Annotated in this window: 42 protein-coding genes (2 of these 42 cut by a window edge); 15 read left to right on the forward strand and 27 right to left on the reverse strand. The window is 46.4% G+C overall.

The features are described 5' to 3' along the window. A protein-coding gene (locus QUA43_RS06630) for a hypothetical protein (RefSeq protein ID WP_333372117.1) crosses the window boundary here: on the forward strand, window positions 1-312 show its 3' portion. The gene continues 105 nt to the left of window position 1, outside the view; only the last 312 of its 417 coding nucleotides appear in the window; the start codon falls outside the window, past its left edge; it ends in the stop codon at window positions 310-312. A gap of 197 nt (window positions 313-509) precedes the next feature. Further along, complete coding sequence (locus tag QUA43_RS06635) at window positions 510-1,625, forward strand: hypothetical protein (protein ID WP_333372119.1); 1,116 nt, start codon at window positions 510-512, stop codon at window positions 1,623-1,625. Window positions 1,626-2,010: 385 nt separating this feature from the next. On the opposite strand, the gene QUA43_RS30800 is transcribed toward QUA43_RS06635, so the two are convergent. The 4 genes from QUA43_RS30800 to QUA43_RS06650 form a co-directional block, all read right to left on the reverse strand. Continuing rightward, complete coding sequence (locus tag QUA43_RS30800; protein WP_445301949.1) at window positions 2,011-2,130, reverse strand: zinc-ribbon domain-containing protein; 120 nt, start codon at window positions 2,128-2,130, stop codon at window positions 2,011-2,013. A 12-nt stretch (window positions 2,131-2,142) separates the two neighbouring features. Continuing rightward, entirely contained in the window at window positions 2,143-3,537 is a 1,395-nt protein-coding gene (locus QUA43_RS06640; protein WP_333372121.1) for a serine/threonine-protein kinase, read from the reverse strand. A 195-nt stretch (window positions 3,538-3,732) separates the two neighbouring features. Continuing rightward, window positions 3,733-5,568, reverse strand: a complete 1,836-nt coding sequence (gene ilvB, locus QUA43_RS06645; protein ID WP_333372123.1) for a biosynthetic-type acetolactate synthase large subunit — start codon at window positions 5,566-5,568, stop codon at window positions 3,733-3,735. Window positions 5,569-6,151: 583 nt separating this feature from the next. Further along, the gene (locus QUA43_RS06650; protein WP_333372125.1) at window positions 6,152-7,441 is read right to left on the reverse strand and encodes an MFS transporter; all 1,290 of its coding nucleotides are present in this window, start codon (window positions 7,439-7,441) and stop codon (window positions 6,152-6,154) included. A gap of 351 nt (window positions 7,442-7,792) precedes the next feature. Here QUA43_RS06650 and QUA43_RS06655 point away from each other — a divergent pair, with 351 nt between their 5' ends. After that, window positions 7,793-8,131, forward strand: coding sequence for a P-II family nitrogen regulator (locus QUA43_RS06655; RefSeq protein WP_006633346.1), 339 nt, complete (start codon window positions 7,793-7,795; stop codon window positions 8,129-8,131). A gap of 109 nt (window positions 8,132-8,240) precedes the next feature. Here QUA43_RS06655 and rdgB read toward each other — a convergent pair whose 3' ends face one another. The 8 genes from rdgB to QUA43_RS06695 all read right to left on the reverse strand — a co-directional run bounded on the left by rdgB (window position 8,241) and on the right by QUA43_RS06695 (window position 16,413). Further along, window positions 8,241-8,831, reverse strand: coding sequence for an RdgB/HAM1 family non-canonical purine NTP pyrophosphatase (rdgB, locus tag QUA43_RS06660; RefSeq protein WP_333372127.1), 591 nt, complete (start codon window positions 8,829-8,831; stop codon window positions 8,241-8,243). A gap of 15 nt (window positions 8,832-8,846) precedes the next feature. Then, window positions 8,847-9,467, reverse strand: a complete 621-nt coding sequence (locus QUA43_RS06665) for a hypothetical protein (RefSeq protein ID WP_333372129.1) — start codon at window positions 9,465-9,467, stop codon at window positions 8,847-8,849. A gap of 256 nt (window positions 9,468-9,723) precedes the next feature. Continuing rightward, window positions 9,724-11,148, reverse strand: coding sequence for a phosphoglucomutase/phosphomannomutase family protein (locus QUA43_RS06670; protein WP_333372131.1), 1,425 nt, complete (start codon window positions 11,146-11,148; stop codon window positions 9,724-9,726). A 191-nt stretch (window positions 11,149-11,339) separates the two neighbouring features. Beyond that, window positions 11,340-12,074 (reverse strand): GTP cyclohydrolase I FolE, encoded by a 735-nt coding sequence (folE, locus tag QUA43_RS06675; protein ID WP_333372133.1) that lies wholly within the window; start codon window positions 12,072-12,074, stop codon window positions 11,340-11,342. 103 nt (window positions 12,075-12,177) lie between these two features. After that, entirely contained in the window at window positions 12,178-12,903 is a 726-nt protein-coding gene (locus QUA43_RS06680) for an SDR family oxidoreductase (RefSeq protein ID WP_333372135.1), read from the reverse strand. A gap of 241 nt (window positions 12,904-13,144) precedes the next feature. After that, on the reverse strand, window positions 13,145-14,125 hold the full coding sequence (accA, locus tag QUA43_RS06685; protein ID WP_333372137.1) for an acetyl-CoA carboxylase carboxyl transferase subunit alpha: 981 nt from the start codon (window positions 14,123-14,125) through the stop codon (window positions 13,145-13,147). 417 nt (window positions 14,126-14,542) lie between these two features. After that, window positions 14,543-15,568 carry a long-chain acyl-[acyl-carrier-protein] reductase gene (locus tag QUA43_RS06690; protein WP_333372265.1) on the reverse strand — a complete coding sequence of 342 codons (1,026 nt, stop codon included), beginning with the start codon at window positions 15,566-15,568 and terminating at the stop codon, window positions 14,543-14,545. 152 nt (window positions 15,569-15,720) lie between these two features. Next, window positions 15,721-16,413 carry an aldehyde oxygenase (deformylating) gene (locus QUA43_RS06695; RefSeq protein ID WP_333254180.1) on the reverse strand — a complete coding sequence of 231 codons (693 nt, stop codon included), beginning with the start codon at window positions 16,411-16,413 and terminating at the stop codon, window positions 15,721-15,723. A gap of 64 nt (window positions 16,414-16,477) precedes the next feature. On the opposite strand from QUA43_RS06695, the gene QUA43_RS06700 reads away from it, so the two are divergent. The 3 genes from QUA43_RS06700 (at window position 16,478) to QUA43_RS06710 (ending at window position 18,316) form a co-directional block, all read left to right on the forward strand. Continuing rightward, the gene (locus QUA43_RS06700) at window positions 16,478-16,675 is read left to right on the forward strand and encodes a hypothetical protein (protein WP_333067170.1); all 198 of its coding nucleotides are present in this window, start codon (window positions 16,478-16,480) and stop codon (window positions 16,673-16,675) included. A gap of 231 nt (window positions 16,676-16,906) precedes the next feature. Next, complete coding sequence (locus QUA43_RS06705; RefSeq protein ID WP_333372139.1) at window positions 16,907-17,725, forward strand: carbohydrate ABC transporter permease; 819 nt, start codon at window positions 16,907-16,909, stop codon at window positions 17,723-17,725. A gap of 342 nt (window positions 17,726-18,067) precedes the next feature. Further along, a complete protein-coding gene (locus QUA43_RS06710) occupies window positions 18,068-18,316 on the forward strand; it encodes a transporter suffix domain-containing protein (protein ID WP_333372141.1) in 249 nt (82 codons plus the stop codon). Window positions 18,317-18,376: 60 nt separating this feature from the next. Here QUA43_RS06710 and QUA43_RS06715 read toward each other — a convergent pair whose 3' ends face one another. After that, window positions 18,377-19,405 carry a hypothetical protein gene (locus tag QUA43_RS06715; protein WP_333372143.1) on the reverse strand — a complete coding sequence of 343 codons (1,029 nt, stop codon included), beginning with the start codon at window positions 19,403-19,405 and terminating at the stop codon, window positions 18,377-18,379. 116 nt (window positions 19,406-19,521) lie between these two features. Between QUA43_RS06715 and QUA43_RS06720 the strand changes: the two genes are divergently transcribed. Further along, on the forward strand, window positions 19,522-19,656 hold the full coding sequence (locus QUA43_RS06720; protein ID WP_333372145.1) for a hypothetical protein: 135 nt from the start codon (window positions 19,522-19,524) through the stop codon (window positions 19,654-19,656). Window positions 19,657-19,699: 43 nt separating this feature from the next. On the opposite strand, the gene QUA43_RS06725 is transcribed toward QUA43_RS06720, so the two are convergent. From QUA43_RS06725 to treZ, 7 genes are all read right to left on the reverse strand, one after another. Continuing rightward, window positions 19,700-22,903: an efflux RND transporter permease subunit gene (locus QUA43_RS06725; protein ID WP_333372147.1), complete on the reverse strand. Its 3,204-nt coding sequence runs from the start codon at window positions 22,901-22,903 to the stop codon at window positions 19,700-19,702. A gap of 409 nt (window positions 22,904-23,312) precedes the next feature. Further along, on the reverse strand, window positions 23,313-25,145 hold the full coding sequence (locus QUA43_RS06730) for an efflux RND transporter periplasmic adaptor subunit (RefSeq protein WP_333372149.1): 1,833 nt from the start codon (window positions 25,143-25,145) through the stop codon (window positions 23,313-23,315). 264 nt (window positions 25,146-25,409) lie between these two features. Further along, complete coding sequence (locus tag QUA43_RS06735) at window positions 25,410-26,018, reverse strand: PadR family transcriptional regulator (RefSeq protein WP_333372151.1); 609 nt, start codon at window positions 26,016-26,018, stop codon at window positions 25,410-25,412. Window positions 26,019-26,737: 719 nt separating this feature from the next. Then, window positions 26,738-27,250, reverse strand: coding sequence for a DUF4112 domain-containing protein (locus tag QUA43_RS06740; protein WP_333372153.1), 513 nt, complete (start codon window positions 27,248-27,250; stop codon window positions 26,738-26,740). 200 nt (window positions 27,251-27,450) lie between these two features. Beyond that, a complete protein-coding gene (dnaK, locus tag QUA43_RS06745; protein ID WP_333372154.1) occupies window positions 27,451-29,358 on the reverse strand; it encodes a molecular chaperone DnaK in 1,908 nt (635 codons plus the stop codon). A 664-nt stretch (window positions 29,359-30,022) separates the two neighbouring features. Continuing rightward, window positions 30,023-32,818 carry a malto-oligosyltrehalose synthase gene (gene treY, locus QUA43_RS06750; RefSeq protein ID WP_333372267.1) on the reverse strand — a complete coding sequence of 932 codons (2,796 nt, stop codon included), beginning with the start codon at window positions 32,816-32,818 and terminating at the stop codon, window positions 30,023-30,025. A gap of 174 nt (window positions 32,819-32,992) precedes the next feature. Next, the gene (gene treZ, locus QUA43_RS06755; protein ID WP_333372156.1) at window positions 32,993-34,816 is read right to left on the reverse strand and encodes a malto-oligosyltrehalose trehalohydrolase; all 1,824 of its coding nucleotides are present in this window, start codon (window positions 34,814-34,816) and stop codon (window positions 32,993-32,995) included. A 316-nt stretch (window positions 34,817-35,132) separates the two neighbouring features. On the opposite strand from treZ, the gene QUA43_RS06760 reads away from it, so the two are divergent. Together QUA43_RS06760 and QUA43_RS06765 are read left to right on the forward strand one after the other, a co-directional pair. Further along, window positions 35,133-37,193, forward strand: a complete 2,061-nt coding sequence (locus QUA43_RS06760) for an amylo-alpha-1,6-glucosidase (RefSeq protein WP_333372269.1) — start codon at window positions 35,133-35,135, stop codon at window positions 37,191-37,193. A 35-nt stretch (window positions 37,194-37,228) separates the two neighbouring features. Next, window positions 37,229-38,269, forward strand: coding sequence for a glucokinase (locus QUA43_RS06765; protein ID WP_333372158.1), 1,041 nt, complete (start codon window positions 37,229-37,231; stop codon window positions 38,267-38,269). Window positions 38,270-38,353: 84 nt separating this feature from the next. On the opposite strand, the gene QUA43_RS06770 is transcribed toward QUA43_RS06765, so the two are convergent. The 5 genes from QUA43_RS06770 to QUA43_RS06790 all read right to left on the reverse strand — a co-directional run bounded on the left by QUA43_RS06770 (window position 38,354) and on the right by QUA43_RS06790 (window position 45,301). After that, the gene (locus tag QUA43_RS06770) at window positions 38,354-38,803 is read right to left on the reverse strand and encodes an EVE domain-containing protein (protein ID WP_333372160.1); all 450 of its coding nucleotides are present in this window, start codon (window positions 38,801-38,803) and stop codon (window positions 38,354-38,356) included. After that, complete coding sequence (locus QUA43_RS06775; RefSeq protein WP_333372162.1) at window positions 38,800-41,160, reverse strand: FHA domain-containing protein; 2,361 nt, start codon at window positions 41,158-41,160, stop codon at window positions 38,800-38,802. Before QUA43_RS06775 ends, QUA43_RS06770 begins: the two co-directional genes overlap by 4 nt. Before the next feature lie 108 nt (window positions 41,161-41,268). Continuing rightward, a complete protein-coding gene (locus QUA43_RS06780; RefSeq protein WP_333372164.1) occupies window positions 41,269-43,128 on the reverse strand; it encodes an ABC-ATPase domain-containing protein in 1,860 nt (619 codons plus the stop codon). A gap of 201 nt (window positions 43,129-43,329) precedes the next feature. Next, on the reverse strand, window positions 43,330-44,367 hold the full coding sequence (locus tag QUA43_RS06785; RefSeq protein ID WP_333372166.1) for a M28 family peptidase: 1,038 nt from the start codon (window positions 44,365-44,367) through the stop codon (window positions 43,330-43,332). A gap of 355 nt (window positions 44,368-44,722) precedes the next feature. After that, window positions 44,723-45,301 carry a hypothetical protein gene (locus tag QUA43_RS06790; protein ID WP_333372168.1) on the reverse strand — a complete coding sequence of 193 codons (579 nt, stop codon included), beginning with the start codon at window positions 45,299-45,301 and terminating at the stop codon, window positions 44,723-44,725. 345 nt (window positions 45,302-45,646) lie between these two features. Here QUA43_RS06790 and QUA43_RS06795 point away from each other — a divergent pair, with 345 nt between their 5' ends. Both QUA43_RS06795 and glgP read left to right on the forward strand, forming a co-directional pair. Then, window positions 45,647-48,994: an EAL domain-containing protein gene (locus tag QUA43_RS06795; RefSeq protein WP_333372170.1), complete on the forward strand. Its 3,348-nt coding sequence runs from the start codon at window positions 45,647-45,649 to the stop codon at window positions 48,992-48,994. 388 nt (window positions 48,995-49,382) lie between these two features. Next, on the forward strand, window positions 49,383-51,941 hold the full coding sequence (gene glgP / locus QUA43_RS06800) for an alpha-glucan family phosphorylase (RefSeq protein WP_333372271.1): 2,559 nt from the start codon (window positions 49,383-49,385) through the stop codon (window positions 51,939-51,941). Window positions 51,942-52,673: 732 nt separating this feature from the next. Here the strand turns inward: glgP and mnmG are convergent. Next, entirely contained in the window at window positions 52,674-54,590 is a 1,917-nt protein-coding gene (gene mnmG / locus QUA43_RS06805) for a tRNA uridine-5-carboxymethylaminomethyl(34) synthesis enzyme MnmG (protein WP_333372172.1), read from the reverse strand. A 308-nt stretch (window positions 54,591-54,898) separates the two neighbouring features. On the opposite strand from mnmG, the gene QUA43_RS06810 reads away from it, so the two are divergent. After that, window positions 54,899-55,216, forward strand: a complete 318-nt coding sequence (locus QUA43_RS06810; RefSeq protein ID WP_333372174.1) for a hypothetical protein — start codon at window positions 54,899-54,901, stop codon at window positions 55,214-55,216. Continuing rightward, entirely contained in the window at window positions 55,209-55,628 is a 420-nt protein-coding gene (gene vapC, locus QUA43_RS06815) for a type II toxin-antitoxin system tRNA(fMet)-specific endonuclease VapC (protein WP_333372176.1), read from the forward strand. Before QUA43_RS06810 ends, vapC begins: the two co-directional genes overlap by 8 nt. A gap of 420 nt (window positions 55,629-56,048) precedes the next feature. Here vapC and QUA43_RS30805 read toward each other — a convergent pair whose 3' ends face one another. Beyond that, window positions 56,049-56,348, reverse strand: coding sequence for a type II toxin-antitoxin system RelE/ParE family toxin (locus tag QUA43_RS30805; RefSeq protein ID WP_445301953.1), 300 nt, complete (start codon window positions 56,346-56,348; stop codon window positions 56,049-56,051). A gap of 222 nt (window positions 56,349-56,570) precedes the next feature. Between QUA43_RS30805 and QUA43_RS06825 the strand changes: the two genes are divergently transcribed. Both QUA43_RS06825 and psbB read left to right on the forward strand, forming a co-directional pair. Further along, window positions 56,571-56,900 carry a hypothetical protein gene (locus QUA43_RS06825; protein WP_333037185.1) on the forward strand — a complete coding sequence of 110 codons (330 nt, stop codon included), beginning with the start codon at window positions 56,571-56,573 and terminating at the stop codon, window positions 56,898-56,900. Between the two features lie 198 nt (window positions 56,901-57,098). Further along, window positions 57,099-57,671, forward strand: the start of a protein-coding gene (gene psbB, locus QUA43_RS06830) for a photosystem II chlorophyll-binding protein CP47 (RefSeq protein WP_333372180.1). 957 nt of this gene lie beyond the right edge of the window; only the first 573 of its 1,530 coding nucleotides appear in the window; the start codon lies at window positions 57,099-57,101; its stop codon lies beyond the right edge, outside the window.

The following is a 57,671-nucleotide window of genomic DNA, read 5'->3' on the forward strand; positions in this document are numbered from 1 at the left end:
GCTGGCAAGTATACTCGCCTAGAGATCCGCTTTCGCAGTCAGTTTTGTTACATTGATGCCTATACAGAACCTGATTGCCCTCCAGATTTTCCATCCAAAGACTTTCCCGTATCTCGCGAGGAATATTTAGAACGAATGCGAAATAGCCCCATTCACCTGTGTCGGCTGCGCTACTTTGGCGATGCAGAATCTTGGAGTCTGGGGTTTTACACCTACAGCAATGAAAAATATGAGCTTTGTATGTTCAAGAATGGCAGTTTCTACGGTACTCCTGAACAAGCTTTTGCCATTTCTGCCATGTATTTGCAGTAACCCAAAATGACCAAGAATTTCTTGATGGTACCCGCCACGTGATTTATCCGTGGAATCAATCCAAAATCTAAAATCGAAAATCCTCAAGCCCACGAATTTATCCGTGGGGTCAATCCAAAATCTAAAATCTAAAATCTAAAATCGAATGACCCTCTCCGGTCTAAAAACTGTGAGTTTCCCACTTACCATATATTTTTATGAGCGAATATCAATACTACGAGTTTCAAACCATCGACAGACCCTTGACTAAAGCTGAACAAGAAGCAGTCAGCCTACTCTCTAGTCGCGTACAACTAAGTTCTACTAAAGCGATATTTACTTATAGCTATGGAGATTTTCGCGGCGACCCAAAAGACCTATTAATCCAATACTTCGATGCCATGTTTTACATGGCTAATTGGGGAACATTACAACTAATGTTTCGTTTTCCCAAAGGTCTGATTGATGTTGAACGGATGCAGAAATATTGCATTGAAGATCTGATTGCTGTTTCTGAAATTAATAATTTTGTCATTTTAGAAATTTCTAGGGAGGAAGAAGAAGGTTTTGGGTGGATAGAGGGAGAAGGAAATCTATCCTCTTTGATAGGTTTGCGGCAGGAAATTTTGCAGGGAGATTATCGTTTACTTTATCTGGCTTGGCTGAAAGCGATTAGCGCTCTTGATATTGATGAACTCAATGAAGAAGAGTTAGAGCCACCTGTTCCTCCTGGATTGGGTAAATTATCTTCATCGTTAGAGGCTTTTATAGATGCTTTTGAATTGGATGAGCATCTGCTAAAGGTGGCAACAACTGCGAGTGCGGCTAAACCTTCTATTTCAGAAAATAGCCTAAAAGCAGCTATCACAAAACTCGATCGTTCTGAAAGCGATACCTTTTTACTGCGGTTAGCCAAAGGAGAATCTAATCTGTCCTTTGAATTGGGTAAAAGATTATCACAAATGATGGAAGGTATGGAAGATGTCAGTATAGGAGAACGAACAATTAGACAGCTTTTAGAAAGCGCTGAACAGGAACAAAAAAAGAGCGATCGCAAAAAAGAACAGGCAACTGAAGCTTTACGAGTCAGAGAATTGGAAGCTTTGGCTCTGCGAGAAACGGCTGCTTGGGAAGATGTAGAGGCTCTTATTCAAAAAGGAACTTCTAAATCTTACGATGAAGTAGTGCCGTTACTTTTAAAACTCCGAGACTTAGCGGATTATCAAAACCAACAAGCTAATTTTTCAACACGGCTGAAACAACTGCATGAGCAATATAGTAGTCGCTCTGGATTAAAAAGACGTTTACTTGAGGCGAATTTACAATCGACTTGAAAGCGAAAGCTGATTCAATTGTATTGACAGTTTGCGGTCTAAGGATGTGCTCGCAGATTTATTCAGGTGACGATCGCACTCAACGACTACGATCGCCAACGTATTGAGTTTAGCGTGAAGCAACACTGCCAAAGACAAAATATTGGGCGTTGCTTAATCAGGGTATGAAAAAAATCAGTTAAAAATCCAGAAGCTTTGTGGATCGTAGTTTCTATGACTTGCATATTTAGCCTTTCATACCGTAAATGAGTAACGCCGAACAGCAGAGCCGGGTAAGGACATGGCATTGCCTTTCATCGCGTCAACTTAACCCAAAAAAACGCTTAACCCGAAAGCTTGGCAGGGGTTTAAACCCCTGCCAGATAAGGCATTGCCGTGTCTCTACTTAAACTTTTGTCCCGCACTCAGGACAAAAGTTATTCGTCGAAACATTCTTCGCGCCGCAACTCGGACAATAAACCAACTCCGCAGAGTGCAACTTGCTACGATCGGGCAAACCAACCAAGGGCTGAAATCGCTATAGATTACAGCTTACAGCTCTCGATGCGAGAGAAGAACCATAACGCCACTTGACACCCAAACCCCGGAACCCACCCCACCACCCACACAGTTGCCTAGGGAGGTGGCCCACAGGTGCTTGTTTATTATAGGTTAGGTCCTTTGTGTCCAACCAACGACCTCCTTTTCGCCAACCGACACGATCGCCTAGCTTCTTTTCAGTATCCCAATCAACTTTGCCGCCCACTTCCAACCAAATTTTTTTCTGGACGCTAAAACCAAAGCGACCCTGACTATATTTTACCCACAACTGGTCGATGGTGCGTAAATCATCGCAAGGAAAATTATCAATTGAGTCCGTATCAAAATAATCTTCCTTCTCCCGTCTCGCAGCTTTCAGCATTACCTTTATTGTTTCCTGATCCGCCTCTTTCCACTTTCCTGCTGCCAATAAATCCTGCAGACGAGTATACTCAATACCCCGCGCTGATTTAAGCGAGTCTGGTTGCGGAGGAGGTACTTGAGGTGATGGTTGAGGTGATTGAGAAGCAAGATCCTGCAACACTTCAGTAGCAGATTGATAACGTTTCTTAATAGCAGGTTGTATCATTTTATCTAAAATCTGACCCAGTTCCGAAGTGACAGATGTTTTTAAGTGTTCTCGCCACACCCACTCAAACTCGCTATCATCGAATAAATCAATCGGTTCAACCTCAGTTAACAGACACAGACAAGTGACACCCAGACTATAAATATCACTCGCATGAATAGCTTTGCCGTTGGCTTGTTCTGGTGCCGTATATCCAGCCGTCCCGATCCTCGTTCCCGTTACCGCTAGAGCCGTTTGTGTCGCATATTTCGCGGCTCCAAAGTCAACTAAAACCAGTTGCCCATCTTGCCGAAGAATAATATTTTCTGGCTTGATATCTCGGTGAATAACTTGGCGAGAGTGAATGAACTCGAATACTGGCAGTAAATTATTAAGCAAATTGCGAATCTGTGTTTCGCTAAAATATCCCTTAGATTCTAGTGCTTCGGCTAAATTTTCACCGTCGATGAATTCTTGGACTAAATACTGCCGTCCATCTTGACTAAAATATGCTAATAATTCGGGAATTTGAGAATGTTTACCCAACTGTTCTAGGCGTACTGCTTCAAGCTCAAATAACTCAGTAGCTTTCTGGATACTAGAAGTGCCTTGAAATTGGGGGTAAAATTGTTTAATAACGCAGGGAGGTTTTGAGGGTTTATACTCGTCAATAGCTAGAAACGTGCGCCCAAATCCCCCTTGTCCAATAATTTTTTGGGCTCCGTAGCGATCGCCCAATAGCAGTTTATTCCCACATTTTTGACAGAATTTTGTATAGCCAGACGGGTTTTGGAATAGGCAATCAGGGTTTAAACACTGGCTCATAAAATATGCTTAGAGATTACAGATTAAAGCTCTCGATGCGATGCCAGCGGACATGGTTTTAAATGTGAAACAACAAAGCCGGGTAAGGACATGGCATTGTCTTTCATCGTGTCAACTTAACCCAAAAAAACGCTTAACCCGAAAGCTTGGCAGGGGTTTAAACCCCTGCCAGATAAGGCATTGCCGTGTCTCTACTTAAACTTTTGTCCCGCACTCAGGACAAAAGTTATTCGTCGAAACATTCTTCGCGCCGCAACTCGGACAATAAACCAACTCCGCAGAGTGCAACTTGCTACGATCGGGCAAACCAACCATTTGAGCGTTGCTCTTACCTGGAACTACCATCGGATAGCAGTTTTCGTCCCTCGTCACCTTCACGTTCATCAGCACCGGGCCGTCGTGAGCGAGCATTTGACCGATCGCATCTTTGAGTTCTTCCGGCCCTGAAACCAGCATCCCTTTCACTCCGTAAGCTTCGGCCAGCATCACAAAATCCGGCATCCCTACAGTCATATTCGACGACGAATAACGCTCCCCGTAGAACGCCTGCTGCCACTGCCGCACCATTCCTTGCCAGCCGTTATTTACAATCACAATCTTGACATTGATGCCGTATTGTGATAATGTTCCCAACTCTTGAATATTCATTTGGATGCTAGCATCGCCAGCAATACAAATCACTTGCTCGTGCGGCAGAGCCATTTTCGCGCCCATCGCCGCCGGCAACCCAAAACCCATTGTTCCCAAACCAGCGCTCGAAATCCAGCGGCGCGGCCCGTTGTTCAAGAATTGAGCCGACCACATTTGATGTTGACCGACATCCGTTGTGTAGTAAGCATCCGGCGCTTGAGTAGCCAACTGAGAAATCACCTCTTGCGGAGACAAAATGTCTGGGTAATGAGGCACAACTAACGGATAATCCTGTTTCCACTGATCGATCCTGTGCAGCCATTCCGCAGTCTGTCCGGCCTTCCCCGAAACTCCAGTCTCCCGACAGCGGCGCAGCAAATCGAGCAAAACTTGGCGGACATCTCCGACAATCGGCACGTCAGGGCCGCGATTTTTGCCTACTTCCGCCGGGTCGATATCGATGTGAATCACCTTCGCGCGCGCGGCAAACTCGTCTAATTTGCCCGTCACGCGATCGTCGAACCGCGCCCCTACAGCAATCAGCAAATCGCACTCAGTAACGGCAAAATTAGCGTAAGCAGTGCCGTGCATCCCCAGCATTTTCACAGACAAAGGATGGTTTTCGTCAAAGGCACCTTTGCCCATCAGCGTTGTCGTGACCGGCAATTGGAAAAGTTCGGCCAGTTCCTTAACTTCCTCGTGGGCCGCCGCTGCGATCGCCCCGCCCCCCACATAAAGCAAAGGACGCTTCGCTTCCTTCAGCAAATGAATCGCTTGATTAATTTGCCGGGGATTTCCCTTCACCGTCGGCCGATAGCCCGGAATTCTCACTGCTCCGGGTTCCACGGGCAGATAGTCAAATTCTTCTAAACCCACATCCTTGGGTACGTCAACCAAAACAGGCCCCGGCCGCCCTGTACTCGCGATGTGGAAAGCTTCTGCCACAATTCGCGCCATATCTCTCGGGTCGCGCACTACATAGGAATGCTTGACAATTGGCAGGGTAATCCCGTAAATATCAGTTTCCTGAAACGCATCAGTGCCGATCGCCGGACGGGGAACCTGACCGGTAATAATTACCATCGGGATCGAATCCATGTGGGCCGTCGCAATCCCCGTTACCAAATTAGTTGCGCCGGGGCCCGAAGTAGCAAAACAAACCCCAACTTGTCCGGTAGCGCGGGCGTATCCGTCAGCCGCGTGAGCAGCACCTTGCTCGTGGCGCACCAAAATGTGTTTGATAGCGCCAGTTTCTTCTGCGCGGTAGAGTTCGTCGTAAAGCGGCAGAATTGCGCCGCCGGGATAACCAAAAATATGCTTGACGCCGTGGCGGATCAAGCTGTCAATCAGAGCAAATCCACCAGTTGCACGCCTGATGGTCACTTTAGTTTTTAGTTGCACAATTTCCTTCCTTAAACTAATTATGATTTTTAATGAAAGCTTTTATACTACTTTAATCTCAATTAATGAAACTCTGAAAATTTAAGTGGTGAGATTTTACAAAAAGTTTCGCGATCGCAGAGGGTTCGCCCGATCGAGACATTGTGGAACAGCAGAGGAAGAAAAGAAACAGAGGAAATCGCGGCTTCTATGCCGGTTTACCGCTATATGACGCTTGTATAGCATTCGCGATTCGGTATTCGACAAGAAAAACAATCGTTTCAGCAATTAAGAACGTCCTAATCATCAGGGCGGTTGCTATGTTATGGATCGATCGCGAAAAGAAAGCCCTCTTCCCTCTTACCATTGGTGTCAACAATCGCCTAAAACCCTTGATAAATCTTGTTGAGACGCGAGTCTCGATCCCCCTCCCATTCCCGTTAAGAAGGGAAACTAAAGAGAATGCTCCGGTTCCCTCCGACTCTCAGGGGCTCTGGACAATCATCGTCAAACAGTCGATCGGTACTACATTTCACCTTAAGTTGACACCAATCCCTTCTTCCTTCTTCCTTCTTCCTTCTTCCTTCTTCCTTCTTGCCAAAGTTTACAGAACATCCTGCAAGACTTTGCGAGTATGTTTCCAAGCTCCCATGCCCATCACCGAGACCAAAAAGCCCAAACTCAGCAACACGATCCGCAAGCCGAGGTCATCCGAGCCGACTGCTTTGCTGACAGCATCAGTCAGCGGGCCAGTAATCGCTAAAGGCAGGCTCAGAGCAATATTAATCGCATTGTTTTCCAATCCAAAGACTTTGCCCCGCATAGATTCTGGAGTTTTTTCTTGAATCAGAGCCTGCATCGGCCCGTTAATTAAGGAAGCACCAAAACCGAACAGAGCGCTCAATCCGAATCCCACCCATAACTGTCGAGTAAAGGCAAACATTGCTAATACAAAACCCATCATCAAGAAACCGATTAAAGGCAGAGGTTTGTGGTGCATTCGATGACCCCAGTGTCCCAAAAAGGCTGCGCCGAAGACCATTCCGACTCCTGCTGCAGCCAGCAAAAAGCCAAATTGAGTTTCTTTGAGACCTATTTTGCCTGAAAGCGCGATCGCCAGCACCTGAAGCGCCGCAAACACGGAATACAAAATTGTCAACTGCACCATCGCGTTGCTGACAAGATGATTGTGTTTCAAATAGCGCAAACCTTCTTTGAGATCTTGCCAAGGATGGACGTTTTTGCCACCGCTGCCGCCATGACTTTCTTTGATCCGCATGGTATAGATCAAACCTGCAGATATCAGGTACAACCCGCCCAGCAAAAACTCTTGAGAAGCTGCCCCGAAGCTGTGTTTTACCCAACTAAACAGCGGTTCGCCGATCGTCATCCCGACAATAATCCCGCCCATGGTGGACGAGGCGAACAGAGCATTTGCTGACATCAGTCCCTCTCGCCCCACGGCCAGGGGGATGGCGGCCGCTTCTGCGGGAGCAAAAAATTGCGTTACGGTAGAGACCAAAAACGTAATTGCCAGCAAAACCACAAAAGCTTTGGGCAAAAACGGCAAAGCTACAATCAACCCGGCTCGAATCACGTTGCAGGCAATCAGCATTTGCTTTTTGGAAAAGCGGTCTACCACGATACCGGCTGCGGAACCAAATACGATCGCCGGCACCGTGTAGGCGATCATCACCGCTGACAGCATAGAATTGTCCGCCGGATTCTGTCCAGGTGTGTAACCGCCGGTTTTCAGCAGAATAATCAGCAATACGTAAAAGATTTTATCCGCCACTTGGGCTAATAACTGGCCCGTCCACAAGGCGAGGAAGGGGCGATTTCTCAGTAGGGCATCAAGCCCGCTGCGGTCAGGGGGAGGGCTGGCTGGGTGCATAAGAATAGTTTAACTGACCGCTTCTGGCAATTATAGTTTTCAGCAATACGTACAAATCTCACATGACAAAGCGGAAACTCGGAAAACTCCTGTCTCCTGCATTCTTTTTCTGTTTTAGCAGATCGGCGGGGGAAGGCTGCTGCTGTCTTCTTAACTCTACCGCGATCGGCCGGAGCCGAGAACCCGCGCCCGGAAAATCCGAGAATGTTGTTAAAGGTTGGCCTGCATTTCATCGCGAGTACAAGATAGGGTAATATACTTGACAAAATACTTGCTGTTGGCAGTGATATTAAAAGATGTCACGCCGATTAAGTAATATAACGAAGGTACTAACTGTTAGGAGTGAAAAACTTGAAAAAGGTTGAAGCTATTATTCGCCCCTTTAAACTAGACGAAGTGAAAATCGCACTCGTCAATGCTGGTATTGTGGGGATGACTGTTTCTGAAGTTAGAGGTTTTGGCCGTCAGAAGGGCATGACAGAACGCTATCGCGGTTCTGAGTACACCGTTGAGTTCTTGCAAAAGCTCAAGGTCGAGATCGTTGTGGAAAACGATCAGGTTGACATGGTGGTTGATAAAATTATCGCGGCTTCCCGCACGGGCGAGATTGGCGACGGCAAGATTTTCATCTCTCCTGTAGAACAAATTATTCGGATTCGGACTGGAGAAAAGAACTTGGAGGCTATCTAAGATACTGGGGCATTGGGCATTGGGCATTGGGCATTGGGCATTGGGCATTGGGCATGGATAATTGGTACTAATCACCAATAACCAATAACTAATGACTAATGACTAATGACTAATGACTAATGACTAATGACCCCATTTGTGGTACTAGAGCGTGGAAGGCTCGGCCGCGGTGAGAGTGCGATCGCTTGATATCTGGTGTCATTTCTGCAAAAGTCTGTTGCTGTGCGGGTACGTAGAAAATGGGGTCATATCCGAAACCTCCCGTACCGCGAGGAGTGTGCAGGATTTCGCCTCGGCAAATTCCTTCTACTTGCAAGGCAATTGTACCGTCGGGACGGGCGATCGCGATCACGCCAACAAATTGTGCTTGTCGGTTCTGTTCGTTGCCTAATTCTTTGAGAAGTCGAGATATCCTGTCAGCATCGGTTTTCCCGTAGCGCCCCGAGTAAATCCCAGGTCTGCCGTCGAGTGCATCTACCATTAAACCAGAATCATCGGCGATCGACCATTTGCCCGTGGCTTTTGCGACTTCAGACGCCTTCAAGCAAGCATTAGCAATAAAAGTTTCGCCTGTTTCCTCGATTTCCAACTCTTCCGGTTTGAGTTCCAATTCCCATCCCAAATCCTGAAGATAAACTTGCATTTCCTTGAGTTTACCCGGATTGCCCGTAGCTACAACTAGCAATTTGCGATCGGTCATTATTTCTCTTAAAACTTACGGCTCCATATTAACAAAAGATTGGGGAAATGGTTGCAACAAAATTCCCAAAATCTTATCAACATCTTGAATATAGTATTCAATCGGATCGATATAAACAGTAGTTTCCTCCAAAATCAAGAATTTCCAGTTAGTACCCGTCGTCACCGCGCCGTAAATGCGATCGACCTCAGTGTCTTGGTTTTGATTGAAACATTGGGCCGCTACCATTGCGGCTACGCATTGACCCAAACCGCCAATGATATCTTCCTTTTTTGCCTCAAAAATTGTTATAACCGGAGCACTGATGAACAATTGTTCTGAAGATCCGCTAATAATATAATCGCAAAATCCTTGCAAACCTCTTTCTGGATCGACAGTAAAATCCTTACCGGAAAAAAGAGAAACTCGTTTGTTTAACAATCGCCGAACTTCTGCTAATATCGGGGCAATCAAAAATTCTGACCGAGCTTTTTGTGTGGAAATAAAAGTGGCTAGCGGTACATAATCAATCAGGATTGTTGTTAAAATTTCCGATGGTGAAACTGGTTTTGTCTCGGCAAATAAGTTGCGACTTTCATCTAAGGTTAATCCAAAATCTTTTTTGACTCTCGCAAGACTGAAATCGCTGTATGCCATTTGCTTTTATCCTAAAATTTATCTGATATAGCAATAGTATTTCATGGTGAGTAAGATTTTTTAACGAACCGCGAAGGCGCGAAGGACGCGAAGGAAGAGAAGAGAAGAGAAATAGTTCACAATTAATGGATAATTGCTAGAAAAATATTTTTTTAGGGTTTTTTAACCGCAGAGGACGCAGAGGACACGGAGAAAGAGAGATTTGATATCAAGTCATCCGCGTTTATCTGCGTTTATCTGCGGTTGAAAACTCCGATTAATTATGCGCCCAAGCTTTCGCCCAGTTTAAGTTTTGCATAACTTCTTTCAATGTCGCCGCTTCTGAATACAGCCGCAACACGGGTTCGGTTCCGCTAAATCTAATTAACAGCCAACTTCCGTCGGCTAAACGGAATTTATATCCGTCAACTTTGTTGCAATCTACAACTGCTTTGCCGGCGATTTCTGTTAAGGGTTGATTTTGCAGCAGCGACAGCAAACGCGACCTTTCTTCCATGTTTGCTAGGTGCAAGTCGATTCTGTCATAAGCTGAAGTAAAGCTTGTTTCTTGTTGCAGTCGGCTGTAAATTTCGCTTAAGTCTTCGCCGGATTTGACAACTGCTTCTAACAAGTACAGCGCTGACAGCAAAGCATCTCGTTCGGGAATGTGTGTACCGTAGCCAATTCCTCCCGATTCTTCGCCGCCGACTAAGACTTGGGTGGTTAACATTCGATCGGCTATATACTTGTAACCGATCGGCGTTTCAAATAAAGGCAAGTTGTACAGCTTGGCAATTTTGGGAATTATGTCTGAACCGCTGACTGTTTTGATGACTTCCCCGCTCAACCCGCGCCGTTTTGCTAAATGTTCGATTAATATGGGAACTAGGATTTGTGAACTGAGAAAGTTGCCGCTAGAGTCAACGGCTGCAATTCGATCGCTATCTCCGTCAAATACAAATCCGATCGACAAACCAGAACTTTTTCGCTGGTGAGTTCGCATCACGCGGAATAACTGCGACAGGTAGCGCGGCAAAGGTTCGGGTGCACCGCCTCCAAACAGCGGATCTCGATCGCTGTTGACTTCATGTACTGTTTCTTCTAAAATTTGAGCTAATCCTCCGGCGGCGGCACCGTGCATTACATCTACAAATACTGTAATTTTGCCGCTGGCGATCGCTTCTTTAATCGCCTCAATATCTACCATTTCCCGCAAGGTTTTGCAGTAAGCCGGCCAAGGATTGAAATTCTCCAATTTGCCGGGAGTTGCTGAAAGTGCGGCCGGATTTTCGAGTTTTTCTTCTATATGTTGAGTAACTTCGGGCGAAACTGAACCGCCAAATCCGCCCTTGACTTTTAACCCTAAATATGCACCGGGATTGTGGCTGGCTGTCAGGACGATCGCACCCAAAGCATTTAATTGTTTGGCAGCTAAACTGAAAGCTGGAGTGGGGGCGTAGGATTCGCTAAGTAGCACGTCAAATCCTGCGTTTTGGATGGCAATAGCCGCTGTTTTGGCAAATTCTTCAGCCAGAAATCGGCGGTCGTGACCGACAATTACGGTACCGCTGCTGCCATCGCTACCACCAGTTTGTGCGAGAACTTGTGCCGCTAGGGGAGCGACTAACGCTACGCGATCGAATGTAAAATCGTCAGCAATGATGCCGCGCCAGCCATCTGTACCGAATTTAATAGGATTCATTTAGTCACAAGTCATGAGTCACCCGTCTATTTTATGGGTTTATCAGTCGATCGTCATCTGATTTTAGATTTTTGATTTTAGATTGCGACTGCGGATGAATCTGGGGGCTAATGACCAAATTGCTCGATCGCTAGCCACCAGGAAAAAAGTGATGGGCTAATGACTAATGACTAATGACTAATGACTAATGACTAAAAGAATGCCGGTTGGTGGCGGATCAAATTCAGGAATTCTTCGCGAGTTTTCTGTTCCTCTTGGAACACGCCCAACATTGCACTCGTAACTGTCCAAGAACCGGGTTTTTGCACACCCCGCATCGTCATGCACATATGGCTGGCTTCCATTACTACAGCTACTCCCTGCGGTTCCAATATTGTCTCAACTGCTTCGGCAATTTGGCGCGTCAAACGTTCTTGCACCTGCAATCGGCGGCTGTACATCTCGGCAATTCGGGCTAATTTGCTCAGTCCCACTACTTTTTGGTTGGGAATGTAAGCGATGTGAACTCGGCCCATAAACGGCAGCATATGGTGTTCGCACATACTGAATACGCTGATGTCTCGCACCAGTACCATTTCGTTGTGACCTTCGTCAAAGATAGCGCCGTTAAGAAGTTCTTCGAGGGATTGACTGTAGCCGCTGGTGAGAAACCGCATTGCTTCTGCTACCCGCTTCGGGGTTTTGAGCAATCCTTCCCGTTCAGGATCTTCTCCTACTCCCAGCAGCATTGTCCGAACGGCGGCCATCATTTCTTCTTGGCCTACTTCTGAGGGTACGGGTATGTGGGATTCTTGACCGTGCGAGGAATTGCGATCGGGTCTAGTTGGGATGCGCGGGGTGTTGTTGTCTGCGGTTTCTGAAAGTTTCATGCTGTCAGTCGAGATTGAGTTCGATCCATTGGAACTGGTGTTTGATGAAATTGTCATAAGAAGTTGGTGTGAGGGTGAATCGATTTTGGATTGGGGGATATAGCTAGAGATTCAAAGATTGTTGAATTCGAGAAAAATCCAGCAGTCTAAAATCTCAAGTTCACAAAACTCCTGCGTTGGACATGAGGGTGATTTCTTCAATTACTGCACTTGCTGGCAACTGAACTGCGTGCAGAATTGATTGGGCGACGATTTCTGGGGTTAACATGGCGGTGCGATCGAAGTCGGCGTCCACGGTGTCTGTGTCCCACATGGGAGTATTGACAGAACCCGGACAGATTGCTGTTACGCGAATTCCGTGAGCCCGTTCTTCGGCGGCTAAGGTTTTAGATAATGCCATGAGACCGAATTTACTGACGCAGTAGGCTCCCCAGTTGGGGAAGGTTTGGCTGCCGGCGATCGAGGAAACGTTGATGATGATTCCCGATCCGCGATCGCGCATGGAGGGCAAAACTCCTAGAATGCACTGCCAAACGCTAGTCAGATTGAGGTCTAGAACGTTCTGCCAGTCGGCTAGGGACGTATCTGTCAAAGAGCCTGTGTAGCCCATACCAGCGCTGTTGACCAGGATATCTACGGCACCCAATTGAGCTGCGATCGCGCTGATGCTGCTTTGCACTTGCTCAATTTTTGCCAAGTCTAAGGGATAAGCTTCTGCTTTCACTCCGACTTCTCGGGCTGCTGCGGCAACGGCTTCTAAGTTTTCCGACTCTCGGCTAACTAAGGCCAGATTTATGCCTTCGGCGGCGAACGCTAGAGCCGTCGCTTTGCCAATACCGCTGCTGGCTCCGGTAATCAGAGCCTGCTTTGTTGTTGGATGGTTCATTCAGTGTCCTAATACTTTCGCTCGGCCACTCCCTACAGCGTTGCAGCCTTCTTCGGCAAATTAGACAACTGTCTGCTGCAGGTGATAACAGTTAATTATGAGATGAACATTAAGAACTGTTAAGCCGTGTCACCTGAGAAATTATAACACTGCTGACTGATTCGCAGAATAGTGAGCTGTGAGTTAGGAGTTTAAAGTAAGAGATTTTTAACTCATAACTCACAGCTCTGAATCGATCGGCTCAAGCAGAAATTTCAGTGAATACACCGATGTGGCGAAACTTTTGATACCGGAGCTCGCGTCGCTGCTGAGCCGTAAGCTGTGTGAGTTCTGCTAAGTTTTCCAACAAAGCTTGTTTGAGTATGGACGCAGCTTTGAGGGGATTTGAGTGAGCGCCGCCGATCGGCTCTGGTACTATTTGATCGAGAATGCCGAGGTTTTTCAAATCCCAGGAAGTGATTTTCAGGGCTTCTGCGGCCAAGTTAGCTTTGCCAGAGTCTTTCCAGAGAATGGCCGCACAAGCTTCGGGAGTGGCGACGGTGTAGACGGAATGTTCCAGCATCAACAGCCGCTCGCCGACACCGATACCCAAGGCGCCGCCGGAACCGCCTTCGCCGATGACGGTGCAAATAATGGGAACGTCGAGGCGAAACATTTCTCGGAGGTTACAGGCGATCGCCTCTCCCTGTCCGAGCTGTTCTGCTTCTAAGCCCGCCCAAGCCCCCGGAGTGTCGATAAAGGTGAAAATTGGCATTCCGAAGCGATCGGCGTGTTCCATCAACCGCAGGGCTTTGCGGTAGCCGCCGGGAGCAGCCATGCCGAAGTTGCGGGCGATATTGTCTTTAGTGTCGCGCCCTTTTTGATGGCCGATGATGACTGTGGGACGCCCGTCTATGCGGGCAATTCCGCCGACGAGGGCCGGGTCGTCTCCGCCGCGCCGATCGCCGTGAAGCTCGATCCACTCGTCGCTAATTGCCTGAATGTAATCGAGGGTGCTGGGGCGGCGCGGGTGACGGGCGAGTTGCAGCCGCTGCATGGGGGACAAGCTGCTGAAGATTTCTTGTCGCAGTTGGGCTGAGCGAGCTTCGAGTTTGCGAATTTCGTCGGTGACATCGACGCTGTTTTCTTCGGCGAGTTCGCGAATCTGGTGAATTCGGTTTTCGAGTTCGGCCAGGGGCTTTTCAAAATCTAAGAGTAAGGGTTTACGGTCTGGGTTTGGCACGCTGATAATTTATATAAGGTTTTGTCAGGTTTTGTCGATCGACTATTTCCAGATCCTACCCTGTCAGGGGATGCTGTTCGGCATTTAAAAGACGATAGTATGGTGCGTCAGTACAGAAGTGTTTCCCGCATAAGCGCGTAAGTGTTCACTCCTGACGCACCCTACAAGCCTCGTTAGTGGTTTAAATGCTCCACAGCTTATGCTGTAAAATAGGAGAAATTTGGAAGTTTTGAATTATAAATTATGCTTTGCTTCATACCGCGCTGGCAAACCAGGAGCTGGAGCTTCCTTTCAATTTTAAATATAATAGGTTAATCCGCATCCCTTCCGTCTGAATTCCCCCAACAGTCAACAGCCAACAGCCAACAGCCAACAATCAACTGTCAACTGTCAACTGTCAACTGTCAACTGTCAACATCAAACTGACATTAATAAAGGTCTGAAACCGTGCTTGACAGAAATATGACCGATTTGCTCCATCTTTTCCACAGTAATTTGATTCCGTCCCCAAGAGAAATTGGTATACATTTTTTCAAATTCCAGCAGCATTGATTCAGCAAAACAGGCAAACAACTGTCGGCCCGGCACATCCATATTGACAATCTTCATAATTTTCCACTCAATATCGAGGGAATGCTCCACAATGCCACCATTGAGTACGTAAATTTCTGGATGCTGAACCTGAGTTGCCAAATTTTTCGGATAGCCACCGTCAATCAATAAACAGGGTTGCTTCAATGTCTTAGGGTTAATTTCTACTCCCTTGGGCATACTGGCTACCCACACTACAATATCCGCTTGGGGGAGGGCTTCTTCCAAGTCCATAATTTTGCCTCGGCCCAATTCCGATTGCAAATCTTGCAATCGTTCTTTGTCGCGGGCAATGAGCAACAATTCTGCTACATTTGTTTTAACATTGAGCCAGCGACACACAGCACTGCCAATATCGCCAGTAGCACCACAAACGGCTACCGTGGCTTTTGAAAGTTCAATCCCCAATTTAGGGGCTGCTTCTTCTACTTGGCGGCAGAGGATGTAAGCCGTGTGAGTGTTACCAGTGGTGAAGCGTTCAAACTCCAACTTGAGATTGCGAATTTGCTTAATTTGCTGCAAGTTGAAAGTCTCAAAAATGATCGAAGAAAAGCCGCCTAAAGCAGTGATGTTAATCCCGTTTTTTTGAGCGTGTGCCATCGCATTAAGGATTTTGCGAGTGGCTGCTTTAATCCGGCGAGTGGCTAGCATTTCTGGCAGAAAACAGGACTCGACATAGCGACCTTCTATTTTTTGTCCAGTGATGCTTGTTACCGTGATCTGATCAACTATTTGGGGCGGTGCGCTGCACCAAAAATCGAGACCTTGATCGGCATATTCTGGATAGCCCAGCTCGTTAGCTACTGATTGGGCGTGTTCTAAGCTGGTTAAGTGACCGATTAGACCAAACATTAAGTTGTCAAATGAAGGAAGATTGAAGATTGAAGATGGGAAGATGGGAAGATGGGAAGATGGGAAGATTAAAAATGTATATTTTAAAATGAGGTATCCCATTTTTAATTTTTAATTTTTAATTTTTTTCCCATTCCTTATTTCCGAATTAACTAGGCTGCGAGGCCTTGTGCTGACATCCGCATGATGTCGCGGTTGTTAAAGCCTATGTTGCCTAGAGCTTCGCCGTAGGCAATCATAAAGTCTTCGATTAAAGCGTCTTTTTCCATTCCCAAAACGCGGGCATCGTCTGCAACAGCGTTTAGCAGTTTCCAGATGATGGGCAGGTTTTGGCGGTTGGCAGCTTCGAGTTCGGCTTTGGATTCCTCAAAGTGAGCTTGCAGCCAGACTTCCCCAAAGTTGAGGTGGCTGTATTCTTCTTTGACGACGCCTTCGGTGATTTTGCGAGCAAAGTCATCGGCGACGGGGATGTAGATGTTGTAAGCTGCGATCGCAAAACACTCGATAATTAGCGATTGAATCAACAAGCAAGTTACAATCTGACCTTGGGCCGCGGCCGTCTGGAAGTTTTTGTGCAATTCCGAAAAGAACTGCTTGGCAAATGCCATGTCCGGCGTGACTTTAAGATTCCGGCCACAAGCTTGGAAGCCCTTCATGTGGCGGTTCTCCATCTTGGACAAGCCAACTAACTCTGCTTTTTTGTCAGCTAACAGTTCAGCCAGTGTCAGGTAATTATCGTGAGCTTCTTGTTCGCCTTCAATCACAATGGCGTTGATGCGGCTGTAAGCATCTTTGTAAGTTTCGGTTTGAAAGTCAATTGTTGGGCTGGCCTCAAGCTGGGGCATAGATATGTAGTCTCCTTATATAAGCTTGCGGGATGTTTGGAAACCCCTTTAAAATGGGGGGTCAGTGACAGTACACTTTACCTATTTTGAACGCACCCCATCTAAATCACAGATTATAGCTGAGGATTCTTTCGACAAAGAACTTTTCTTTGACGTTCCGGGAAAAACTGGCGTCCTCAGCGTGTTTGCCGGACTTTTGCCGTCGAACACTCCAGAAAGACTATCGCTAGAATGCTATCTATTTACTAATTACTTGAATTAGTCGTTAGTCGATCTTTTGCCCGGAAATAGATGATAGAAATACGGTCTATGTCTCCACCTTTCAGGGTTTTATAGTACCAACTCTATCTATAACATTATATCCTAATCACAACTTCCTCCCTAGGTACTCCTTCTTTCCCTCTACGACTATTATGTTGTTGTATGGGAATCTGGGATGCGATCGGGTTGGAGAACCTCACAGGCTTATTATTTTAGGTTAATTCACAAATTTATGGGTAAATCCTTTGACAGGTCTCAAGCGCTGGAACTGCTGAGTTTTATTTTTTTGCTGGCGGGTGCTGGGCTGGTGCTGCTGCCACTGGCTGCTGTATTTTGGGTTTCATTATCACCATCTGGTGTCGGTGTCAAGGCCACAGACCTGACTTTTGCGAACTATCAGGAGGCTTGGCGACGGGGCAATTTTTTGTTGGCATTCTTTAATTCTACTCTAGTGGCGATCGCAGTGACCGGTTTTCAGGTTGTGACTTCTGCTTTGGCCGGTTATGCTTTGGCCAGGCTGAAGTTTCGGGGGCGACAGGCCCTAGTGTTGGGGGTTTTGGCAACGCTGGTAATTCCGTTTCAGCTTTTGGTGATTCCGATTTTCTTGGTTTTGAAGTGGGGCCATCTGCTGAATACTTACGGGGCGCTGATTTTGCCTACGGCGGCTAATGGTTTTGGGATTTTTCTGCTGCGCCAGTATTTTATGACTGTTCCGGTGGAGTTGGAGGAGGCGGCAATGCTGGATGGGGCTAACCGCTGGCAGGTTTTGTGGCAGGTGATGTTACCTTTGGCCCGCCCTGCTTTGGTGACGCTGTTTTTGTTTACGTTTATCGGGGAGTGGAACGATTTGTTTAAGCCGCTGGTGTTTACGACGCGGCCGGAGTTGCGGACTGTTCAGTTGGTTCTGGCTGAGTTTCAGGAACAGTTTACTAGCAGTTGGCAGTTGTTGATGGCGGCGGTGGTAATTGGAACGGTACCGGTGGTATTGCTGTTTTTGGCCGGTCAGCGGCAGTTTATTCGGGGAATTGCGGCGACGGGGATTAAGAATTGAGTTGAAGATGCTTAGCAATTAAGTTTGTAGTCATTTGTTGAACCATTCTCAAGAACAGGCAAGATGCCTGTTCCACCAATACTAAATGTTCTTGTGGAACAGGCATCTTGCCTGTTGCTGACATTGGTTAAAGATGTGAGTTTGTAGTCACTCGGCGATTGAAATCGCTACTATAGCAATCCTAAATCATGTGTGAATTTCATACTCCCTCCCCTTACCAAGGGGAGGGTTGGGGTGGGGTAAAACATTTACGACTCCTCCAAGGATTGCTATCTACAAACGAAGTCCACTTTCAGCGGACTAACAGATAAAGGTGATATCAAAGCTGTATTATGTGAATCTATGCAAAAACTAGGTTTATTTTTATTTGTCGTATCTTTTCTGCCCTGGCTGGCAATCTTGTTTGTTGTACCGTTCCTGCCACTGGACATTACCCAAAAAACTACTTTATCGGTCGTTCTGGCTGTTCTGGCCGAGGTTTGTTTTTGGATTAGCGTAGTGCTGTTGGGCAAAGAAGTCGTTACCAAATATCGGCGTTATTTGCATCCCCGCTATCTTTGGAAAAAAATCAGAAATTTTAACCGCAGATGAACAGGGTTCGACGCAGATAATGAGCCTGGATGTTGGCGTTTATCTGCGGTCAAGGTTGAGCTATTCGCTGAAAATTTGCAAGCGAATAGAGCGTTCTCCGTCTCCGAAATCCACTTCAATCTTTTCTCCCGAAAGACTGTCCAAGCATCCCAAAAGCAAGCGTAAATTGGGTGTGCTTGCTCCTGTATCTACGTACAATCTATCTGCCAAACTGCCTAAACGCTTCCAAATTGTGTAGAGTTTGACTACTGTTTGTTCTAGCTGTGCGGCTTGTTTTACAACGTCGGCGGTGGTTCCCAAACAGCCGACTCGCAAAGATTCTTCTAAGGCCATTTCCATGTCTAAGTGAGACTGATTTAGAGCTTGCACTTGGGCGGCGGCGTCGAGATATTTTGATAAGTTCTTGGCGTCGGATGTTAGCTGTTTGACAGTATCTACGTCGGGATTTTCGGCTACTTCTTTTTGAATTTCGCTTTGGTGAGATGGAGAGAGTTTCTCCATTTCTTTGACTAAAGGAGCGAGGTAGCGGGAAGGTAAAGAACCGCTAGATGCTTTTTCTTTGACTTCTTCAGGCAATAATTCTGAGTTCATTGCCATCCATTCGTCGGAGAGTTGTTTGACTTCGCGGCGGGTGATGCGATCGCCACTTGCTGCGGCATCTGTTACCATTTGCTGGACTTCGGGAGATGCTTTGGCTGTTTCTACAAAGGCTCTTTTGCTGAAGTTTCTAATGGAATTTGGGTCTAAATCTCCTTGCTGGATCAGAGTATCGGCACTATTAGCTAATTCTATCAAAGAATAGGCTTGACTTTTGCCAATTTCTCTTTCTTTGAGCCAGTTCAAAAACCCTGTGCCGCGCCCTTCGCCACCTTTTTTTTCTCTGTCTCGGACTGTTCGGAGAATGCGTCCCCGCCAAATGTCGGTTTGCAAGTCGAAGCGATCGCACACTTTCCAGGCATTGTCAACCTGATTTTCAAAATCAAAGTCTGGTAGTTGTTCGTCTTCGGGGTCTGGCAATTGGAAATTGATATCGGTAAAGCCGTTGAGGGCTTCTGCAAGTTCTGCGGGATTTAGGGGGACTTCAGCCATTAGGAAAAATTTGGGTAGTGCAACAGCCGGTTTAATTGGTAACTTGCACGGGTTGACAGTTGAGACGCTATATGTAGCGGTAAGGTAGGCAAAATTTACCTACTAATAGAGCTTTTGTGCAAGTCATATCATTATTGCACGATGGGGGGCGATCGGGCGATCGCTACCTGCACAAAAAATCTTCTCCGAGAGTGACCGCACAGCGTCGCAACAATCAAAAAGTCGGTGACACAGATAGTGGGGTATTTTGAAGCAAGAACCACTAACCGGATAGTTAAATGAACTAATTACCAACTAAAACGGCGATACTTTATCGCGTTCAACCTCATCGCTGGGAGTCGTTTTGCCGTTCAAAGTTATACCATCCTCGGGCAGATTTGCTACTCGATCGCGCTTCCGAAAGCGATCGCGAGCCGAGACAACCACCACATAAAGAACCGGCACCATAAACAAACTCAAGAAAGTAGAAACAACCATCCCCCCGGCGATCGCATTTCCTAGCGATCTACGACTTGCCGCCCCCGCACCTTCCGGGTTAATTAGAGGAGCAATCCCCAAAATAAATGATAAAGAAGTCATCAAAATCGGTCGCAAACGCTCTTGAGAAGCCTCAACTGCTGCCTTAGCAATTGAATATCCTCGCTCCCGCAACTGGTTAGCAAACTCCACGATTAAAATCGCGTTTTTACTAGCCAATCCAATCAACATCACCAAACCAATCTGGCAATAAACATCATTCGCCAAACCCCGCAACGACTGAGCTAAAAGAGCACCTAAAATCGCCAGAGGTACCGATAGCAAAATAATGAAAGGATCGACATAATTTTCGTACTGAGCCGCCAAAACCAAGAACACGAAAATCAGCCCCAAACCAAAAATAATTGGTGCTTGACCCCCAGACTCAATTTCTTCTAAAGAACTCCCCGACCATTCATACCCAAAACCCGATGGCAAAACTTCAGCCGACACCTTTTCCATCGATTTTATAGCCTGTCCAGAACTCGCTCCCGGAGCCGGAGAACCACTAATTTCAATTGACCTATATAAATTGTAGTGGTTAACAGTTTGCGCTCCCACCACGGGAGTTATCTTCACCAAATTGCTCAACGAAATCATTTCATTCTTTCCCGAGCGGACATACAATTTACTAATATCTTCAGGGTTATCACGAAACTGTTGATCCGCCTGAACATACACCCGATAATTGCGCTGCTGCAGATTAAAATCATTCACATACTGAGAACCCAGAGCCGTTTGTAACGTACTGAAAACATCATTGATCGGAATATCTAAAGCCTTAGCTCGATTGCGGTCAACTTCCACAATTAACTGAGGCGTATTCGCAGCAAACGTACTAAATACTGCCTGCAATCCGGGCGTCTGATTCGCCTGCTTTAAAATCCCGCCCATCGCCTGAACCAGAGAATCTAAACCGCTGTTACCTTTGCGGTCTTGCAATTGAAATTGGAAGCCTCCAAATTGACCTAAACCTTGAATTGCAGGCGGATTCACAGGGAAAATTCTAGCTTCGGGAATCGAGAAAAACTTACCCTGCAATTTACCAATAATCGCTTGTACGGTTTGATCTTCACCTTCCCTTTCTTTCCAGGGTTTGAGGGTAGTAAATATAATCCCCTGATTGGAACTATTACCACTAAAACCAAAGCCACCTACAGAAAAAGTCCCCACAACTTCAGGAACTTTGAGGATTTCTTTTTCAACTCCGTCCATCACCTGCTGGGTGTATTGCAGCGAAACGCCTTGAGGCCCTTGAATAATTGTCAGAAAATAGCCCTGGTCTTCCTCTGGGATAAATGCGGTGGGTACTGCTAAATAAAGCCAAGCTGTGAATCCCAGAGAAGCGATAAACAACAGGGTAACAACTGTTTTAAATCGTGTTAAGAATATTAAGGAATCTCTATATTTCTTTTGTATCCAATCAAGAAAAATATTAATCCGGTTAAACACCCAACCCAACGGGCCGCCAAACTTCTTACCTGGGCGCAGTAATATAGCGGCAAGTGAGGGAGTAAGAGTAACCGCCATAAAGGTAGAAATGAGCACTGAAAAAGCAATTGTCAGGGCAAATTGTTTATAGAGTGCTCCCGTTGTCCCTGGGAAAAATGCCACTGGTACGAACACGGCCATCAATACTAAGGAAGTGGCAATTACAGCACTAAAAAGTTCCCGCATTGACTCGGAAGCTGCTTGGCGGGCATTCATACCTTGGCGGACTAGACGGTCAATATTTTCGACTACGATGATAGCGTCATCAACCACTAAACCTGTTGCTAAGGTAAGACCAAATAGAGACAAACTGTTAATCGTAAATCCGAAAGCTTTGATAAAGGCAAATGTCCCAATCAAGGAAATGGGAATTGTGATGGTGGGAATAATCGTAGTGCGCCAATCTTGCAGGAAAACAAAAATAACTATCACCACTAGCAAGACTGCTTCAAACAGAGTTTTGACGACTTCTGCCATTGACTCTTGGACAAATTGAGTCGTATCTAGTGCTGTTCTATGTATCACCCCCGGAGGGAAGTTTTTAGCTAATTTTTCCATTTCTGCTTTGACTGCCTGGGCAACATTTAAAGCATTACTTCCGGGTAATTGGTAAATCCCTAAACCCACAGCGTCATTTCCTCGGAATCGGAGGAAAGAGTTATAATTTTCTGCTCCTAATTCGGCTCTGCCGACATCTTTTAACTTAACTAAAGTTCCATTTGTTTCGCTTTTAATAACAATTTCTTCAAATTCTGTGGGGCTTTTGAGACGACTTTCTGCACTCAAATCAATCTGATACATTTGCCCCTCTGGGGCGGGTTCTTGACCAATTCTTCCTACACCAACTTGCAAGTTTTGTTCATTAATTGCTCTTGTTACATCTTGCATTGTTAGATTACGAGCAGCTAATTTATTGGGATCGATCCACAGGCGCATAGCATAGCGTCTTTCCCCAAAAATTCGCACGTCGCCCACGCCTTTTACTCTTTTTAAAGTATCTGCTAAATAGAGATCGGCGTAGTTGCTTAAAAATATGGTATCGTATTCTTTATTTTCGGTAAATAATCCTATAGCCAGCAGCAGGCTGTTAGATTGTTTTGTAACTGTAACTCCTGTGCGTTGTACGGCATCTGGCAGTTGTGGTTGAGCGACTGCAACTCGATTTTGCACATCGACGGCGGCGATATCTTTGTCGCGGGAAGTATCAAAGGTGGCTGTAATGGTGCTAGTTCCACTGTTAGTGCTACTGGAAGTTAGATATTTCAGTCCTTCAATGCCGTTGATTTGCCTTTCTAGGATGTTTGTTACCGCATTTTCGACAACTTCAGCATTGGCACCGCTATAGTTGGCTGTGACGTTGATTTGGGTGGGGCTGATGTCGGGGAAGCGTTCTATCGGCAGCGTCGGAATGCTGATTGCGCCTACCAAGATAATAATTAAGGCGCAGACGCTAGCAAAGACTGGTCGTTTAATAAAGAAATCTGCAAACATTATTTGGGTAATGGGTAGTTGTTAGTTGTTAGTTGTTAGTTGTTAGTTGTTAGTTGTTAGTTGTTAGTTGTTAGTTGTTAGTTGTTAGTTGTTGTCGAACGATTAACAATTTTTGTAGGGGCGGGTTCGCCAAGATATATAATACAAGCGATTTATCCATAAAACCCGCCCCGGTTTTTAGCAAGATTCAAGCAATTTTTCACCTTGGCTTCGGGATTGCTTCGTACCCTCGCAACTGCGCTTAGCTTGGCTCGTAATGACATAAATAAACAACTAACAATTAACAACTATAGCTACCGCTTTCGATGGTTGGGGCAATTTTGAATCGATTCGTGGGGTGGGGGCGGGTTTTGAGATATCTGGGTTGGGTGTCTTATATCTAGGTGAACCCGCCCCTACAAAATCTTTTCTATCGTTCTCCTTCCTCTTGAGCCATAATGGGAGCGCCGTCGGTCAGGTTAAGGATGCCTGCGGTAACAATGTTTTCCCCTGCTTGCAAACCTTCGATAACTTGATAATTATTACCTTCAATGGTTCCCAATTTCACGGGCTTTTGCCGTGCTATTAAAGGTGGTGTGCCAGGTTTAGACTGTTCCGGCTTTTGAGCTGTGAAGACAAAAGTTTCTCCACCTAAGCGAGTGACTGCTGTGACTGGAACTAAAATTCCGGGGTTCTGTTTCCAGATAACTTTAGCTTTGACAAACTGGAGATTAAGTAGTTCGCCGGTGGGGTTGGGAAAGGTGGCTTTAGCTAAAATTGTTTGGGAATTGGCGCTGACGTTCGGGGAGATAAAACTGATTTGACCTTGGGCGATCGCCTTACCTTGAGCGTCGAGCATTTGTACTGGCAGCCCTAAGCGTAATTGAGGCTGCCGTTCCAAAGGAATTGATAACCGCAAGTCTAGCAATTGATTCTCTGTCAGGGTGGCAATGGCGTTGCCTTTTTGCAAGTAATCACCTACTTTCACTGGTATGTCGCCGATGACTCCTGCGAAGGGCGCGATGACCGCAGTTTCTTGTAGTTGTACTTCAAAGCCACGCACTTGAGCCACGGCCTCGGCAACTTGCGCTTCAGCTTGATCGAGCTGTTCTTGGCGAGTGCCGTTGGCTAACTCGGCTAATCTGCTCTTGGCTTGTGCAACTTCTGCTTCGGCTTTGGCTATTTCCTCTGGGCGCGAACCGTTTTGCAATTGCCGCAGAGCTTGCCGCTGCTGTTGCAAGGCTGCTGTCCGTCGCTCGATCTCGGCTTGTCTGTTCTTTTGTCGCTGCTCAAACCGCCTTTGAGCTTCTCTGAGGTTGGCTTTGGCGCTGCCTTCTTTTTGGGTGTATTGCTCAAGGGTGTTGGCGGATTCTGCACCTTCTTTTGCCAATGCCTGATATCTGGCAAGCTGCTGGCTGGCTAACTTTGCTTCGGCTGTGCTTGCTTCTATTTGCGCTCTGGCTTGGGCGATGTCTTCTAAGAGGCTACCGGTTTGGGCGTCCGCGAGGTCGGCTTCAGCTTGAGAAACGCGGGCTTGGGCTTGGCCAATTTCTTCTGGCCGAGAGCCCGATCGCAGTTGGGCGAGGTTGGCTTGGGCTTGGGCGACTTGGGCTTGAGCTTGGGCGATTTCTTCGGGCCTGGCTCCTGCTTGCAATTCGGCTAAGTGGGATTGAGCGCGGATCAGGTTGGCTTGGGATTGCCTCAAGTCAGCTTGGGCGCTGTCGCTTTTCATGCGGGCGATGGCTTGCCCTTTGTTTATGAAGTCCCCGGATTTGACAAAAATCTCCGTGACTAGCCCTTCTACTTCGGGTTTGATTTGTACCGAACGCTTGGCTTCTAAGCTGCTAACAAATTCGGAAGCATCTTCGACTGAGCTGGTTTTTACGGTGGCGAGCTTGACTGGTATGCCTTTGGGTTGGGCTGCTGCTGCCTGTTGCTGTGGGCGATTCTGACCCGATTGCCACGAGTACCAGCCGAAACCTGCTGCGCCTGTGGCGATCGCGATCGCGACAATTAGAGGCCAGCGCGATCGTGATTTAGCAATAGGTTCGGGGCGATCGACAACGGGGGTCAAATCCTGTGGTCGATCGCTGTCTGCATCGGTTGGGTGCTGTTCGGGTTTAGCAACCGGTTCGGGGCGATCGGCAACGGGGGTCAAATCCTGCGGTCGATCGCTGTGTGCATCTGTTGGGTGCAGTTCCGGTGTGGGAGATTTTTGCTTTTCAGCTTCAACGACGGATTCTGGGGATTTAGAATAACTCATTGGCAGCACCACTTAGATTTTTTTAACTTCTGACTGAGACTTGGGCGAAATCTTGGATTTTCCGGCGTTCCTCTCAAACATGGGGGAATAAGGACAAGGGATTTTAAAGATGATGGAATCGGGAAAGTCTCTTTTTAATGAGGTTGGGGTATGTGCAGGGCTTTAGTCCGATCGCAGTTAGCCCAGCCAGGGAGTGCTTCTTTTTAGGAAAGCTTCTTGTTATTTCTCAAAAGTTACGATGGCAGGGAAGATTGCACATCCTTCTTATGACTCACCTAAGTGGGTGAGTTGGAAGGATTTTCCCTTGGAGTCGGCGGATTCAGCGAAGGTTGGGGAGTCACGCACTCCGGCGATCGCGCTTTTTTCCTTGGCTAGTTGCTGAGTTAACCACTCTATCTCTGATGCCAGCACTGACTTGCAGCGATCGCGAGAGGCGAATTGATAGTCGTCGGTTAGTGGATATTCGCCCTTGAGGCTTTCGATGTAGTCTTGACGGGTGTAACAGGCTCGCAAGCGGTGTTCCAATAGCTTCAGCCGTTCTGCGGGTTCTAAGTCGCCAAAAAAGAAAAACTTGATTTGGAACCGGGAACCGCTGTTAACCCAGCTTTCTTGAGGGTGTTCGAGCATTTTTTGCCGCCAGAGTTCGCGCCCTTGGGTGGTAATTCCGTAGATTTTGCGCGGACAGCCCGCATCTCCGGCTTCTTCGGCAATTGTCGCAATCTGGCTTCGCTCTTCCAAGCGCTTCAGGAGTGGGTAAATCGCTCCATAGTTGACGCTGATGCAACTGCTCATAAACAGCTCCAGTTTTTGCTTTAGCCGATAGCCGTGCATGGGTTGCGACTGTAGCAGTCCAAGGGCTGATAATTCAAGCATTTATATCAATTTGATATTATAGTCTGGATTATATCACTATATCGGACTCAAGGGCGATCGGGTCAATAGCTAGTTTCCAAGAAAATCGAGAGTGATATACATATTTAATATTTTTTGTCAATACCCTTAAGATATATGATTTTAGGATCGAGAAAGGGCGATCGCTTTGTATTATAGAACACATTTCAGAGATCGGAAGAGTGTTAATTTAGCTCGATTTCGGTCAGAGAAACGGCAGCATCTCAGTTGTGTCAAAAGTGAGATGCCGCCTGGTCTTTGATGTCTCCGAAGTGCTTTAATAGACTCTGCTGAATAAGTCTGATTTCTGCCACCTATCTCTTCTTGGTAAGATGACCATAAATTTTATTGGTAGGGGTTGGTTGAATTTTTCAACCCTGACACACTTTAGTATTTATTGAAGATTGATTGCAGCCAATGTCTTTTTGTAGCTAATACTCCTATTATTTTTCTTAAGTATTGCTGCGAAAAAATGGTTGGGTTTGTTTCCAATTGCCCTGTTTGTAATCTACGGATATGTGAGATTTTCGCTCTTGGTTGAGGCATAAAAAAAAGCAACGCACCATACGGGTAGTTAAACCCAGATGTTTTTCCCTGCCCGCAATCATCCTCAAACATAAGTTTTAAGGAATACTTTCCCCGATTATATGCTATTAAGATGACACAAAGAGAGTGATTTATATTGCTCATCAAACCCAAGATTAACGCCCTGTAATCACTTGAAATAGCCATCCAAAAAGCATCACACTCAAGAAAATCACGCCTCCGACAATTAATATCAAACCCAACAGCAACGCCGCCACAAATAGCCAATCGGCTTTTTTGCCTTGTTCAGGGGAACCTAAATGAGTATCCAGCAATTCTATATTTTTGACATTAGCTTTCCAAGCAACATCCAACAAATCTCCGGCTACCGGTACAGTACCAGCCACTGTATCAAATACGATATTAGCTGCCATTTTTACTAAGGTCTCTTGAGGTACTCCCATTTGAGCGGATTTGAAGACAACATAGCCGGCAAAAATTGAACTGATTACATCGCCACCGCCCGGTATAAGTCCCAATATCGGATCGAGTCCGATGCGGTATTTTGTGCCGGGAATGGGAATTGCGTTGTCTAGTAAATGGCTGATTCGGCGGAGTCGGCGCAAGGATGCAACATGAGATGGGCTGGGAGTATTTGGGGAAGAATTTTGTATAGGAGAACGTGACATTTGATTGCTCTAGATTGCGATATTACTGCTAGTTTATGATATTTATTGAAGCATATTCTAGTTTGGTCTCTATGCCTCAAGCAAGATTTTTAGTAATTTTAGTCGATCGGCTTTGGTTTGTTTTTGAATGCACAGAAACCCGGTTTCTGTTCAAAACCGGGTTTCTTGCTTCTAGCTGGGGGCTTTTAGTTTAGCCTTTTTTATTTGTTGCCTTCAGTGAAGTCGGCGTCAATCACGTCGTCGCCGCCGCCAGTGGGGCCACCGTCTCCATAGCCACCGGGGCCACCAGGGCCGTCAGTTGGGCCGCCTGCTTGCTGGTACAGGTTGCTGCTGACAGCGTAGAATGCTTGCTGCAACTCTGTTGTTAGGGTTTTAATGCGATCGTCATCTTCACTCTCGATCGCGGATCGCAAGTCTTTAAGCAACCCTTCAATCTTAGTTTTGTCATCAGCGGGAACTTTATCGCCCAATTCTGCCAACTGCTTCTCGATTTGATAGGCTTGAGAATCAGCTTGGTTTTTGCGATCGATCCTTTCGCGACGCTCTTTGTCAGCAGAAGCATTGGATTCGGCTTCCTTCACCATGCGCTCGACTTCATTGCTGGGCAAAGTAGAAGCACCAGTAATGCTAATCGATTGCTCCTTGCCAGTACCTTTATCCTTAGCAGCTACATTCAAAATACCGTTAGCATCGATATCGAAAGTAACTTCAATTTGAGGTACGCCACGGGGGGCTGGAGGAACTCCATCTAAGCGGAAGGTTCCCAAATCCTTGTTATCATTCGCCATTTCCCGTTCGCCTTGCAAAACGTGAATTTCCACGTTTGTTTGGCCGTCTACAGCAGTCGAGAAAGTTTCCGACTTCTTGGTAGGAATAGTGGTGTTGCGGGGAATGATTTTGGTCATCACGCCACCCAAGGTTTCGACGCCGAGAGACAGCGGAGTAACGTCGAGCAACAGAATGTCTTTGACTTCGCCGGAAAGTACGCCGGCTTGAATTGCTGCACCGACTGCGACCACTTCGTCCGGGTTTACCGTTTGGTTGGGGTCTTTGCCAAGGAGTTTTTTGACCAGTTCTTGCACCGCAGGAATGCGCGTAGAACCACCAACTAAGACGACTTCATTAATTGCAGATTTGTCTAATTTGGCGTCGCGGATCGCATTTTCTACGGGGATGCGGGAGCGATCGATCAAATCTGAACAGAGTTCTTCAAACTTGCCCCGCGTCAAAGTCGTGTCCAAGTGTTTTGGCCCGTCTTGAGTCGCGGTAATAAACGGCAGGTTGATTTCTGCTTGGGTAACGCTCGAAAGCTCAATCTTGGCTTTTTCGGCTGCTTCCGTCAGGCGTTGCAATGCTTGTTTGTCTTTGCGGAGGTCAATTCCTTCGGCTTTTTGGAATTCGTTAGCGATGTAATCAACAATTTTTTTGTCGAAGTCGTCACCGCCGAGGTGAGTGTCTCCAGAAGTTGCTAGCACTTCAAATACGCCGTCGCCTACTTCGAGAATAGATACGTCGAAAGTACCGCCACCTAAGTCAAATACAAGGATGGTTTCGTTGCTCTTTTTATCTAACCCGTAAGCTAAAGCTGCTGCTGTAGGTTCGTTAATAATCCGCAGCACTTCTATACCGGCAATTTTTCCCGCGTCTTTAGTAGCTTGGCGCTGGGAGTCGTTAAAGTAAGCGGGAACAGTAATTACCGCTTGGGTAACAGTTTCGCCGAGGTATTTGCTGGCGTCTTCTACGAGTTTGCGGAGAACTTGTGCAGAAATTTCTTCGGGGGCAAATTGCTTGCCACGGGCGGGACAGTCTAGTTTGAGGCTGTTGCCGACTTTGAGAACTTTGTAGGAAACTTCAGTGGTTTCGTGGGTTACTTCATCAACCCGACGCCCGATAAACCGTTTTACTGAGTAAAAGGTGTTTTCGGCGTTCATCACGGCTTGACGCTTGGCGATTTGTCCGACAAGTTGATCGCCATTTTTAGCATATGCTACTACAGAAGGTGTGGTGCGACCCCCTTCGGCGTTGGCTATGACGGTGGGTTTGCCGCCTTCCATAACTGCGACGCAGGAGTTTGTCGTACCTAAGTCAATTCCAACTACTTTTCCCATAGGGGTGTTCCGGCTCCAATCTCTACAAAATTTTGGTTTTCTATCTGTGTGATAGTCTGGTTATTCAGGACTGCGATTTCACCTGTGGGGGGTGTACGGATAGTGAGTCCTGCTTTAATACAGTCTTAGATAGGTGCTTATCTCTATACTGCGGGTGGTTAGACCAGGCGATGAAGGCGTGTTTACCGAACCTTTTGGGGGACGGTTGCATTCATGAGGTTTGCACCGCTACAGTTGTTGACTGCTTTTCTTTACTCTTCCTAATGTACGGTGTGCGATTGATTCGGGTATTGTGGCAAACCGTATACGTTGTGTTGTGTTTGCCGTCTTTGTTGTATAAATTTTGTTTGGTTGGTAGGGGCGATCGGTTTTTTGGCTTCAAATCAGGTTTAATATCATTTCCGGTTACACTCATACATGATGTTGACGGTTGACGGTTGACGGTTGACGGTTGACAGTGAACAGTGAACAGCGAACTCGAATTTACTATTCCGATGCTAACTGATTTGATATAACATCAATTCTAAAAAGGGACAGGGCATTGCCCTGTCCCTACCCGTTTACTTCCAGGCTGTGCCTGGGAAAGAATATTTTATTGAGGGATATCCTCAAGTCCGCCTCCTGGGAATCTCGGAAAATTATTGAATTTTCCAGCTTTTTATTGCTATTTTTTACCGATCAGCAGAGCTGCCGGAAAGTAACTGAGAGCTTCACCAATTGCCAACGTACCGTTACTTTCTACCACCTGATTTGTAATTGCATCTTTCCAAACCGACGGCATTTGCTCGGACAATTTCAAATTAGTATCTTTCCAGACTTGTTTGCCGATCGGCATTTCTTCCGGTTTGACAATTCCCGTCAAAAACCGGGGAGCAATGACAATAACGGTAGTCTCTCCAAAGCTTCTGGCAAAGGCAACAACATTATCTTTAAAGGTGCCAACTGCTTCCAGGGGCAGATAATCGCCTGATTGAAAAACTTGCAAGTATTTTTTTCTCGCTTCTAACGCTCTTGCTGTCAAAAACAACTTAATTCTCGCGTCTTCCCGCGTCGCAATCAAATCTTCAACCATTTGCAAAATATCCGTCTGAGCTTGCTCTTTAATTTCCCGCAAAACCTCGATTCTGCGATCAAAATCAACGGGACGGCGGTTATCCGGATCGACGTGGCTTAAATCCCAGAATTCCGTCCCTTGATAAATGTCGGGAACGCCCGGAGCCGTGATTTTCAGCAGCGTTTGAGATAAAGAATTGAAAATTCCGTAATTAGCTACTTTTTTACAGAAAGGTGTAAATTTGTTGAGAAACTGATTTTGTTCCGAAGGTTCGAGAACGGTATCGACAAAGGTCATAAAACCAGCTTCGTAATCGTTATCCGGTCTCAGCCAAGCCGTATAAACTTTTGCTTCGCGGACAGCTTTAATCACATAATCTTTCAGGCGAGCGACATAATCAGTGTTTTCAATTCCCTCAAAGGGAAAACTGCCGAGCAGAGTTTGGTACAGGAAGTATTCGTCATTAGTATCTGGAACCATTCGATTCGCAAAGTTGACTTTCTTAGAAGAGTTTACCTCTCTCCAAGACCTGACTTGCTGTTCCCATTCATCGGGAATTTCTGACAAAACGTTTATTCTGGCTCGCACATCTTCGCCACGTTTGGTATCGTGGGTAGCTGTAGCATTCATTTTGTGTGGCCAAGCGACTTGCTGTTGTTTGTTGAACTCGTGAAAATCTCCCAGCGACACGCCGAACTGACTGGGATTTCCTCCCACTTCGTTGAGGGATAAAAGCCGATAGTAGACGTATAAAAGCGTGTCTTCAACGCCTTTTGCCATTAATGGGCCTGTCAACTGCTGGAGTTTCATGACAAAGTGCCGGCGCTGCTCTTTTTGTTCTGGTGTTAGAGTTTCTTCTTCTTCGAGCAACAGCACCGTTTCGATAAAATTAAGTTCCTTGAGGAGTCGCGGTACTTGTTCTTTGGCATGGGCGATCGCATATTTTACGTAAGTGCGATCGGACTCTCTCAAACCATCTTGATTGATGTAAGTTCGGTAGACTGGAAAAATCGTCAAAACAGCCGCCAATGCTTTTTCCAAACCGGGACGAGTAAAGTCATTTCCCTGTCTGGATTGACCCGATATATTCTTCAAAAGTTGAGCTAGATTGTCTACATCTCCCGCCAAGTTTTTCTCAACAATCAGCCCTTTTTTATCTAAAAACAACTGTTCGTAGGGAACGGTTAAGCGAGTAAATCTCTGATATATTTCGCTAAATTGCTGCTCGCGATCGCACCGACAAAAAACGCCGTTTACGTAATTCAAAAAGTCGTAGCCGCTAGTTCCCTCAATCGGCCAATATGACGGTAAGTCTTCTTCGTGTTCCAGAATTTTCTCAACAGTAATATAAGTATCTCCGACTTTCTCCCGGAGCCGTTTCAAATATTCTGTGGGGTCGTACAGTCCGTCGATGTGGTCGATTCTCAATCCGGTAAACTTTCCCTCATCAACCATGTCGAATATCAGAGCATGGTTTTTGTGAAAAACTTTAATCTCTTCAACTTTTACCGAAATAAGTTCGTTGACCGTAAAAAACCTTCTGTAGTTAATTTCTTCTGCCCCCACTTTCCAGAAAGCCAGACGGTAAAACTGCTCGGAAAGCAATTCGTCTAGCAAATTAAAGCTTTCGGCATTTCCCTTTTCTCCGTTAAAAACTTTGATATTTTCATCGATGAATTCCTGTACAAGGGGATTTTGATTGTAGAGTTCCCACAGCAGTCCTTTGACAAAAGCTATCTGATCGTATCGGGTTTTACCTTTAGTTTCTGAAGGTGTATTTTTAATCAAATAAAGAATTCCTAAAAACTTGATAAAATCTGGATGGCGTCTGCCTAATTCTCTGGCTAAATGCCCCAAATTCTGACTGATAAATTTAGCATAAGATTCAATTCTTACTGGCAATTGTAAGCTATAATAATTGATAGTCAGCCCAATTTCGCTGTATTTGAGTTGAATCTCGCCATTTTCCAGACACTCTCCATAAAAATTGCCCAGCAGTGGAGCCAGCACTCGACCCCTTAGATGTTCGTAAGCATGATTCCATTCAATATCGAAGTAATCGAAATAGTCGGAATCTGGCCCGTGTTCCAATACGTCTAACAGCAGCAAATTTTGAGTGTCGTAAGCCATGTGGTTGGGGACAATATCTTGCAGCCATCCCATGTTCCGTTTCTTGATTTCGTAGGTGAGGGATTCAAAATTTTCTGATGTTCCCAAATCGGGATTGAGCTGATTTGAGTCAACGACATCGTATCCGTGAGAGCTGCCTTTTCTGGCTTTAAATATGGGTGAAGCGTAAAGGTCGGTAATTCCTAAATCTTCTAGATAGCTAAGGATTTGTTTGGCGGCTTCAAAGTTAAAACCTCCATGAAATTGAATCCGATAAGTTGTTGTGGGAATTCTCATCATGTTAATTGTACTCCAGGTTTTTTAGGGTTTTCTCTTTTAATATATGAGGCAGAGCCTCCTGAACTGCATTCCCAGGCTATGCCTGGGAATGAGAGAGGCTCTGCCTCCCGTTTCTTGTTCCTAGGCTCTGCCTAGGAACGCCTGTATTTGAGGCTCTGCCTCGACTTTTAATTATTCTAATTCGTAGAGTGCGAAACTGTGCGGTTTAACGGTCAATTTTTGCTCTGAAGTTATCTTTTCAGGCAAGCTAGAACCTGAACCCATCCATTTTACATCAGCAGAATCTAAAATTTTGTGACCGTTGCCTTGGGGAAGTGTAGCCGTAAAAGCTACATCTTGCGTGTTGAAGTTTAGAATGCAGAATATCTGGCTGTCATCTGTCCAGCGACGTAGAAATAAGATTTTTTCCGCTTCAATGCTGGATACTTCTAGACTGTTTTTGTCGAGTTTTTTAAGGGCTGGTATTGTCCGCCGCAGTTGAATCAAATGTTGGTGCCATTCCCAAAGGATTTTGTGTTTGCCTTCGGTTTGTTTTTCCCAGTTTAACTTACACTTATCGAAAGTCTCAGGACTCTGGGGGTCGTGAAACTCGCCTCGGCCTTCAAAGATTTTAAATTCTTGTTGTTTGTCTTTGCGGATAGCTTCAATTAAGTTTTCGTCCGAGTGGGAAACGAAGTAAAAAAACGGTGTTTCTTCTCCGTATTCTTCTCCCATAAAAAAGAAGGGAATGTAGGGAGAAATTAAGACTGTGCCGGCTGCCAGTTTCAATCCTTCAAAATCAACTATTTTCGAGAGTCTGTCTCCCAAAATGCGGTTGCCGATTTGGTCGTGGGTTTGGGCAAACACCACAAATTTATGACCCGGTTCCTCCTTAACAGAATTGCCGTGTTTCCGCTTTCTGTGGGGGGCGTACTGGCCGGAGTAAACAAAGCTTTCTTTGAATGCTTTTTGTAAGTGTTCGCACTTGCCGAAATCTTGGTAGTATCGGTCGTTTTCTCCGGTGAGCAAGGCGTGCAGTGCGTGGTGAAAATCATCGCACCATTGGGCGTCTAATCCGAAGCCACCGAGTTCTTTAGAACGTATTGTGCGGACATCATTTAAGTCACTTTCGGCTATTAAGTAAAGTTGCCGTCCTAGTTCTTGGGAAATATCGGCTGTGGCATCGGATAGTTCTTGTAAAAAAGGTCTGGCACCTACTTCAAATATTGCTTGAATTGCATCTAATCTCAGGGCATCGATGTGATAGTCTCGAAACCAGTAGAGGGCGTTTTCAATAAAGTAGTTACGCACGCCGTCGCTGTAGGCATCGTCGAAGTTGAGGGGGTCTCCCCAAATTGAGCCGTATTTTGATGTAAAGTAGGGGCCGAAGTCCCTGAGATAATTTCCTTCGGGGCCGAGGTGGTTGTAAACTACATCGAGAATTACTGAAATGCCGTGTTCGTGGCAGGCGTTGACGAGTGTTTTGAAGCCTTCGGGGCCGCCGTAGGAGTTTTGAACAGCGTAGGGATATACGCCGTCATATCCCCAGTTTCGCTCGCCGGGGAATTGGGCTACTGGCATTATTTCGATGGCGTTGATTCCCAATTCTTTAAGTTGTTTGAGCTGGGGAATTATTGCTTCAAATGTTCCGGCTTGGGTGAATGTGCCGACGTGCAGTTCGTAAATAATCATTTCGGCTAGCGGCACGCCTTGCCAATTTGTGTCAGTCCAAGTAAAGATATTTTCATCTATTACTTGCGACGGAGCGTGTACGCCTTGGGGTTGATATTTTGAGGCTGGGTCTGGTCGGTCGGTTTTCCCTTCGATTTGGTAAGTGTAAAGGGTTCCTGGTTCGATGTCTGTAGCTGTGGTTTGCCAATAACCTTCGGCAGATTGTTGCAGGGGTATCAGGCGTTGTTTTGGGGAAACAATTTGGACTGCGATTTGTTTGAGGGTGGGCGCCCAAACGGTAAATTCACATTGGTTATTGCCGAGGTAATTTGCTCCTATCTTCACTTTGAGCTGTTCTCCTTATAAAATAGGTTTGTAGTTCGATCGCCCGACGCGCTATCAAATGCTTGCCCTTAACGTTCAGCGCCTGTTTAGACGGTAATATTACTTAATATAACAAACAACTAACTTTAGACAGAGGCATCAAAGGCTAAAATCGTGTAACGGGCAAAAGTAGCTGTTAGTTATGTCTAAATTAGAGCATGAATCGGCACGGGGGCGATCGCCAAATTAACGACCTGCAAGGGTTGATATTTCTAGTTGAGATCATGTCGAAAATCTACCTAAAGGTAGGTAAAAAATCAGTGCGAGTGTGGATTTTATGGTTATGGCTTTTGGACGGGAAATCTGCTGCAATCTCGACTCGGCGGAGTCTCGCGAGTGGCTGGTCACAAACGGGATCGGCGGTTACGCTAGCGGGACGATCGCAAATCTCCTCACCCGCCGCTATCACGGCTTGCTGGTAGCCGCCCTCAAACCCCCGCTGGGACGCACCTTGATGCTCGCCAAGCTGGACGAGACGGCTGTGTATCACGATCGCGCCTATCCGCTTTATACAAACCGCTGGGCCGACGCGACGATGGAACCCCACGGCTACAACTACATCGAAAGCTTTCACCTCGAAGGCACGACGCCTGTTTGGAGGTTTGCTCTCGCCGACGCTATCCTGGAAAAGCGGATTTGGATGCAGCAAGGTGCTAACACAACATATATTCAATACCGCTTGCACCGCGCCTCACAACCGATCGCCCTCGCTGTCAAAGCCCTGATCAACTATCGCGACTACCACCACACCACAAGCGCCGGCGACTGGCAGATGAGCCTACAAACCTTGGAACGCGGGGTTTGCGTGACGGCATTTCCCAAGTCTGCACCCCTGTACCTGCTGACGGATGCCGCACCAGAGGCACAATTTCGAGTCTCTGCGTCTTTATACAATTGGTACTACGGATTTGATTTGGCAGCCGAAAAGCGGCGCGGATTGGACTGCAGCGAGGATCACTTGCACGCGGCGACTTTTCACATGACGATCGCACCGGGAAGTTCTCTGACATTGATAGCCAGCACGGAGAAAAATACCGAACTCAACGGCGGTACAGCTTTAGAATGGCGTCGCACTTATGACCAACAACTGCTGCAAAACTGGTCAAAAGTTAGCGAATCTCCCGACTGGATCAATCAGTTAGTGCTCGCCGCCGACCAATTTATCGTCAGCCGCCCCCTACCGGAGGAAACCGAAGGCAAAACGATTATCGCCGGATATCCCTGGTTCAGCGACTGGGGCCGCGACACGACGATCGCCCTACCCGGCCTCACAATCTGTACCGGGCGATGGGAAATTGCGCGATCGATTTTGCGGACTTTTGCGCGGTATGTCGATCGGGGGATGCTGCCGAACCGCTTCCCGGATGCGGGCGGCGCACCGGAATACAACACCGCAGACGCCACTCTGTGGTACTTTGAGGCAATTCGCGCTTATATCGATGCCACCGGGGACGAGGAACTTTTGAGCGAACTCTGGCCTGCTTTATGTGAGATTGTTGATTGGCACATACAGGGAACTCGGTATAATATTCGCGTCGATCCCGATGACGGTTTAATCTACGCCGGCGAGAAGGGCATGCAACTGACTTGGATGGATGCGAAAATCGGGGATTGGGTGGTGACGCCTCGGATTGGTAAGCCGATCGAACTCAGCGCGCTTTGGTACAATGCTATACAAGCTATGGCAAGTTTTGCTCGAAAATTGGGCAAGCCTCACAATGAATACCAGCAATTGGGCGATCGAACAGCCGCCGGATTCCCTCGCTTCTGGAACGCCTCAACCGGTTACTGTTACGACGTTCTCGACGGCCCAGACGGACACGATGCCTCGCTGCGGCCCAACCAAATATTCACCGTATCCCTGCCCCTAGACTCGATTCCTCCTCACTCCGCCAACTCCTTGTCAGCGGGGATGCGCCAGGAAACCCGCTATACACCGTTACTGACGCCCATCCAGCAGCGTGGCGTGGTGGACGCCTGCGCTCAACAGTTGCTCACTTCTGTCGGCCTCCGCAGCCTCTCGCCGCAGCACCCGCAGTATCGCGGCGCATACGGAGGCGACCAATTGCAGCGCGACAGCGCCTACCACCAGGGAACAGTTTGGGGCTGGCTGATTGGCCCGTTTGTCTTGGCGCACTTACACGTATACAAAGACCCAGCACAAGCGATGGAATTCCTCGAACCGATGGCACATCATATAACAGCCGATGGAGTTGGCAGTCTGGGCGAAATTTTTGAGGGTGACGCCCCCCACTCGCCGCGAGGCTGCACGGCTCAAGCTTGGACTGTGGCTGAGGTGCTGCGGGCTTGGTTGGCAATTAATACTGTGGGTGTTTAAATGGGGAATGTTATCTTTGGGTGAAAAAGAGATTTATGGCATTATTATTAGCGGGCGATATTGGCGGAACTAAGACTATTTTGCGATTGGTGGAAAGGACTGTTAACGGTGACATGAAAGCTCTTTACGAGTTCCGCTATCCCAGCGGAGAGTTTCCCGATTTAGTACCGATGGTGCAGCAGTTTTTGACGGAAGCTGCTATGAAATTGGATTTTGCGCCATTGCCTGAAAAAGCTTGTTTTGCGATCGCAGGCCCGGTGGTTAATAACACTGCAAAACTGACTAATTTGCCTTGGATGCTGGATGCGAAGCGTCTGGAACAAGAATTAGGAATATCCCGCGTCAGTTTAATTAATGATTTTGTTGCGGTTGGCTACGGCGTGTGGGGTTTGGATGCTAAAGATTTGCACATTTTGCAAGTCGGAAAACCCCGCCAACACGATCCAATTGCTGTTATTGGTGCGGGTACTGGTTTGGGAAATTGTTTTGGAATTCCGGAGGCAAATGGCATCAGGGTATTTTCTTCGGAAGGGGGACACGGTGACTTTGCTCCTCGTTCGGAGTTGGAGTTTGAATTGCTGAAATATTTGTTAGCAAAACACGACATTCAAAGGATATCGATTGAGCGTGTGGTTTCGGGACAAGGGATTGTTTCAATTTACCAGTTTTTGCGGGACAGAAAGTTTGCTCCTGAATCGTCGGAGGTAGGGGAAGTTATCAAAAAATGGGAGTCAGAAATCGGTAAAACTGAAAAGACTGTCGATCCGGGGGCGACAATTGCACAGGCGGCCCTCAAAAAGTGCGATCGGCTTTCCGAACAAACAATGCAAATGTTTGTAGAAGCTTACGGTGCAGTGGCGGGAAATCTGGCTGTGACACTGTTACCTTACGGCGGTTTGTACGTAGCTGGCGGCATTGCTGCTAAGATTTTGCCGCTGATTGAAGAAGGGGGTTTTATGCGAGCTTTTACGCACAAAGGCCGGATGGATTCGCTGTTAGAAATGATGCCAGTTCGATTGGTTTTGAATCCCAATGTAGGGTTAATTGGTGCGGCTGTTTGTGCGGCCGGTCTTTAGTTAATAATTGTAGGGTGCGTCAGCTTTAAGCTTATAAATCTTTGAAAAAATAATGCTCTGCTGACGCACCCTACTTAGCTATAGTTATGTCATCTTCAAAATCTTCTCAGCAGCACCTTCAGACACCGGCATCACCGATAACCGATTGCCTTTCCTCACCAGCAAAATCTCATCAGCGCTAAACTTTTGTTTCAGTTCATCCAAAGATATTAACTTAGCAAATTCCTCAACAAACTCAACTCTCACAGTTTGCCAGCGAGGAGCATCAAACTGCGATTTAGCATCATAATATTCGCTATTCATATCGAACTGACTCGGATCAGCAATCCCTGTTTCCACGACGCGCACTAACCCGACAATACCGGGAAATTTAGTATTAGAATGGTAAAAAAATACTAAGTCTCCCCGACTCATTTTTCGCATAAAATTGCGTGCTTGATAATTGCGAACGCCATCCCAAATGGACGTGCGATCGCCCTTCAAGTCCGCAATACTGTAAACATCCGGTTCCGACTTCATCAGCCAATAATTCATAGAATATCTTTCCGCTTCTGCAACCACAGAGTCAACATCAAATAAACAAAAATATGCACGCATAAAATACCCCAGTTCAAACCCAAATTTTCCCATGTTGGATCGTAAACAGGAGTAGGCTCAAACGGCTGAGGAAGTATGCTGCCGTCCGGTAATCTAGTAGGTGCGGGGACCATCCCATTCACATTAACTAAAGAGCCGTAAGCACCCACAGACCAGCGGCTTAACATCAGCCAAGAAAACTTGCTCGCCGCGCCTTCCATCTTAAACAAAACTCCCGAAAAAATAATCTGAGGCAGCAATAATAGAGGCAAAGCGCTGTTAGCTTGAGAGCTATTTTTAACAATCGCAGAAACGACTAATCCGAGACTTATGCAGCTCATCAAAGTTAGGAATGTGGTAATACCTGCTCCCACAGGCCAGGAAATAAAACTCGGTTCGGGGGATTTAAACGCACTCAGAATAACTCCTACCATTAACAGCGTTTGCAATACTGCCAAACCGGAAAGTATAAAAAGTTTTGAACCTAAATAAGCAAACAATCCTAAGTTGACCAAACGTTCGCGCAAATAAATAGCTGATTCTTTAACAATTTCTTGCAGAGAAGTTGCCAGTCCTACCCAAATCGCCGCGCAGGTAAATACAAATAAAACTCGCAACGCCAAAGGTGCTAAAGTTGCCTCCGGCGCTCCAATTAACGGGTCTTTATCTCTGACGGCCAGCCGTAGCAAACTAATGCCTATCGGAGCCGTTAAAAGAGCTAAACTTAAGTTAACTAAGTCGCGGGAAACGAGTTGAAAATAGCGCTGGGCAAGCAAAACGAGTTGTTTTACAAAAGATTGAAATTTGGGTGCAGAAGGTGCTGAAGGCGTTTTTGCATTAGCGTTGCCTGTGCTGAAGTGGTTGACAATATAGCGCTGATAGTAGGGAGATTTATTAAACTTTTCTGCCCAGCTTTGAACGTTGGTTTCTCCTGTTTCTAATTCGTTGTAAATGTCTGCAAAATCACTTGTTTTGACATCGAAAAAATCGAGCGCTTCCGCAGGCGGGCCGAAGTAACAGAGGCGTCCGCCGCGACCCATAAAAACAATACGATCGCACATCGTGATATTTGCCGTCGCGTGAGTCACCAGAATCACCGTCCGGCCTTGGTTTGCCAACTTTCGCAGCAGTTGCATCATCTTCTTATCCAAACCCGGATCGAGTCCTGAAGTCGGTTCGTCTAAAAAGAAAAGTTTCGGGTCTGCTAACAGTTCAACTCCAATACTGACCCGCTTCCGCTGTCCGCCGCTAAGTTGTTTTACTAAAGCCTTGCGACGGTGAGTCATTTCAATATCTTCTAAAGTTCTGGCGACTACCTGATTGACATCTGTATCGGGAGGTAAGCGCAATTTAGCTGCATAACTCAAGACTTCTTCTACTGTCAAATCTGCGTGCACAATATCATCTTGAGGCACGTAACCGATTTGATTGCGGTAAATATTGAAGTTTTGGCGCAGGTTGTCGCCATTGAGAAACACAGCGCCGTTAGTAGTTTTTTCGATGCCTAAAAGCGTCCGCATTAAAGTAGATTTGCCAGCGCCGCTACCGCCGACTAAAGCCACAAACTGCCCCGGTTCGATCGCCAAAGTGATGTTATCCAAACGCTTCGGAATCACCAGACTGTCAGCATCCAAACGAATTTGATTGCCTCGGTCTTGCATTTGTAACTCACCGCTGCGGTAAGTTAGAGTAAACGGGCCGATCCGAATTGCATCTCCCTCGGACAACTGTACAGAATTTGTCACTCGCTGACCATTAACAAAAACCCCGTTAACGCTGTGGTCTCGCAAAATATAATTGCCGCGACTGTCTTGGTCGATTGTGGCGTGGCGTCTAGAAACAAGCGGCGCATCTAATTGCAGCGAAGCGTTTGGATCGCGACCCAACAAAACCGACCGATTCTTAAGAAGAATTGACTGCTTGCTAGGGACAGCAACCTGATTCGCCAGCGGATTAAAATAAGTCAGCAAAACTTGATTTTGAGGATCTAGACCGATTTTAATTTCTGTGCCGTTTTTCAGACAATAACCGTCATTGGGAGTGATGCGAGTGCGATCGACAAATAAGCCATTAGTGCTCGGCCGCTGCCCGTCACCGTCGTAAATCCAGTAATTATCCCCAATTTGGCGCAAAACACCGTGAACGCCGGAAACTGCCCGCCAAGCATCGGGAATGACTAAATCGGCACGAGTGCGATCGCGCCCCAATACGTGCTGCTGCTGTTTTAACTCTAACTGTAAAACCTCCCCTTGATTGCTTAATACTATATAAGGTCGATCGCTTAAAGCAGTCAGTTGTCCTATATTGCCTGTCATACTTCAATCGCGGTTTTTGCACTCACTTTGTCAGCATATCAAAAAGTGGAAGTCATTAGTCATTAGTCATTAGTCATTAGTCATTAGTCAACAGTCAACCGTCAACCGTCAACCGTCAACCGTCATTTTACCAACAACCGACAAACTGCGAAGCCGATTAATTGCCGCCGCCAATTCAAACCGTCGAAAAATGGCAAAATCCCCTTCAGGAAAAGGCGATAAAATATCCATCCCCTGCGCGTCAATATCTGCCATCACCAAATCTATGATTTCCGACAAAGTGCGTTTCCCGTCCATGTATTGCTGCTTAGCATAAACCATTGCCGCAGCGATCGCCCTTAACTGTCCGCTGTCCACAATTTGCTCAACAGAACCCAAATCAATATCCTCAGTTCCGAAAGCCAATTCATCAACATCCCGCACCTTCACCCGCACATCTCGCCGTCCCCGACTCGGATCTAAACTAGCAGGAATCGGCACTCTTGAAGTAATATTACCAAAATTTTCTCCCCCTTCAGCAGCGCGGCTAATAGAGTAATTTTTAGCAATTTCTTTAGCTTTTTTCGTCACATTATATGCTTTAAAATTATCCAGTGCAATCACAGTATCCGCCACATCAAAATAATCGCCGCTTCCGCCCATGACTAAAATAGTCGATACGCCATAATCCGCATACAATTGTCTCACTTTATCAATAAACGGCGTAATCGGTTCCTTATCCTTAGCGATGAGTTCCTGCATTCGGCGATCGCGAATCATAAAATTCGTCGCCGCCGTATCCTCATCCACCAATAAAACAGGCACTAAATCCTCTTCATAAATTAATCCGTGTATCCGTGTCAAAATCCGTGTCGTGCCTTCCTTCTTCCTTCTCCCCACTTCCAAAGCCTCAATAATATTAGCAGCTTGCGACGTACTACCGCTCGCATTTTCAGTATAAAATTGTGCAGTATCTCTACCTTGCGGCAAGTGGTTAATAAAAGGCGAAATATCAACTCCCGCCACACTTCTGCCATCTTCTGCTCTAATTTTAACCGCCGCCGGATTAGTCACCACAAATTCCCTACCATCTCCCGGAATTCGGTTGTAAACTCCCAACTCGATCGCCCTGAGTAAAGTTGATTTGCCGTGATAGCCGCCCCCAACAATCAAAGTAATGCCAGCCGGAATACCCATACCCGAAATCAAACCGCGATTGGGACAATTAAACTCAACTTTTAACGACGGCGGCGATTGAAAAGCCACAGCATTATTTAACAAAGGGCGATGGTCAACACCGCTGCGGCGGGGTAAAATAGAACCGTCAGCAACAAACGCAACTAATCCTTTTTCAGCTAACTGCTGCCGCAGCCAGTCAGCATCTTCTACAGTTTCAACGTGACGGCGACATTCCGCAGCATTTAAGTTAGCATACTTCAGAGATTTACTGACAATTTGCGGAATATCTTCGCACAGCATTTCAGCAGCTTGTCGCCCTAAGATACTGCGTCCGCCCGCTGGAAGTCCGACGGCAAATCGCAGTTCTACCCCCCCTAATTCCCCCCCTTGGTAAGGGGGGGATATAGAGATTTTCTCCCCCCCTTGGTAAGGGGGGGTTGGGGGGGTAATAAATGCGGAAGTGCGCTCTAAAACTTCTTGTCCGAAGCGAGTCACTGCAATCATACCACTTTTCCCAGTGCCGCGCTTGCTGCTGATGCTGTGTGCTGCTTGGTCAAACTGGCGAGTTAGGTAATCTCGCAAGGCTATTTCTCGACTGCGAGAATTGAAAAGTTCGCGGGGAATTTGAGCAATGTTTGGCGGAACTCTGACTCTAAATTTACTGGGAGAAGCAAACGGATCTCCCTGCACGTAATCAATTATTAATCTAAATTCTGAAAAATCGTAACTACCTTGAATGTCTTTGTATGCTTTGTAGCCTCGATTGTCTAGTTGCAGTAAATGCCGTTGCAGTATTTCTTTGTTAGTCATTTATTATTTGTTATTTGTTATTAGTTATTTGTTATTAGTTATTTGTTATTTAGCTGGTTTTAGCTGGTTCCTAGGCTCGGCCTAGGAACCGATTTGTAGAGGCTCTGCCTCGCTTGCTTTGCGTGGGAAAATTGGAGGTCGAGCCTCCGGATATGCGTTACCAGGCAGAGCCTGGTAACGAGTAGAATTACTGATTACCAATTACCTAATTTCCAATAATTTAGCCACGGCATTAACAACAATTTGAGCAGAACCGGCGAAAAAAGGTCGATCGATAGTTGCTAATGTATCGCTAGATTGGTGATAATGGGGCGATCGCAAATTTGCAGTATCCGTCACCAACACAGCACCAATTCCTTTATACCAGAAAGGCGCGTGGTCGCTACGTAAAACATCGGGAGTCAGCAACCCTTTCAGGGGAACAGGCAGCGCCACCACCGGCGGTAAATCGGCTTTTCCAGACTCCGCAAAACTTTTCAATAGCAGCGGATGTTCCGCATCCCCAATCACAGCGATAAACTCGCCTTTGTCGGGAGATTTTACCCCCGATGCTTCTAGAAAAGGTTGCGCTGTCAATCCTTCGGGATATTGCTGGCATCCGGGCGTGCGGCAGGCATAACCTACCATATCCAGGACGATCGCTCCCTGCAAATTTTTTAACCGCGCCTCGCTACCTGTAAATGCTAAACTGCCTAAAAGTCCGAGTTCTTCCCGGTCGAAAAATGCTACTTGCAATGTCCGAGGCGTGGGGCGAGAACCCAGCAATCTTGCTACTTCTAAAACTACTGCAACTCCCGTCGCATTATCGTCAGCGCCTGGGGAGTTTGGTACAGTATCGTAGTGTGCTGCCACTAAAATTGCCCCGGCGTTTGAGTCAGTACCTGTTCTCTCAGCGAAGACGTTGATTCCGCGATCGAACCGCTGCAAATCTGCGGAAAATCCTAATGTTTGCAATTGCTGAGAAATGTAGTCTCTAGTAAAAGAGCGAGAGCGTTCTCCATCGCGTTCTCCTGCTAAAGTCTCGACGTGTTTCCACAACCGGGACTGGTCAATTTGGGGCAGATCAACTGCATTTTTTTCAGCAGGAAGCGGTAAGGGAGACGGGTTTTGGGAAGTGTGGATATTGCGATCGATTGAAACTTCCGGTACAGCCGACAACCGCTGCCACGAGTCAGAACCCCAGCCGACAGCCGTCACCGCAACCAGAATAAATAGCGCTATCCAAATCAATTGTTTCATCAGTAAGTCTATTTGAGATGTTAGACAGGGCTTACGCACTCCTCGCTCTCATAAACCGGGTTTTTTAGCGGAAGCGAGGGCTGCAACAAAGTTTTTTTGTAAAAACCGGTTGATGCGCCCAGAACAGTTATATTTTAGATTTTAGATTGACACCAGAGTTAAAAATAAACCTGTTTCAAAAAATGAAACTCAAAAATTTTAAAATTAACTGCGCCCGAGGCATTTTTGTATTTTTTATCTAATAAAAAAGCAGGTCAAAGCCTTGGGATGTTGCCGTCGAATCTGTGTTGCTTATTGGAGCGTTCGACGGCGACATTCAAATCACTAATTTATCTTGAAATTTTACAAGTCAAAACTACTTTTTTTCCCACTCAATCTCCTTATTCTCCAATATCAACCCGCTGCTGCTTGGAACAGCGTAAGGAATAGTTGTTGCAGAAAATTTGACTATTTGAGTTGGTTGTTGAAACCACTCGGAATAACTCGGATTTAGTTGGTCATAGAGTGCTTTTAAAGCTTGGATTTCTGCCTCTAGCTGCGCTGCTGCTTGATTGATTCTGCGAGCTTGTGTTTGCAAGCGCTTTTCCCCGGTTTGAACTTTGTTTTCTAGTTCTTGCCAGTGCTCTCCGGCCAGCAATTTTTCTAGTTCACCTTGCTTGTAATTGAGTAAAGCCTGTTTTTGTTGCAGTTGCTTTTCAATATTTTTAGTCTCTCGGTCAATTTCCTGGATTTGCTGCAACCACTGCTCCCCAAAAGCAGCAGTTTGCTGGTGGAACTCGGCAATGGCTTCAGGAGTATTATTTTTGGGAAAACTGACTGCCACTCGGCACTCTGAGCGCTCTACGCCAAGTTTTTCCCGCGACTCTTGCAGGGCGGTAACTTCTGCTTGCAGCGCGCGGACTTCTTTTTGGAGTTCTGGGATGGTCTGACTCATGGGTTCAATTAGTGGACCTCTGCATGGATTTTAAGCTAATTGTTTATTTTTCTAACAAATCCCGGTCGCCTGCTTGCGGGAATTATCTAATTTTAGCGCGCTTCCACCCGGTGTCTAGGCAGAATGGCGGATAATTTGTGGCACAATGGCTGATGACACATTTTAAATTAAGATTAAAATTGTAATTAGTTATAAACCCAAGTTATTAGCTGGGTAAAATTTAATTTACAAGTCCACATAAATTAAGGTTGGGTGGGTTTTCCTATGGCAGAGCAAGTTTTGCTAGAATTTTTAACATTTATGATTGCCATAAAAAGATTTATTTATAATTAGGAACAAGAGCAAATGAAAATAATTTTTCAATTAATGTTAGGATATTTCGCGGTTGCTATTTTTGGTGCGGAATGTGGCATAAATCCAAAAATATTACCGACAAGTCTAGGAGATGGGCATGGCACTCGCCCTGTAGAAGAGATTTTGATTCGGTCTCAGAAACATAGCTATTTGCGATCGGGATCTCGCCCCCTTACTTCTGCAAGCGCCGCCTTATTTTTGGATAAATTATCCCAAATAGAGCCAGTAAAATTACCGACTCACAATTATATACAAGCTCAGGAAAGTCCTATAAAAGAACCTACTCTTAGGTTAACACTAATCGGTTCTTCTCTGGTTTTTATTTGTTTAGTAATCTCATTATTGATCAGGGGGGAGACAGTAAATAGCTTATCCAAGACGATGAGGTTAATTAAGCCGAAGTTTGAAACAGAGAATGACAAGCTACCAAAAGGAGAAAAAGTGTTGTATCCAAAAAAAGAACAGGATATCTGGCATACTATTGCCCAAATGACTCAGGATTTGCAGCAAACTGCTGAATATGCCCTGGATATTTGCGAGGAAATGAACGTCTCGATAATTGCGACCACTCCCGGCGGTCATATCCTGTCGTTAAACCAAGTTACCTGTCAACTTCTGGGATACTCTAAAAAAGAGTTGTTAGGCAAACCAATAGCCGGACTTTTTAAGAACAGTGAATCACCAGCCCCGGAATTAGAGTTAGCAAGTTTAACAGCCGAAGGTTCTGTCCGCAACGTCGAAAAAGTCTACATTTCTAAACACCGAAAAAAAATAATTGTACAGCTTTCTATTTCAATTATTCGCGACGCTCAAGGCAAGGTCAGCGGCAAGTTATATATAGCACAAGATATTACCGATAGCAAGCGGGCTGAAAGAAATTTGCGGCGCAGTGAAAAAAAGTTTCGCCAACTGATAGAAACTGTGAATGCTGTGGCATTTATCTATCACCGCAGACAGTTCCGCTATGTTAATGCTCAGACAGAAGCTCTGACAGGATATACTCGCGAAGAATTACTAGCATTGGATTTATACGACTTAATTCATATAGATTTTATAGAAATAGTTAAACAATGGGGTAAATCCAGCCATGCGCGCTCAACAGCAGGCTCTAAATATGAATTAGTAATAGTCACGAAAACTGGAGAAATGCGCTGGATTGAAGCAACTGTAGATATTATAAAATTTGAAAAAAAAGCCTCAATCTTAATCACAGCATTTGACATCAGCGATCGCAAATTAGCAAAGTTAAAACTAGAAACATCTCTTTCATTGCTTCAAGCAACCATTGAATCTACTGCTGACGGTATTCTGGCGGTTGACAGTGGAGGCACAGTGCTCACCTTTAACCGCAAGTTTGCCGAAATGTGGCAGTTGCCGGATTTCCTGCTGGATTCGAGGGATAACAAGCAAATTTTGGGGTTTGGAATCAACCAGTTAAAATACCCGGAAATATTTCTCAACCGTGCTAAAGAATTGTCCGATAACCCCGCAGCAGAAAGTTACGATATCATCGAGTTGACAGATGGCAGAATCTTTGAGCGCTACTCGTTGCCCCAGCGCACGGGAGGCAAAATTACTGGTCGAGTATTCAGCTTTCGGGATGTAACGGAACGGGTGCAATCCGAAGAAAAACTACGCAAAAGTGAAGAACGCTTTCACCTGCTGACGCGGGCGACAAATGATGCCGTGTGGGATTTTGATTTGTTAAAAAATGAGTATTGGTTGAGCGCAGAATTTGAAAAAGTTTTTGGATACAAACTCAACGAAACTCAGACGATAGAATTAGAATCTTGGTGGCTAAATATTCATCCCGAAGAACGGGAAAAAGTGATGTTAAGCTTCAACGAAACAATGAAGTCAGACGCTCAATGTTGGTCGGAAGAATACAGTTTTCACCGGGCAGACGGGGGATATGTTTTTGTGCTCGATCGCGGCTATATCATCCGCAATGAAGGTGGCAAAGCAGTAAGGGCGATCGGTACGATGATGGATATCACTCAGCGCAAGCAAGCTGAAGAAATTATTCGCTATCAAGCTGTTTATGACCAACTCACCGGTTTACCGAACCGGATACTTTTTAACGAGCGGTTGCTGGCTTCCTTAAAACAAGCTAAACAAACCAAAAAAATGCTAGCTGTGATGTTTTTAGACTTGGACAGGTTCAAAAAGATTAATGATACACTAGGTCACGCTGCGGGCGATCGCCTGTTAGAAAGTTTTGCCGGACGCATCAGCGACACTTTGCGATCGACTGACACGGTTGCCCGCTGGGGAGGCGACGAATTTACCATACTGCTTCCCGATATCAATTGCTTAGAAGATGCAGTTAAAACAGCTCAAAGAATACTCAACAATTTAAAGCCAGCATTTAAACTAGAAGGACAACCGTTTCATGTTAGCAGCAGCATCGGCATTGCCCTTTATCCAGATGATGGTGAAGATGCCGAAACTTTAGTCAAAAATGCCGATGCCGCCTTGTACCGCGCTAAAGAAATGGGAAGAAATAACTATCAATTATATACTTCAAGAATTAATCCCCAAGGCAGCCAGTTGCTAACTATAGAACACAGGCTGCACGAGGCTTTAGAACAGGGAGAATTTGAGGTTTTCTACCAGCCAAAAGTCAACATAGCTACTTGGAAAATTCAGGGCATGGAAGCCCTGCTGCGCTGGCAACATCCACAATTAGGTTTAGTTACTCCGGCTACATTTATTCCGATCGCCGAAGAGAACGGACTAATTGTAGCTATTGGGGAATGGGTGCTGCAAACAGCCTGCACTCAAAATAAAGCTTGGCAGGATGCTTTGCAGCCAGATTTGCGGGTAGCAGTCAACGTTTCGGCTCGGCAGTTCCAGCAATTTAATTTATTAGAAATGGTAGCGAACTGCTTGGAAAAAAGCGGTTTAGCACCCAAGTATTTAGAGTTAGAAATTACCGAGACTACAGCCATGCAAGATGTGGATTATACCACAAAAGTTCTCACGGAGTTGCAGAATATGGGAGTGCAAATTGCGCTGGACGATTTCGGCACGGGTTATTGTTCTCTAAATTATCTCAAAAAGTTTCCATTGAATATCTTAAAAATAGATAAATCCTTTGTCAGCGGACTGACGACTGATCCCTGCGAACGGGCGATCGCCAAGGCTGTAGCGACCCTGGGGCGAGATTTGAACTTGAGCGTGGTAGCCGAAGGAGTAGAAACTAAAGAGCAGTTGGAGTGTTTGCGCCAACTCCACTGTCAAGAAATTCAGGGTCATTATTTCAGCCCTGCACTATCAGCCAATGATGCTAGCAAGCTATTGCTAAATTCTCAGTTGCAACAAGTGAAAATTGCTTAATTGGGTCGCGACTGACGACTGCGTGAGGTTGTAACGCTGCGTGCAAGTCCTGCGAACGTTACACGTAAAAAGTCGTGCGACCACCGCCGAAACCCGCATAGGTCCCGCCGCAGCAGCCGTCGCACGAGCAGCCACTGTAGGAAAACTCGTTGCCGCACTCAAGACAGATCGCCGTCCAGTCGTGATGGTCTGGTGGCGAGGCCTTCTTGCGACAGTTATCGCAGCCGAAAACGGCTAGTTCGCTCACATCGAACGACCTGCGCTTCCGTTTCGTCTGCTTGATGGCATCGTGCATAAACTGGTTAAAACTTAAAATAGTGTGCAGAATAACGGACTTGTACCTAAAGACAGAGGAAAATATCGCTACCCCAACATAAAGGCTTTGTCTATGCAGCCAATTCGCACATTTAACGTTTCCCCGTCGCTACCGACAATTCTCGAACCCCTACGCAAGCTTGCCTACAACTTGCACTGGGACTGGAACGTCGATACCAAAGACCTCTTCCGCCGCCTCGATCGAGACCTGTGGGACTCCAGCAACCAAAACCCGGTGCTGATGCTCGGAACCATATCTCAAGAGCGACTGCAAGAAATGGCAGAAGACGAAGGCTTCATTGCCCAAATGAACCGAGCAGCCCAGCAGTTAGACGATTATCTCAAAAATCGCGCCTGGTACCGCAAACAGCGCGGCACCGAGCAGCAAGAATGCTACGCTTACTTTTCGATGGAATTCGGCTTAGTTAAAGCCCTACCGATCTATTCCGGCGGTTTGGGCGTGCTCGCAGGCGACCACCTCAAATCAGCTAGCGATTTGGGCTTGCCCTTAGTCGGTGTCGGCCTGCTTTACCAAGAAGGCTATTTTTCGCAGTATCTCAACGCCGACGGCTGGCAGCAAGAACGCTATCCGCTCAACGATTTCTACAATATGCCGCTGCACCCAGAACGCAATCCCGACGGTTCGGAATTGCGGATTGAGGTAGACTATCCCGGCCGCAAGGTGTACGCCCGGATTTGGCGGGTACAAGTGGGAACGGTTCCTTTGTACCTAATGGATACAAATATTGAACCTAATAGTCGCTACGACCAAGATATTACCGACCAACTGTATGGCGGTGATAAAACTCTGCGGATGCACCAAGAAATCATGCTGGGCATCGGCGGCGTGAAAATGCTCAAGGCATTGGGGCTGACAGTTACGGCTTATCACATGAATGAAGGCCACGCGGCTTTCATGGCTTTGGAACGCATTCGGATGCTGATGGAGGAATATCACCTGAGTTTCGTGGAAGCGGAACAGGTGGTGGTTTCGAGCAGTATGTTTACGACTCACACGCCGGTACCTGCTGGGTTTGACTTGTTCGAGCCGGATATGGTGATGCACTATCTAGGTCAGTATCCCAAGATGTTTGGCTTGTCGCAAGATGAGTTTTTAGGATTGGGCAGGGAGAATACTGGCGATTTGTCCGCACCTCTGAATATGGCAATTTTGGCCATTAAAATGTCGAGTTTTGTCAACGGGGTGGCGGCTTTGCACGGCGCGGTATCGCGCCCGATGTTTCAGGGTTTGTGGCCGGGTTTGCCGCAGGAAGAAGTACCGATTACTTCGATTACCAACGGGGTGCACGCTCGCAGTTGTGTGGCGAAGTCTACTCAGGAGTTGTACGATCGATACCTTGGCCCGGACTGGGAAATGACCGGTAAGGACGATCGTCTCTGGGACAGGCTTTCGTCGATTCCTGATGAGGAACTATGGCGCAATCACGAACGCTGTCGATCGGAGTTGGTGGTGTTCGCGCGGGAGTGGCTGCAAAAGACTTTGCGTGAGCGCGGTGCGGCCCAAAGGGAAATCGAACACGCGCGGGAGGCTCTCAATCCGAAGGTGCTGACGATCGGGTTTGCCCGCCGCTTTGCTACTTACAAGCGGGCGACGCTGTTTTTGCGCGATGTCGATCGAATTATGCGGATCATGCGGGATCAAAATCGCCCGGTGCAGTTTGTGATTGCTGGGAAGGCTCACCCGATGGATATTCCGGGTAAGGAATTGATTCGGGATATCGTTCACTTCATCCGCGAGCACGAGACGATGAGCTCGATGGTATTTTTGCCTAACTACGACATTAACGTTGCTCGGATGATGGTGTCTGGCTGCGATGTGTGGCTGAATACGCCACGCCGCCCGCGTGAGGCTTCCGGTACTTCCGGGATGAAAGCTTCGATGAATGGTTTGCCGAATCTGAGCATTCTTGACGGATGGTGGGATGAGGCTGATTATGTTCGTACCGGTTGGCCGATCGGACATGGCGAGTTTTACGAAGATACTAAGTATCAGGATGATGTCGAGGCGAATGCTTTGTACGACTTGATGGAAAAGGAAGTTGTACCGCTGTTTTACAACCGGGATGCTGATGGCATTCCCCGCGGTTGGACCGAGAAAATGAAGGATTCGATTCGCTTGAACTGTCCTTTCTTCAATACTGCTCGGATGGTGAAAGATTACGCGCGGCGGGCATATTTCCCGGTGAGCGATCGCTACCACACCATGACATCGGATAATTGCGCTCCCGCCAAGGAGTTGTCTCACTGGAAGAAGCACGTTCTCGCGAAGTGGCACGATATTAAGATTGAGGCTGTTGATATTTCCCAGGATAAAGAAGTTAAAGTCAATCAGTCGATATCTGTTAAATCTCGGATTAATCTGATGGGATTGACGCCTGCAGACGTGCAAGTTGAACTTTATCAAGGCTCGGTTGATGCTAACGGCGATATCATTGGTGGCGTGCCGGTGGTGATGGAGTATTTGGGAGAAGATTCTCACAATGCTAGCCTTTATACGGCTGACATTACTTATACTTCTAGCGGCTTGCAAGGTTTGTCGTTGCGGGTTTTGCCGAAGCACGATAATCTCAGCAGTCCTTATGAAGCTGGTGTGATTCTCTGGGCACATTAGTCAGTAGTCAGCAGTCAGTAGTCAGTAGTCAGGAGAATAAAGGAAGATTTTCCTAATTCTCCCTCTCTCCGACTCTCCCACTTTTATTATCAAAGTTGGGGAATGACTATTTAGCCGATTGTGCAATGATCGCCCAATACCACATTCCGCTCTATTCCCCAGTACCACCAGTGAGCGCGTATATAAGCGTATAGCAAGGCATCTCGCTGTTCTTTTAAGGCTTTGAGGGTGGCAACACTGGTGGGGATTTCGGGGAGGTTTGAACCACCGATGAACGCTAATTCTTATGCAGGATGTTTGCGAAATTCAGACTTGGTTCGAGGATTGATCAATATCTACAATATACTGGCAGAAGTTCATCAATTAGAGTTGACATTCTGCCAGTTTTCCGTTTTTGTGGCGTTGCTGAATACAGGTATCAATTCCCGATTTCGGAGTTTTTATAAGCCAAGTCGGGTGAGTTTTGTAAATTCCGATAAAAGTTGATTCATACCGTGACTCAGCCAAGCCCAGAATCTATATCCATCAATATGAAAGCCGCCAAACAAAAAAGTGGTGCCACAATAGCCAAACTTTTTCATACTACTATAGCAATCTTAAATCATTTGTGAATTTCTTACTCCCTCCCCTTGATAAGGGGAGGGTTGGGGTGGGGTAAAAAGTTTACGACTCCTGCAAGGATTGCTATATTGCATAACATTCAAGGAAGCCTTGAGACACCTCTAGTTTAGGTTATTTACCCACACCCGCTGGCTGCTGACGGTTTCGCACTTCCAGAAAAATCAACAAAGCGTTGACATCAGCCGGATTCACCCCGCCAATTCTCGCCGCTTGGCCAATCGTCAGCGGTTTCACCTTAGCCAACTTTTCCCGCGACTCTTTCGAGAGAGTTGTAATTGCCATGTAATCCAAATCCGCAGGCAATTGTCGGCGTTCATGTCTGACAATTTCATCAATTTGATTTTGCTGTTTTTGCAGATAGCCAGAATATTTGATATCAATTTCCGCACCATCTTTCTCAGCCAATTTCAGACTAGAATTGCCTAAATTGTACCGTTCCAAATCGACATAATGAAAACCCGGACGACGCAACAAATCAGCCAGAGTAATCGAACCTTTAATCGCTTGTTGACTATCAGCCAAAATTGCCTTACCAACTTCCTCGTGTTCTTTCACCCGCGTCGAGTACAAGCGTTCCTTCTCTGCCACAATATTAGCTTTTTTCCGCTCAAATAACTCCCAGCGGCGATCGTCAATCAAACCAATTTCCCGTCCCAGCGGCGTCAAGCGTTGGTCAGCATTGTCCGATCGCAATAATAGCCGATATTCCGATCGCGAAGTCAGCATCCGGTAAGGTTCCCGCAAATCCTTCGTACACAAATCATCGATCAAAGTCCCGAGATAACTTTGCTCGCGAGGAAACACAATCATCTCCTGATTTTTCGCAAACCGGGCTGCATTAATCCCTGCCACAATCCCCTGTGCAGCCGCCTCCTCATATCCAGTTGTACCGTTCACCTGACCCGCGCAAAACAGCCCTTCAATCTTCTTAGTCATCAGCGTTGGAAAGCACTGAGTAGCCGGCAAATAATCATACTCCACAGCATAAGCAGGGCGCATCATCTCGCACTTTTCCAAACCCGGAAGAGTCCGCAGCATTTGCAATTGCAAACTTTCCGGTAAACCAGTCGAAAAACCTTGAATGTAAAGTTCAGGAATATCTCTACCTTCCGGTTCAATAAAAATCTGGTGACTGTCCTTATCGGCAAAGCGCACAATCTTATCTTCAATACTCGGACAATAGCGCGGCCCCTTCGCATCAACCCAGCCGCCGTAGACTGGAGAAAGGTGCAAATTGTCTCTAATTAACTGGTGAGTTTCAGGCGTAGTCCGAGTTAAATAACAAGGCATTTGTTCCCGTTCGATCCAAACTTCTGGATCGAAACTAAACCAGCGAACCTCTGCATCTCCCGGCTGCGGTTCCAGGTTAGTGTAATCGAGAGTACGTTTGTCAACTCTTGCCGGAGTTCCTGTTTTTAACCTGCCAGTTTCAAACCCCAAACGATTGAGAGTTTCCGTCAAACCAACGGCGGCAAATTCTCCCGCACGTCCGGCGGGCATCGACTTATTGCCCACCCAAATCGTGCCACCTAAAAAAGTACCTGTGGTCAGAATTACGGCTTTGCATTCAAAAGCAACACCGAAGTATGTTTCAACTCCGATAACTTCTTCGTTTTTGCCCAAAACTAAGTCTGTTACCATCGCTTCCCGGATGGTCAAATTCTCTTGGTTTTCGACAATATTATTCATTACAGCGGCGTATTCCCGCTTGTCTGTTTGTGCTCTCAGCGCCCACACAGCGGGGCCTCTGGAAGAGTTGAGGATGCGTTTTTGTAGGTAAGTGCGATCGGCCATTTTGCCAATTTCCCCGCCTAACGCATCAACTTCGTTAGTAAGTTGGGTTTTAGCCGGGCCGCCGACAGCCGGATTGCAAGGTTGCCACGCAATTTTGTCGAGGTTGAGGGTGAGGAGAAGAGTGCGACAGCCGAGGCGAGAAGTGGCGAGGGCGGCTTCACAGCCGGAGTGTCCGCCACCTACTACGATGATGTCGAAACTGTCTTGGAATTGTACTGGAGTTTGTGCAGTCATGGGATTTTAGATTTTAGATTTTAGATTTTAGATTGAATAATTGACTTCAGGGATTAAGCCGGAGGGTTATTTATCGGATATCGCGTTTTTGTCTGTGTTATTTGAGTAAATTATGCCTTATATAGTCTATTATAGACAATAGTCGTTTGAGTAACAATATTTATGCAGGCAATACTTATGCACGCACCCATACACCATGCACCAAGCGAGCGGGATATTAAATATTTGTAGTCGGATATTATGGCGATGTTGGAAGATGTGGTTTGAGCAACTAAAATAGAAATGGAGAGCGAGGGGGTTTTTAATATATGCAAATCACCGTTAATTTACCTGATACGTTAGTAGATAAGATCGAGGATAAATGGGGGAACTTGTCACGAAAAATTCTGAGAGATTTAGTCTTAAGTGCTTTTCGCGATGGGTTAATCGATTTGGATGAGTTAAAGGAGATGCTCGATATTGGCGATGAGGCAGGCTTGAAGGAATTTTTCAGCCAAAATAATATGCTGCATTCTTCAGGATTGATAAATCTGTCTGGGAGTTGTGCGGATATTGATTTTGATGATGATGGCTGGGGGATTTCTGATGAAATGGATGACGATATGATGGGGGTTTTTGATGAGTAATAGCTCTTTGGTTTATTTGCTAGATACTAATGTTTGTATCATGTATTTAAAGGGTAGATCGCCTAGTATCGACCTTCATTTTAATACTGTGGTAGCCGATAAAATAGGGGTTTGTTCTGTGGTAAAAGCCGAGTTATTTTACGGAGCGATGGGTAGCAATAACCCCCAAAAGAGTTTAAATGTACAAAAATCTTTTTTAAGTCAGTTCCTTTCTCTGCCGTTTGACGATGCTTGTGCGGAAGTATATGGCAAGATTAGGAGAGATTTGGCAAGTTTGGGAACTCCGATCGGCTCAAACGATCTGCAAATTGCTGCTATTGCTTTGGCAAATAATTTAATCTTAGTCACTCATAATGTTAGGGAGTTTAGCAGAGTACAAGGGCTACAGATTGAAGATTGGGAGGCGGGGTGATGAGTAATTATCAGGGTTATGAAAAGTATAATGCAATTTTATCAATATTTTTGATAAGATTCAGACCGTTCATCCACAACGATCGAACTGTGGTTATTATCTCCCATAAAAAAACTAAACGATCGGCATTCGTATCTGCCAAAGATAGTGGCAAAATTATCGGAGATATCATCGATTCATTGCCGCCACCGTCGTTCATTACGGACTAACCCTCGCCACCGTAGAAGCCAACCTAACCCAAGCTACTTGCCTAAATACTCTCACCTAATCCAAAATTTTGCACGCCGCCAACAATTTTGAGTAAATTGCCTCGTTTTTCGTAAGTCGTGTAATGTCATTTGTTCCGCAATTAATTCTGCCGATCGCTTTTCGACTATTGCTCGTTGTTCGGGAGGCAAGTTCTCCATAATACTTTTCATGCTAATTGTCATCGGTTTCTGGCTCCATTAACTTATTCAAATGTTCGGTAAATCTACTATTTGCTATCTTAATTAGTTGCTTGTAAAATCGCTTCTCACTACTACCAAATTTCTCCCCAGCTACCAACAGAATCGCATATCGGCGGGTGTCAAATGCAAAAGCGAGTCGCCAAACTCTACCAGCCGCCTGAAACCTAAGTTCCGACCTATTGGTGTAGAACCATTGAGAGTATCGACGTGAGGACGCTTGAGGTTTGGAGCAAATTCTTGTAACAGTGTGAGTTTTGCTAAAAGCTCTAATCTGACATCAGTGGGGAATTCGCTAAACTCAGAGTAAAAATCAAAGTGAAACTCAATGTTCCATGTCATTGGGAGCAATTATGCCTTACATAGCATATTATAGGCAATAGTTGATCGAATAACAATATTTATATGCACCCTTCGCGTCTTCGCAGTTCAATAATTCCGTACTATTGCAGTTTTGCGCTATGTTAGACAAAAAAATCTCAACAAGCGTACACAAGTGAAATACTTCTTCTTATCCGACGGCTGGAAAGTTGGGCGCGTCTGGGGGGTAGGTGGCGAGTGGAGTCACGCCGCCTGGAGGCGGCCGCCGGACATCCAACAGCTCAACCTCTGTCTTTCCGATCGCAACGAAAAAATGTGGCTCTACCGCGTAGAAGACGCCGTACTCATGGTAGAAGTCCAACCAGCAGTCCGTCCCGATCCTGCCGATCCCGCCAAAAATATCGGCAACGTCACCCTCACCAGACTGATCGATGCCGAGCAAGTCCTCGAACGCCTCGGGACGATCGCCGCCCGCTGCGAAATGGGCAACCCGCAACTAATGTAATGCTCAACATATTGCAATCGGTTCTAACACTCGATACACTTCTTTAAATAACTTTCATTTTTATGCCTCCACCTTTGAAGGTAGATGGCAGTCGGCAAAAGGCAGAGTTTAAACCCTGCAGGTAACTGCTGGGGATTCAGAATCTGATTTTTCCGTAAAAATAGACATCATCACTTACACCTTGGAGAACCGCAGTCAATGGGACTACCCTGGTATCGCGTACACACAGTCGTCTTAAATGACCCAGGCCGATTGATTTCTGTACACTTAATGCACACTGCCCTCGTGGCAGGTTGGGCCGGCTCAATGGCCCTTTATGAACTAGCAGTTTTTGATCCCACAGACCCAGTTCTGAACCCAATGTGGCGTCAAGGGATGTTCGTGTTGCCCTTCATGACTCGCTTGGGAGTTACGGGTTCTTGGGGCGGTTGGAGCATCACTGGCGAAGGTAACGTCGATCCGGGCTTCTGGTCCTTTGAAGGCGTCGCCGTAGCTCACATCGTCCTCTCTGGCCTGCTGTTCTTAGCAGCAGTTTGGCACTGGGTATTTTGGGACTTAGAACTTTTCAGAGACCCTCGCACCGGTGAACCAGCCCTCGACTTGCCAAAAATGTTTGGCATTCACCTGTTCCTCTCCGGCTTGCTTTGCTTCGGCTTCGGCGCATTTCACCTTTCGGGACTTTTTGGCCCGGGAATGTGGGTGTCCGACCCCTACGGCCTGACCGGTCACGTCCAGCCAGTGGCGCCTGCTTGGGGCCCTGAAGGCTTTGAC

Origin of the sequence: Microcoleus sp. N9_B4 (assembly GCF_036701635.1) — a bacterium.
Classification (GTDB): Bacteria; Cyanobacteriota; Cyanobacteriia; order Cyanobacteriales; family Microcoleaceae; genus Microcoleus.

Coding starts and splice junctions, on each gene's coding strand:
- QUA43_RS06635 (WP_333372119.1), top strand. CDS start 510: ATGAGCGAATATCAATACTACGAGTTTCAAACCATCGACAGACCCTTG.
- QUA43_RS06640 (WP_333372121.1), bottom strand. CDS start 3,537: ATGAGCCAGTGTTTAAACCCTGATTGCCTATTCCAAAACCCGTCTGGC.
- QUA43_RS06650 (WP_333372125.1), bottom strand. CDS start 7,441: ATGCACCCAGCCAGCCCTCCCCCTGACCGCAGCGGGCTTGATGCCCTA.
- rdgB (WP_333372127.1), bottom strand. CDS start 8,831: ATGACCGATCGCAAATTGCTAGTTGTAGCTACGGGCAATCCGGGTAAA.
- QUA43_RS06665 (WP_333372129.1), bottom strand. CDS start 9,467: ATGGCATACAGCGATTTCAGTCTTGCGAGAGTCAAAAAAGATTTTGGA.
- QUA43_RS06670 (WP_333372131.1), bottom strand. CDS start 11,148: ATGAATCCTATTAAATTCGGTACAGATGGCTGGCGCGGCATCATTGCT.
- folE (WP_333372133.1), bottom strand. CDS start 12,074: ATGACAATTTCATCAAACACCAGTTCCAATGGATCGAACTCAATCTCG.
- QUA43_RS06680 (WP_333372135.1), bottom strand. CDS start 12,903: ATGAACCATCCAACAACAAAGCAGGCTCTGATTACCGGAGCCAGCAGC.
- QUA43_RS06690 (WP_333372265.1), bottom strand. CDS start 15,568: ATGTTTGGTCTAATCGGTCACTTAACCAGCTTAGAACACGCCCAATCA.
- QUA43_RS06695 (WP_333254180.1), bottom strand. CDS start 16,413: ATGCCCCAGCTTGAGGCCAGCCCAACAATTGACTTTCAAACCGAAACT.
- QUA43_RS06705 (WP_333372139.1), top strand. CDS start 16,907: ATGGGTAAATCCTTTGACAGGTCTCAAGCGCTGGAACTGCTGAGTTTT.
- QUA43_RS06710 (WP_333372141.1), top strand. CDS start 18,068: ATGCAAAAACTAGGTTTATTTTTATTTGTCGTATCTTTTCTGCCCTGG.
- QUA43_RS06715 (WP_333372143.1), bottom strand. CDS start 19,405: ATGGCTGAAGTCCCCCTAAATCCCGCAGAACTTGCAGAAGCCCTCAAC.
- QUA43_RS06725 (WP_333372147.1), bottom strand. CDS start 22,903: ATGTTTGCAGATTTCTTTATTAAACGACCAGTCTTTGCTAGCGTCTGC.
- QUA43_RS06730 (WP_333372149.1), bottom strand. CDS start 25,145: ATGAGTTATTCTAAATCCCCAGAATCCGTCGTTGAAGCTGAAAAGCAA.
- QUA43_RS06735 (WP_333372151.1), bottom strand. CDS start 26,018: ATGCTTGAATTATCAGCCCTTGGACTGCTACAGTCGCAACCCATGCAC.
- QUA43_RS06740 (WP_333372153.1), bottom strand. CDS start 27,250: ATGTCACGTTCTCCTATACAAAATTCTTCCCCAAATACTCCCAGCCCA.
- dnaK (WP_333372154.1), bottom strand. CDS start 29,358: ATGGGAAAAGTAGTTGGAATTGACTTAGGTACGACAAACTCCTGCGTC.
- treY (WP_333372267.1), bottom strand. CDS start 32,818: ATGAGAATTCCCACAACAACTTATCGGATTCAATTTCATGGAGGTTTT.
- QUA43_RS06760 (WP_333372269.1), top strand. CDS start 35,133: ATGGTTATGGCTTTTGGACGGGAAATCTGCTGCAATCTCGACTCGGCG.
- QUA43_RS06765 (WP_333372158.1), top strand. CDS start 37,229: ATGGCATTATTATTAGCGGGCGATATTGGCGGAACTAAGACTATTTTG.
- QUA43_RS06770 (WP_333372160.1), bottom strand. CDS start 38,803: ATGAATTATTGGCTGATGAAGTCGGAACCGGATGTTTACAGTATTGCG.
- QUA43_RS06775 (WP_333372162.1), bottom strand. CDS start 41,160: ATGACAGGCAATATAGGACAACTGACTGCTTTAAGCGATCGACCTTAT.
- QUA43_RS06780 (WP_333372164.1), bottom strand. CDS start 43,128: ATGACTAACAAAGAAATACTGCAACGGCATTTACTGCAACTAGACAAT.
- QUA43_RS06785 (WP_333372166.1), bottom strand. CDS start 44,367: ATGAAACAATTGATTTGGATAGCGCTATTTATTCTGGTTGCGGTGACG.
- QUA43_RS06790 (WP_333372168.1), bottom strand. CDS start 45,301: ATGAGTCAGACCATCCCAGAACTCCAAAAAGAAGTCCGCGCGCTGCAA.
- QUA43_RS06795 (WP_333372170.1), top strand. CDS start 45,647: ATGAAAATAATTTTTCAATTAATGTTAGGATATTTCGCGGTTGCTATT.
- glgP (WP_333372271.1), top strand. CDS start 49,383: ATGCAGCCAATTCGCACATTTAACGTTTCCCCGTCGCTACCGACAATT.
- mnmG (WP_333372172.1), bottom strand. CDS start 54,590: ATGACTGCACAAACTCCAGTACAATTCCAAGACAGTTTCGACATCATC.
- QUA43_RS06810 (WP_333372174.1), top strand. CDS start 54,899: ATGCAAATCACCGTTAATTTACCTGATACGTTAGTAGATAAGATCGAG.
- vapC (WP_333372176.1), top strand. CDS start 55,209: ATGAGTAATAGCTCTTTGGTTTATTTGCTAGATACTAATGTTTGTATC.